The sequence below is a fragment of the Scopulibacillus darangshiensis genome (genome assembly GCF_004341035.1).
In the GTDB taxonomy this organism is placed as follows: Bacteria; Bacillota; Bacilli; order Bacillales; family Sporolactobacillaceae; genus Scopulibacillus; species Scopulibacillus darangshiensis.
On the sequence record NZ_SLXK01000008.1, the window covers coordinates 1 to 55,343 of the forward strand.

A 55,343-nucleotide genomic window follows, 5' to 3' on the forward strand; every position below is an offset into this window, starting at 1 on the left:
ACCTTTTTATAAATTATCGAACTTTTTTAAAATTATCAATCTTTAATATAAATAATCACACTTTATTTCAAATCCACAACTATTATTATTATAACATAGACTCCAACAAAACACAAACAAATGTTCGTATTATTGCTGGAGTCTTTTTTTAACCTTCAAACAATTCCGCAACCAAATTCCCGAAATTTTTGATGTCGCGCAAATAATCGTATCCCGGGGGATTTCCTATTTTGTTGTACATCCGCACAGCGACTGCATTGTATTTTGGAATGACCAGACAGGTGCATCCCGATTTTCCTAAAATCTGATATGACCCTCCCGGCAGCTTCTCCCCAAGTTCACTTTTTTCATAGTTATTTTCATTACGAAACCAGAAAAAGCCATTTAACGGGATGTTTGCCATGTTGCCTGGTGTCTGAATGGCGGTGACTGTATCAAATATTTCTTTTGGCAGCACTTGAGTGCCATTGATGTACCCTTTTTTCAAATGAAAATAGCCCCAGTACGCAAGCTCCCTCGCACTGACAAACAAATTTCTTTCAAAACCAGTCCGATCTTCTAAACTGATCTTATGCTTCTCCGGCTCATCTAAAATATCATAAACAAGATTTTCCGAAGGCTCACTTTCCCAGCTTGTTTCATCAAAACCCAAAGGGGCAAAAACTTTTTCCTGAATAATGTCTGCAACCGTACAACCCGTTGTATTTTTGATAATTTTATAGAGCAATGATAAACCGGCATTATTATATCCCCAGTGAGTACCAGCCGGATATTCCTTGACTAGTCGATTACCTTCTAATTCAAGGCCGTGAGTGTGGGTGACAAGGTGACGAATCGTTACTCCCCGGATAATCTCTTCCCCTGCATCATCAAGATAAATCCTTAGTTCATCATCAAGGCTGTTTATTTTCCCTTCATACAGAGAGATGGCTGTTGCCAAACCAATATAGCTTTTTCTGGCAGAGAAAATATTAAAACGAGAGTCTTGATGGACCTTTCGGCTGCTGGAAAAGTGATGACGGCCCGAATACCATTCACCTGCTGTATTATCGTTATGTATAACATAGACTGCCGCTGCCGAGGCTGAGATTTGTTTTTGCACATCTCTTACATAAGAAAACAGGGGATTAAACGTTGAAGAAGGATTCTTTTTTAAAACATCCATAACCAAATTCTTGTTCTTTGTTTCATTTAGATTCTTCATTCCACACACCCTAACAAAATTTCATTGGATTATAATTGAAATTTCCGCCAACTGGTGTACCATTATCTTAAATAGAAAATGAAAGGAGATCACACCATGATACATATTCGAGCACTTAATCCATTTGAAAATTAGAGTTCTAGCATCCGCGGTCCTCCAATATTAGGTCAATCATCGCGAAGACCTATAACAAAATGGGGGATAGAAAATGAATAAACAACTCATGATTTTATTGATAGGCAGAATAATAACCAACTTCTCTGACAGCCTGTATATGATCGCGACAGTTTGGTTCGTAAAAACAATGACAGACTCTGCCTTTTTAATAGGATTAACAAGTGCGATTGCGATGCTGCCCGTGACTATTCAGTTTCTTTATGGACCGATCATAGACAGGTTTTCAAAAAGGCGGATCCTTTACATCGCCTGTATCGGCCAAGGGATATTGGTGAGCATCATTTCCCTTTTGTATGTAACTGATATGTTATGGCTGCCAATCTTATTTATCCTTTTGTTTGTCGCCCTTTCCTTGTCGGAAGCAACCTATCCGACTGAAAGCGCGTTAATTGAAAACCTGGCATCGCGCGACCAATTGACAAAAGTCAATTCAATCTTCGCTTTTTCATATCAGTCATTAGATATTATTTGTGATGCTATCTCCGGCATTCTTATTGCTTTAGTTGGACTTGGTATTGTCTATATATCTAATAGCATAATGCTTATCTGCACAGGGCTTATGTTCTTTTTTTATTTAAAGATTCCAAAGTCAAATAAAGTAAAGAAAAAGAATCTTCAACCGTACCTTTCTTGAACCAATATAAGAAAGATTTTATTGAAGGATACCATGTTGTTAAGAAACAAACGACATTATTAACCATTTTATTTGGTGTCATTGGTATGAATGTCTTTGGAAGTATGGGGATAGCGATGCTGCCGGTGATATCCACATCCCCCTCTGAATACGGCTTTTGGTTAACGGCTATGTCAGTTGGGACCCTTTCCGGCACCCTTTTGTCCGGTAAGGTGGAGAACATCCCCTTGAACCGGATCATGCATATGGTTTCTTTGTTTTCCGGGGTGTGCTGGATCCTGTCATTTGTCACTATGGAGAGTTTCTTGATTCCTTACATCCTCTTTGGCCTTTCATGGATGGGCATTGGGATATTAGCCATTTATGCCCAAACCTTAATTCAGGTCAATTTGCCTGGAGAATATCTAGGGATCGGATTTGCCTTCCTATCATCACTTTTGGGGTCATTAACCCCAATTGGCTATTTCCTTGGCGGATTATTGGGTGATCTGAGCTCTGGCTTTTTGATTTTGTTATTGTCCGGGACCGGATATATTGGGTTTGCTATATACTTCATGATCCATCCGAAGCTTAGCAGGTTAAAGAATCGGCTTAGTGTGAGCTTTGAACATGGAATATAGGTAGATTTTTTAATGAGGCTGGGACAAAACTAAAAGCGTTCATTCATATCCCTACCAATAAAATTTGAAAAGTATAATTGCTAATGCGAAGCGTAGTTAAAATACGAAAACTCCTACGGGAACAGCACGTGTCCAAAGACCCCGCAAGAAAGCGGTTTTTGCTTTCCGAGGAGGCGGAGACCGTGCCCGTGGAAAGCGAAGTATTTTGACGGAGCGCTTCGTAGTTTTCTTTTGTATAAAGAACTAACAAACGGCAATAGAAGCATTCACTCATTTATTATAGGACTCAGGTTCCGCTATTAGAAAAAGCAGCTTCATTAATTTCCAATTAACAAGGGAATCCTCTCTCTTATATACAGGCTAAGCCCCGAAAGTCACAATAAATTTACCACAAGGCGACTATTTTCAAGTTCCTTTACGTTCCATAAAAAAAACAGGATTTGTATCACCCTCACAACCCAAGGCATTCATATCTTACATAAATCAAGTCTCGTGTGCCACACCTTATGTTTTTCCGGACAGTTTCTTCAATATCATTTCGATAAAGGTAGGGAATAACTCGGAATGTAGCTTCCAGAAACCATCAAAATGCTCTTTTAATATTTTTTTAATTCGCCCACTTTTCCGCTTACACATGTTTTAGTGAAAAACTTAAAATCATTTGCCATCCGATATTGCCCATTTTCCGCCGTCCTTCATCTATAAACCCGCACTTTTCGTAAAGCTTTTGTGCAGGAATATTCTTCTCATTTACTGCTAATACAACTTCATTTACCGTTGGAAAATACCGCTTAACAAGCGCAGGGACTTGTTGTAATGCTGATTTCGCATAGCCCTTCCCTTGTTCATTATGATTGATCGAAAAGGCAATGAGCAATAAAGCATTTGGGTTGTCAGTATATTCACTGACACGTTCTCCCGACTGCAAAACAAAGAAGCCTACTGGCACCCTATTAGCTAAAATAACAACTGGGTTTCGGGTTTTATCGGATTTTGCCATTTGAATCATTTCTTTAGGCAATGCCGTGAATCTCACCTGTTCATTAGGTAAACTAAATTCATTTAATGCTTTATCATACTTTGGAATATACAAGGCAAGCTTTATTTTTTGCTGGACATCACATTGCATTATGCCAAACTCCCCTCCCCAACAAAGCAAACATATATTCCCTTATTCAATTCTACAATGGCAGCCAGATACCCTTTATTTTTTTATAAATATTTTGTGGTGCTAGCAGCTTTCACAATTTTCCCTAGCAGCTTTTTTAAAGCCACAACAATGATCAAACATACTAGTGAACTTGTGATAATCGCTCCGCCGGCAGCAATACTGAGATAGAAAGAAGCAAACAAACCAGCCATTATTGAAAACTCTCCAATCATCATCGAAACCCCTATTACTGCTTTGAAACTTTTCCCTAATATTATTGATACAGTAACTGGCAAGGTCATTAATCCAGTTACAAGCATGACACCAACGGCTTGCACAGAAATAGATATCGTCAGTGATATGAGGATCATAAATACTGCATTTGCGGTTTTCCCCCGGATACCCGACACAGCAGCAAACCCGGGATCAAAACAAGTACCGGAAAAAGTCTGAATTGAAACCATGGATCATGCTGAAAAAAAGGGGCTCATAAAGTGTAATAATTACGTTTTAAAATTTGAATCAATGTCAATCATTTTGTTCTTTACCTGCCAAAGCGTTATAATAACGGTAATTCATCATTTATCATAAAGTCCTATTGGAGGCATAAGCAATGAATGTTGCATCAGCAATTGAGATCCTCAAAGACAAAGGTTACAAATATACTGGTAAACGGGAAGAAATGCTCGAGCTCTTTTCTAAAGAAAAAAGATATTTGACACCTAAAGAAGTGATTGAAGTCATGAAGAACGATCACCCTGGCATCAGCTTTGATACCATTTATCGCAATTTGGCTTTGTTTTCGGAATTAGATATTTTGGAATCAACTGAACTTAACGGGGAAAAGCGTTTCCGTTTCAGCTGTTCAACGAATGACCATCATCACCATTTCATTTGTCTCGATTGCGGAAAAACACAAGAGATTAAAAATTGCCCTATGGATGCAGTCGAAACTAATAGCGACGGTTTTACAGTGACCGGCCATAAGTTCGAAGTCTATGGTTATTGTTCTGAATGCCATGATCAGCCAAATGTTTAAACAATTTGAACTTTAGATAGCCGGCTTTCCTGCTCTTATGGATTTTTAAGCGCTGTTTTCAAACTTTTTAAATTCTCCTTCATGACAGAAAAGTAATCCTCACCTTGCTTTTCTTCTTCTTTTGTTAAATTTTCCAATGGATTTAATGTCAGCGGCTTTGCTCCAATTTTGTTTTCCACCATTTTGGCTATTTTTGGATTAACCAGAGTTTCAAACATAATGTAGTGTACATCATGTTTTTTGGCAAACTGACCCATAACTCCATCCCACTGCCATTTTAGATAAGAAGATCTGCTTTATTTAATGCTGCCATTTCCCTTGGAGTTGGTTCATAGGAATGGGGCTCGGCACCGGGCGGCAGGATTGAGACAACCTTATCCCTGTCTCCTGCCAATTTCTTTGTAAAATCATAGATCGGATAAATTGTTGTATAAATGGTCAGCTTCTTATCAGCGGAACCGTCCACTTTCCCCGTTTTGCTGCTCCCGGTAAAAATAAGGCAGATTATGATTCCCGTGACCATACCCAACACGACTTTGCTTCTAAACAACTTTTTCCCCCTTGTAGTTTAATATTTTTAGAATAAATCGTAACAATTACGATTTAATAAACATTAAACCACAACCAGGCTTTTGATGCAAACTAAAAAGAAGCTACCATAAAGTAACTTCTTCTATATATATTTAGATGCCTTTCACTTGTTCTGGACTGCGGCCCAGAATGAGCATGCTGATGTTGGCAAAGCCGATGTCTTTGGACTTGAAGAATAATTGTTTAGCAGCATAAAATTCATTATGATTTTTTGCCTTCATGATTTCCAGATGGTACATATCAGCGACGGAATCGGGGATGTTAACAGGTGCATATTGGCCGGGGATGTCGTCCGTCAGCATGCAACCCAAATAATCATATTTCAATTGCAGCTGTCGTGTCAGATTAACAGCATGCAACAGTTTTTCAAATAAATCAGGATATTCCAGCTTTAATGTTCCTACTTCACTGTTTGCAGCATTCAATTCATCAAGACTAGATAAGACGATCATTTTACCCATCTCCTATATATTAAATGTTTCTAAGACTATTCAAATCAATAAATGCTGCCGTTTCTTTGGCCAACATCTTTCTTCGGCTACCGTCATTGTAATCCGCTGCAAGTCTTAAGTAAAATTGTTATTTTTCATACGTTGCATAACACTTGGTTATGTAAGTGCTTCCACTTAAAGCCAGCATTTAAAAAAGCCGCCTATTAATAGGGGCTGTTCCTGTTAAAAATTTGATTTTTGATCACTCAAACTGTTCTTTAGTAAACTTAAGAAGTTCCTTCGCTGCATACGAAAGATAACGATTTCTTCGCCAAATAATAGCAAGCTCCCAATTTACATTTGGTTCTGTCGCACTAATGACGCGAATGTCATCCTTCAATTCCAGACATTTGCTTTCAGGCAAAAGTGTCACACACAATTTGGATGCAACCATTTTACCGATAAAATCCCATTGCGAGCTTTTAGAAATGACTTTCGGCTGAAATCCCGCGACCATACATGAAGCCATAATCCGATCATGAAGGGCAAAATCATCATTAAATAACATAAAATGTTCATCCGTCAATTCCGAAAGCTTTACCTTCTTTCTCCCGGCAAGCCGGTGTTCCGGATGTACAATCAACTTAATCTCTTCTTTTACAAAGGAAAACGAATGAAAGAGTGTTTCGTTTGTCGGCAAGACTACGGCACCAATATCAAGACTGCCGTTTTCAACGTCATCAACAACTTTCTTTGACCCGTCTTCCACAAGTTCTATGGAAATGGCTGGATAGCGTTCACGAAACTGCCCGATAATCGCAGGAAAAAAGTGTGTTCCAATCATCGGCGGCAAACCAACACGGATGTGACCTTTTTTTAATTGGGAAAGGTCATCAATTTGGATTTGTAAATCTTCAAAGGCCTTATTAATCACCTGGGCCTGTTCCAAAATGATTTTTCCCGCATCAGTCAGCAATATCTGTTTTCTTGATCTGTCAAATAAAGTGACGCCAAGCTCACTTTCAAGACCTTTAATCGCCTTGCTGATCGTTGGCTGTGTCACAAACAAATGATCCGCCGCTTTGCTGAAACTATTGAAACGCGTCACCTCAATTAAATATTGTAAATGCTTAATATCCATCCGCTTTTTCACCGTCCGTCAATCATGGTGTTGTGATATTTGCTATTATACCCATAGTTTACCCTTAACTGAAGTGACTTAAATTTCAATGTTTTAGGTCATAGTGTTGATCTCTGCTGCAAGCCTCGCCTTTGTCTCCAAAAACCTCCATTTCTCTTTATCATTATTCAAGTGTTTCGTTGAATAAAAGGCCTCAAATGGCTGGTCTTCGTATCTTGCTACAACGTGCATGTGATAGTGTCCTAGCTCATTAAATCTGCCTCCATTTTGGCATATCGTTACACCATCAGGCTGAAATAAGGTTTTCAAAGCCTTAGAAGTTGTCATTGAGGCTTTCATAACGGCTATTGCTGTGTCCTGATCAAGCTCATCAACATCCAAAAAGTGCTTCTTCGGCAGGATAAGCGTGTGACCTTCGTTAAAAGGTTCGTGGTCTAAAAAACAGCACACATCATCATCTTCATATACCACATGAACCGGTTGTTTCCTATTTGCCAGAAGACAGCCTAAGCACGTCCCGTTCTCACTCATGTCATCACCTTTTTTTAACTTAATTATACCTTAGCCTTATACTTTTATAAAAATCAATTATAAAACTTGCAAAGGGATGGTAAAATTTAATATAGGGTATTATGGCCTTATTTTAGTAAATTGGAGGCGGATTTGATTGGATCCTTTAAAAAGTCAAAGATGGAAACAGCGGTTTGAAAACTTTGAGAAGGCTTACCTCGTTTTAGAAAAATACGAGCACCAATCTATTAATAATGAGCTGGAGCGTGCAGGGCTTATTCAATTGTTTGAGGTAACCTTTGAGTTGGCATGGAAGGTTCTAAAGGATTATATTGAGTCGGAGGGATATATTGTAAGAAGCTCCCGGGAAACGATTAAAACTGCCTTTCAAATGGAAATAATTGAAGATGGGCACATTTGGATAGATGCCTTGTCCAACCGAAATTTAGCTGCACATACCTACAATGAAGTGATGGCCATAAAGTTTACGAAAGAGATCAAAGACAAATATTTCCCCCAACTCCGCAAATTATACGAGAAACTCTCGAAGGAACGGTTATGATGTATGGACTATTAGAACGTGATTTTTATTATATTAAAAAAGCACTGGATAAATTTAGTGAGATTGATCAAGCTATTTTATTCGGCAGCCGCGCCTTAGGAAATTACAAAAAAGGTTCTGATATAGATTTAGCTATAGTTGGGGATGACATTTCAGATAAAACAATGGCAGATCTTTATGAATGGCTGAATGACATTTACCCGCTGCCCTATATGATTGACCTGCAAAACTACAATTCAATAACTAATGAGAATCTCAAAAATCACATCGATACCTGTGGAAAAGAATTGTATCAAAAGCAAGAAGATTCACGACCATAGGCCGCTTTATAATTAGAAGCGGCCTTTTTCAGATGTAACCCGATTATTAACCGATCTTTTTATACATTAATTTGTGAGGTCCGATTGGATGAATGTCGAATACTTCACCATGCTCGCTTAACCCTAATTTTTTATAATAGGGACTTACCTTGGTTCGTGCATTGCACCACCAAAGATCAGCACCTTTTTCCTTTAAAATTTCTTCAGCCGAAGCAATCAGCGAACTGCCAGCTTTCTGTTTCCTATACTCCCCATCTGTTGCCATGCCTCTGAGCCGATATTGCATCGCCCCATTTAATGTCGGGTTTTTTTCCCGATAAAAAGAAGCTATGCTAATTAATTGGCCATTAAAATAGGCACCTAAATGAAAGGAGTGTTCATCCATATCCCCCTCAAATTTGCAGTCTTCTATTGTTTGGTTCGGACGTAAAATCTTATGTCTAAGCTTATATGTATCTTTCGGTTTGATATATTTGATTTCCAACTGTGTACACTCCTTCAATTATCTCGTTTCTATAAGTCCAAATCCTATGCCAACAGGATCAACAAGGTAGGCTAGTATCTGTAATTTTAACTTTGCTCCAAATAGATGGCCAATTCTTTTTCATAACCCGCTCTTTATAAATTTTAAGGCGATCAGCTGTTTCCTTAAAATAAGCCGTTGGTTTTATTTCCATGTTGATCACGTCATCTATCCCACAAGGAGCGGTTAAAACCAAATTATCTTTTTCATCCAACTTAACACCTAATGATGTAGCTGTTTCTGGAAACTTTGAAATGGCATCCACTGATGATGTATAGGGTGAGATATCATTTACAACATGCATCCTCGCTTCATTTTTCACCGACCACGGGATATGGGGATTCATACCTTTTAACTTATCTTCTAATCTTTTTTCTGCCTCTTCATTTATATCGCCGGGATCATAATAGATGACATCAATATCTGATAATGGTGTTCTTATTTCAAACCCATGTAGCACATCCCATATCTTCGAACGGACGAATCCGGCACATACCCACCAGTCAGGCAAATTCAGCGATTTAACGTCCCTCAATATATCCATCATCCATTCGTCTTCTTTAATTATCCGAATGACATCTTCCTCGTTCCTAATCACTTACTCACCTTCTTATCATAATTGATCCGTATCAATCCCAAACTCATCCTGCATACATGCTCTCCCAACCCTAGTCAGCTTTATAGACCGTCGAATCGGGCCATCTTCAATCCAGCCAAGGTCATGCAACCGCCTAGTGATGGCGAGTGCCAAGGGACCGCCAATATGGTGCCTCCGCTCGGTCCAGTCTAGGTGCTGCGGTATAGCATTAAAATCGATTTTCTTTGGCAAGAAAGGCTGAACACCGAAATCAATTAGCCATTCTTGTCCCCTATCCGTCAACTGGTAAACATCTCCTATATCCCGAAAATAGCCGCAGGCAATTAGGGCATCGGTCGTGGCGACACCTAATTTCCCTGCCAAATGACCATAGCAAGTGCGTGCGTATTCAAGTGCTTTCTTCTCGCTGGATTGCCGCAAGGATCGGACCTTTAGAGGAGGGGAGGCAATCGCAATTGCCTCAATGGCACGCGCGACTTCGGGACCTGAAAGCTTAAAATAGCGATGCCGTCCCTGCACTTCCACCTTTATGAGTCCGCCTTCCATTAATTTGTTCAAGTGGCTGCTTGCTGTTTGCGGCGATACACTGGCAATGTGTGCAAGTTCACCAGCTGTCAGAGCCTTGCCATCAGCTAGAGCCATCAATATTCCTGTTCGTGTCGCGTCACCTATAAGCGCGGCTGTTGTAGAGATATTAGAATACATGGTCATATCGCATCCTCCTCCCTAAGCTTACAATAAAAGTATAGCATCTCAACATTTCGATGAAACATGAAATATTCAGATTGTATAATGGTTGAAAACAAGTTAAGTTTCCACTTACTGGAGGGATTTTTCCATGGAAAAGACTCTGACCCGCCTACATATACCCGATTATATTGTTGTGTACACTGCCGGCGTTGGCATGTTTTTATCTACACTGGATACCGGGATAATAAATGTGGCTTTGCCAACGTTGGTCATCTCATTTGATTCATCCCTTTCCGTGATGACCTGGACCATCACTTTGTATACTTTAGCTCTTGTTGGAACGATTGTTATATTTGGACGGTTAGGTGACAAGTATGGCCGTATAAAAATATACAGCTTGGGCCTTATGGTATTTATGTTGGCATCACTTCTGTGCGGTCTTTCATCAACACCGGGACTATTGATTGCCTGCCGCGGTTTACAAGGCATAGGTGCGGCGATGCTGCAAGCCACTGCAATAGCTATAATTACGAGCACAATTCCTAAAGATAGACAAGGTTCAGCGCTTGGGACATTAGGTTTGCTTTTGGGTCTTGGTCCCGTCCTTGGACCAAGTATCGGCGGGATCTTAATATCGCTCGGAAGCTGGCAATGGATTTTTTGGATCAATTTACCTTTTGCTGTTATCGGCCTTACAGGGTGTATATTTCTTCTGAAAAGGAGCGAGGATTCACGCCATTCTATAAAGCTTGACCTGCCCGGGAACCTGATGTTGGCATTTTCAATCCTTGCATTGCTGCAGGGGCTTTCTATGCTTTCAACTTCAAACTTATTGACACTTGGTTCCGTAGTTTTTTTTATTTTATTATTTGCGGGATTCATCTTGTGGGAACTTCGGGCATCGCAGCCAATATTAGATTTAAAACTGTTCCGAAGCGGTGTTTTTACCGCACCAATTATCGGGATCTTCGTGTTAGGCGGAGCGACTTCCTTAGGTTTTATCGTGCCACCATACTTTTTGGAAAAGCTGGCAACCCTTGAGCCTTGGCAGGTCGGGCTTGTGAATTTATCTGCACCAGCAGGTCTCATGTTATTGTCTAAGGTGTCTGGCTGTATGATGAAAACGATCGGTGTCACTCGCCTGATGGTCATTGGTCTCGTCATCATGTCGGCTTCGTATGGTGTGCTTAGCCTGATGCAGGCCGCTTGGTCCCCTGTTCTAATTGCTATGATCTTATTGGTGTACGGTATTGGAGCGGGGCTTTTTATTCCTGCCAATACATCGGCCATTATGGGCTCGGCCGGGCAGACTGTTCAAGGAACAATTGGCGCCGTCCAGCGGATGGTACAAAACCTCGGCATTGCTATATTCTCAGCAATCGCCGCCGCTGTCATTCGCGCCCATTCCCACCAGGGGACGACAGTACTCATGGACGGCTTTCGCGAAGCCTGGGCTTTTGCAGCTATCAGCCTAGCCTTCAGCTTATTCGTTTTCATTTTTGTCTATGTGCGCAAGCGGAAAATGATTGGCTAAAAAAGGAGTTTTTAATATAGCAACAAGAGCTCACCCTCATAATTTCTTATAAACAAATTCCCTGGATTTAATAAACCCGTGCTTTTTGTAAAAGGTCTTCGCCGTTTCATTAATACACCAATAATCCAATTCGATTAAATCGATGCCTTTGTCTTGCGCGGTCTTATAAATGTTTTCCATTAATCCTGAGCCGTAGCCTTCATTTCTTTTGTCCGCCATAATAGAAATCTGGTGAACATAGACGGATTGATAGGCTTTTTTGAAAACAGTGTCTGAATAATCTCTTATTTCGATCCATGCGTAGCCAAGCGGCTTACCATCCTCCTCTATTAGAAGAAAAATATAGCTTGGCTTGTTAATTTTATTTTTGAAGAAGATTTTCATAGTCTCATAGTTATATGGCCGAAAAATTTCCGGGTACAATGCCACGTGCAGATCTTGGACATGGCGATTCAGTTTTGCGATAACATCATAATCCTTGGTTTCTTTTATCCTCATCCTGTTCCCCTCTCAATCATTTTCATTTACAATAGCAAGCACTTGATGATCTTCCCATCTGCCATTTATTTTGACATTCTTTTTCGCAATGCCTTCCTTATGAAACCCCGCTTTTTCTAAGACTCTCATAGATCTTTGGTTATGCGGCATGACACCTGCTTCGATTCGATGCAGCTTCAACGCATCGAATGCGTACAAGACAACAAGACGAACTGCCTCAGTCATATACCCTTTTCCATTATGGCCTTTATCAAGGGTATAGCCGATAAAACAGCCTTGGATCGCACCCCTCACCACCTCTGATAACGTGATATCCCCGATCAGATCCCCCGTATCCAATGCAAAAATGCCAAAGGAGCAGCCTGAATCACACTCACGCTCCTTGTTTTTATTATTAATGCGATCCATTTGCCCCTTTAGAGTATAAAAATCCTCATCTCTCGAAGATGTATATAGCTTGAAAAAGTCGCGGTTTCTTAACTCCAGGTCAAGCAAAGCTTCTGCATCAGAGTTTTCGAGTTGCCTTAACCCTATCATTTTACCTTCTATTAACATTGGATGCCCCATCTCTTCATTTGATTAATTTAAATACAAAAAACTACTCCGCACCTTTCAAAAAGAGGTCGACAATTTGGCACGCAGCTTCATGATCAGATGGAAAAATGGCGGTCCCATCTGAATGTCTGTAGTTGCCCACCCTCAGTAAGGAAATATAGGAGTGGGCAGCAAATGTCGGATTAATGGTTTTCATTTCCCCATTAGCCATCGCCGTTCGAAGCGCATTCTCAATCTCCCCATACATTTTCTCTTCCGTTTCTCTAATATATTGAACTTGTTGAGGTGACAATGATGTTTTCGTTTCTCTCATGAAGCCATCCAAATCGATCGAGGTTGTCGCTTTTAAATGGGCTTCAGCAACATCAAGAAGCCGTTCGTATAACGGTTTATCCCTACCTAGCAATTGCAGCATTCTTCCTCTGATTCGTTCCATCATGGCGATCATTGACTTTGTAAAGAGCAACGCTTTGGTTTCGTAATAATAGTAGACGGTTGCTTTGGTCACACCACTAGCCATTGCGATATCGTCAATTGACACCTTTTGGAACCCATGCTCCAAGAACAGCGCCTTTGCTATCTGTAATATCCGTAAATGTGTCGGTTCATTTGATTCATTGTTCCGCGGTCTTCCCGGCGGCCGATGCTTGTGTCCCATCACCCTGTCTCTCCTTGATCATTACAATCGAATAATTTAGGTTGATTATATCATACCAAATTTATTGATAATAAAATTTTTAGTTGTGAAATAGACTGACCAGTATATATAATTAAATAAGATACTTTTAACAAAGGGGCGCGCGCTGTGAATAAATTTATAGGAAATGGGATCGCACGTATAACCGGCAAAAAGGGGAGATGGGTGACACTGGGGATTTGGGTATTGATCATAGCCATTTTGTCCCTGGCATGGCCAAGTGTTAATAAGGTTGAGGATAATTCTGCCTTTCAGCTTCCTAGTGATGCCATGTCCGTTCAAGCTGCTAAAATTGCGAAAGAACAATTCCCGGATGATGCGGGTAATCCCGTTCTCATCACATGGTACAGAGGTAACGGCTTAACTAATAAGGACTTTGAAACTGTGAAAAAGACATATAATCGGTTAGAAAAACAGCCAATAGATGACCAGTCATTCATCCCGCCTTTTAGTAAAATGCCGCCAGAATCGATTAAATCATCTGTATCTAAGGATGGCACGGCACTTGTTACCCCCGTATTCATTAATAAAAATGCCGGAATTAACCAGCTTCAAGAGGACATCGATCAGTTAAACAGATCAATTAGCAGGTTTACAGGGAAACATGCTTTTTCGGATAAACTAGATACTGGCAGCCTTCATGTCCGCCTGACTGGACCTGTCGGCATCCAAACCGACGCTGTTTCTTTATTCAGCCAGGCTGATGTCGCATTGTTGATAGCAACTGTCCTATTGGTATTAATTCTTCTTATAGTACTGTACCGTTCACCGTTACTAGCCATTGTACCTTTGATTGGTGTCGGCTTTGCCTATGGGGTTATCAGCCCAATTCTAGGATTAATGGGTGACAAAGGCTGGATTACAATAGACACGCAGTCAGTGTCGATTATGACTGTCTTGCTTTTCGGTGCGGGAACAGATTATTGTCTTTTTCTTGTATCCAGATATCGTGAGGAGCTTTTTGAAGAACAGGATAAATTTAAGGCCCTAGAGTCAGCTATCAAACATTCAGGCGGTGCGATTCTCATGAGCGCATTAACTGTTGTATTGGGTCTTTCGACGCTTTTACTTGCCCATTACGGCTCTTATCATCGGTTTGCAGTGCCGTTCAGTCTAGCTGTTCTGATTATGGGTCTTGCAGCCTTAACATTGCTTCCCGCTATCTTAGCGATATTCGGCCGTGTCTCTTTCTTCCCTTTTATCCCGCGAACAAAAGAGATGACGAAAGCATTAGCAGAGAAAAAAGGCAAGACCATTAAGCAGCGAAAAGCCCATGGCAGTGCCAGCGGTTTTTTAGGGCGGATTGTGACCAGGCGCCCATGGACAATCATCATTGCCAGCGTCATTGTTCTTGGTGTTCTGGCCTCTTTTTCTGCCAAAATTAACTATACCTATGATTTGCTTGAATCATTCCCTAAAGATATGCCTTCCCGCGAAGGGTTTGATATTATTGCCGAGCACTTTTCCGCTGGAGAACTCGCACCGGTTCAAGTGATCGTTGATTCGCACAGAGAAGATTTGGATTTAAAAGAAAAACTTGAGGCGCTGCCGTTTGTTAAAAGTGTTTCGAAGGCCCAAAGGGGAAAGACAGATAAGGACATCCTTTCCTTTGATATTAATTTGGCGCAAAATCCTTATACAGCAAAGTCGATTGATTTAATTCCTAAGATCAAAAACACAACCGCATCTGTATTATCACATGCGGGTATCGCAAGTCCGGATCGTAACCTTTGGATTGGCGGGGAAACCGCTAATTTGTATGATACAAAAACTGTTACAGACCGGGATGCCAAGGTTATTGTACCAATTGTCATTCTCATCATTGCCCTGCTTTTACTATTCTACCTTCGTTCGGTTATAGCTATGATCTATCTTATCCTGACCGTCTTGCTGTCCTACTTTTCGGCACTAGGGACAGGATGGCTACTTTTGCATTATGGCATGGGGGTGTCGGCAATACAAGGATTAATTCCTTTGTATTCCTTTGTATTCCTTGTCGCGTTGGGTGAGGATTATAACATCTTTATGATCTCTGATATATGGAAAAATGGTAAAACACAACCAATGAAGACAGCGGTAGCAAACGGTGTGAGCAAAACCACCAGTGTGATCACTTCAGCCGGACTCATCCTAGCGGGAACATTCGCTGTACTGGCAACTCTGCCGATTCAGGTCCTTGTGCAATTTGGCATTGTCACCGCCATTGGGGTCCTGCTTGATACTTTCGTTGTTCGCCCGTTGCTCGTTCCGGCAATTACAACAGTACTTGGCCGTTATGCCTTTTGGCCGGGAAGGCTGTGGAAGGATACATCTAAGAAAGAAAATTATTCAAAGGAAATATAAGAAGCTGGGACAAAACTAAAAAAGTTCATTCATATGCCAAACATTACTATTTAAATGTGACCCAATGGGAAAAGGCGCCGCAAAGGCGCCTCCCGACATTTTGTCTCATCTGTTTATTAACTTAGTACACGTAAGCTGTACCAATAATAATTAACAATATGAAGAGTACGACGATTAAGGCAAAGCCGCCGCCGCCATAACCGCCGCAACCATAGCCGCCGTATCCGCCGCCATAGCCGCCGCCAAATCCGCCGTAGCCACCATAGCCACCGAAGAAGCCCATATATGTCACCACCTTTTTTATCAGTCCCTATACTTTATGTGCAAAAACGGCATTTTGAAAGGGACAAAAAGGAAATCTTAACGGGTGCCAAGCCTATCTTAATGAAAAAGTTAGGTTGACTCTCTATCAGAGATTAAACTGTGGCACGGCGAAGCATTAAATATGAGAGAATGATATAAATAACAACCGTTGGAAACAACCATAATGATAGCTGGAATGCCGTGTGGCTGCCAATCCAGTGAAAGATACTAACCCACCAGTTATTATATGTGCACAAAAATCCTCCGACACTGAAGATAATAAGTGCAGCAATAACTAATACGATCATGCCACTCCTTCTGAAGCGACGATACACGCTTGCGATCACAAACCCGAGGAAAAACATTTCCAAAAATAAGGTGAAAGAGGTCCAAAGCTGTTCGGCTACGGGGCCGTCATTAAGGTACGGCAGATGGAAAAAGTGCAGGTTCACACCCCATGCTCCCGTCAATTTCTCAGCAAGCGAAAGAAGAAACAAAAGAGCAGCCGTAAAAGCACTGATGACTAGAAATGTAAGCACAGTGCCGAAGAAATAATCCTTTCGCCTTACACTAAATCCGAGCATAAAAGAGAACGTATGCGGCAAAGTGACAAGCGCTGCGACAAGCATATAAATATAAATTGAAGCAATGCCGCCGGTATAAAGGTCTTCTCTACCACCGATCGCAAGGCCTATGATGTAATTAATGATGAAGCTTGTTAACAAAATGATCCATGGGGTGAAGATCCAAGACCAACGATCCCTAAAATGCATCTTCAATACGCCTGTCGTTCTATTCATTGAGCCCAGACCTCCTTTTTGTCAATACTTTTTTATAGGGGTCTGACACCGCTTTTTGGGGCATGCTGTTATCGGGTGATGAACATGAAAGCAAATGAAAAAGAAAACAAAGATTTCAGCAATGCTCTTGATACAATTATTGAGCTTTTTAATAACCTTGAGGATGATGAACCCTTGATTGAATTTGGTCAGGATGTCATTGAAGACATTGAAAGGGCAAAAAAAATGTACGGACAAAATATCATTAATGAAAGGATCAATAATGTTGTAAGGGAAATCCTTTCATTACTAACTTTGGATGAAGTGAATAAAAAGGACAGTACTGATGAAGAATCTGAAGAAGCAGAGGAGGAAAAGGAATGAGGTTAAGATAAGCGATTAAGCGGGAATGCTGCCAATTCCCGCCTTTTTTGTACGCCTTCGGCGTTTTATTTGAGATTTGCGGGATTTACGCGCGCTCACAGGGACTTTTGCGCTCCCCTTGGGTTTTTTGCGCTTCCCTTGGGTTTTTTGCGCTCCCATCGGTTTTTTTGCGCTCCCATCGGGTTTTTTGCGCTCCCCTTGGGTTTTTTGCGCTCCCATCGGGTTTTTTGCGCTCCCATCGGGTTTTTTGCGCTCCCCTCGGTTTTTTTGCGCTCCCATCGGGTTTTTTGCGCTCCCCTCGGGTTTTTTGCGCTCCCATCGGGTTTTTTGCGCTCCCATCGGGTTTTTTGCGCTCCCATCGGGTTTTTTGCGCTCCCATCGGGTTTTTTGCGCTCCCCTCGGTTTTTTTGCGCTCCCCTTGGTTTTTTTGCGCTCCCCTCGGTTTTTTGCGCTCCCCTCGGGTTTTTTGCAGGCTACATCCATTAGGCTGCAAAAAATCCATTTTTATTGTTGCGATGCTTTAGCCTATACCACTTTCCGGCCTTTGGCGGTGTCCGGTTCTTTGCTTCTCTGCTTGAACGTCGCGCCACCGCCCCCTTCGCCGGGCGGTGGCGCGGAAGGCGGGGCCAAGGGTGCTTTAGATTGACCCTTTGTGGACCAACTCCGGGTTAATACGGCGGCATTCCCGAAGGCCTTGGCCTTCGGATTTGCTGCGCAAATCTACCTGTTTATGCGAACGGCGGGAAAGCGGGCTTTCCCGCTCGATCGCATAAAAACAGGTTGGAATGCCGCCGTATTTTTAGGAAGATGGGTCTTCTTGAGGTCGAACATTTGCCCTAGGCTGGGGGATGTTGCTACAATATAGTTATTATATGATAATGGAGTTTTGGAATGAAAAGGGATATTATGAATTCACCATTTACGGCGATTGGCGGGGCGGAGATGATTGATGAGCTTGTCAACGCTTTTTATAAGAGGGTAGCTAAGCATCCGGATCTGGCTCCGATATTTCCGGATGACCTGACTGAGACGGCACGGAAGCAGAAGCAGTTTTTGACGCAATTTCTTGGCGGTCCGGCGCTTTATAGTGAGGAACATGGGCACCCTATGCTAAGGGCGAGGCATTTGAAATTTCCAATTGGCCCAAGGCAGGCTAAAGCCTGGTTATCTTGTATGCATGAGGCTATGGAGGAAGTGAGTCTCGACCCGGACTATCGCGAAGGTATATTTCGCAGGCTGACGTTGACTGCTCATCATATGGTTAATTTAGAGGATGAAAACAGCTAGAGAGGTGATACGATGATGTTTAACAACACCGGCTCTACGTGTGAAGGGACACCTGGTCAGTTTCACTGCACAACAGGAGAACAGCAAAACGGTCACAAACCCATTGAAATATATGCTTTTATTGATCCCCTATGTCCAGAATGCTGGGGACTTGAACCCTTCATGAAAAAGCTGTTGCTGGAATATGGGCAATATTTTACATTGCGCTATTTAATAGTAGGGAGGCTGGACAGTTCTGATCGTAAGGTTGTCAAAAAAATTGCTGATCAGTGGGAAAAAATTGCTGGTTTAACAGGGATGTCATGTGATGGAGATGTATGGTATAATTTTCCTCCTTCTTCTTATAAAATTTCAGTAGCTATCAAAGCGGCAGAATTGCAAGGTAAACCAGCGGGCTTTCGTTTTTTGCGGAGAGTAAGGGAAAAGTTATTCCTGGAAAAGCAAAACATAAATGCTGACGCTGTTTTGTTAGATTGCGCCAAAACGGCTAAGCTGGATATCGAGGAGTTTGAAAAAGATATATCATCTAACGGCCCTATTAAATCTTTGCAATGTGACAGACGGATGGCCTGTGAAATGGATGTCTCATCATTTCCAACCTTAGTCTTTTTTAATGCTGACATTGAAAAGGAAGGCATCAAAGTGACGGGACGATATCCTTTCGATGTCTATGTCCAAATTCTTTCAGAAATGCTGGGCGAAAAACCGGTGCCAAAGGAACCGCCGGAGCTTGAGGCTTTTCTAAAAAAGTATCATTTAGTTGCTACTAAGGAATTGGCCGTGGTGTACAATTTGTCTGAACAAGAAGTCAGACGTGAAATGAAAAAACTTAAGCTTAAACAGGTAGTTGAGGCTGTTCCTGTTAAATACGGCACCTTCTGGCGTTATAATGGCGAATAAGACCACAGCTTTTAATTTAAATATTTCTTGCTAAAAACTTGCCAATTGGCAAGTTTTCTTTATTTCAGCTGATTTTCAATTCATAATTCCTGTATATTGCCATAAGCTTTTAAAAAAACAGCAGGTGATGGGATGAAAAAGTGGTGGATCATTTTCTCTTGTACAACAACCGTAGTATGTTTCTATTTTTACCTGTTAGGCTTAATGCATTTGCAACCGTTGACTTTTTCCGGTGCCCTTTTCTTCGCGTCCCTTCTCGTAACGATTCGCATTATCACCGCCCCGCAAAAAGAACACAAACAAAATTAAAAAACATCACCGGGTATTTTACCGGTGATGTTTTTGCATCCCTTTTATTCAAACAATAAATTCTCCATCTCATCCAAAACAGATTCAAAAACGGAAAGCGCTTGTTTGATTGGTTCAGATGTTGTCATGTCAACGCCGGCTTTTTTCAGCACCTCTATTGGATAGTCAGAGCTTCCTGCTTTTAAATATTCTTTGTATCGCTTGACTGCCGGTTCGCCTTCATCTAGAATCTGGTTCGATAAGGCAGCGGCAGCGCTGTAGCCTGTGGCATACTGATAAACATAATAATTGTAATAGAAGTGAGGAATTCGCGCCCATTCCAATCCAACCGCCTCATCAACAACGACATCGTTTCCGTAATACTTTTTGTTAAGATCATAATATAACTTTGTCAGTAATTCCGGTGTCAACGCTTCACCTTGTGCTGCTTTTTCATGAACGAGCTGTTCATATTCGGCAAACATGGTTTGTCTGAAGACTGTCCCTCTGAAGCCTTCAAGCTGGTGATTTAAAAGGTAAAGTTTTTTCTTCTTGTCATCTGTTTCCTTTAACAAATAATGATTCAGCAAGGCTTCATTGCATGTTGATGCCACCTCTGCAACAAAGATCGAGTAATCAGCATATGGATAAGGCTGATTTTCTCTCGTAAAGTAGCTGTGCATCGAATGCCCGAGTTCATGGGCCAGTGTAAAGGTATTGTTAATATTATCCTGCCAATTTAGTAAAATGTAAGGCATTGTGCCGTATGTCCCTGAAGAATACGCGCCGCTTCGCTTAGCTTTCGTTTCTCGGACATCGATCCAGCGGCTGTTGTAGCCTTCTTTAATCGTATTAATATAATCCTCACCCAAAGGAGCAAGCCCTTTTAATACAAGTTCCTTCGCTTCTTCATAACTGACTTCCATTTTAACATCCTTAACGAGCGGTGTGTAAAGGTCATACATGTGAAGCTCATCAAGTCCAAGCGCCTTTTTCCTTAATTTAATATAACGATGCAAAAGATGAAGGTTGTCATTCACCGTATTCACTAAGTTATCATAGACCTCTTCCGGGATATTATTGCCTGATAAAGCGGCTTCCCGCGCTGTTTTATAATTTCTAACCCTGGCATAGAAATTATCTTTCTTGATCTGGCCGGAGAGTGTGCTGGCAAAGGTGTTCTTGAAATTGCCGTATGTATCATAGACAGCTTTAAAGGCATCCTCTCTTACACGGCGCACATCACTTTCCATCAGCTTTGAATATCGGCCATGAGTGACCTCTACCTCTTCACCATTCTCATCCTTAATTTCAGGGAAAGTTAAATCAGCATTGTTTAACATACCGAATGTATTTGAAGAATTACCGGTCACTTCACTGGCTTGAGCAAGCAATGCCTCTTTATCCTCATCCAAAACATGAGGCCTCATCCGGTTAATCTCCTCAAGCATGTGGGTATACAGTTTCAAATTGTTATTTTCCTGTAAATAGCTTTTTAGCTTGCTTTCATCAAGCTCTAATATTTCTGGCACCGCAAATGCAAGCTTACTGCCAACAATCGTTGCTAAATTACCGGCGCGGTCGTTCAAAGCCTGATAAGTAGAGTTAGCTGTATCTTCATCAGATTTCATATGGGCATAAGCATAAAGCTTGTTAAGCTTCATGGTTAATTCGTCTTCTTTTTGCAAAGCATTATAAAGCGTTTCAGCAGATTCACCCAATTTCCCTTTATATGCTTCAACCTTAGGGATGATAGCTTTGACAGCTTCAAATTCCTTTTCCCATTCGTCAATATTTGGATAAATCGCTTCGAGGTCCCATTTTTCTATTTCAGGGACTTGATCTCTCTTGGGCAATGCGTTCGTTTTTACTTGTTCTGTCATTCCTGCACCTCCAAAAAGCTAATTAAAACACTCTGTACTTAACTTAATTCCATCAACACTAAAATATTCCTTCTTTTTGTTTATCGTTATCTTTATTCTATGCTATCCTGAAAGATTTCAACAAAACATTTGCTTATGATCATTATGTTTTTGCATGTCCTCGCACCATACCTTCCAATTTATCCAATACCAGCTTGTCCTTAAGAAAAAGCTGGTCCATCTGCTGATACGGCCATCGCTCATCTATCATGACACGGTATGTCTTTTTATCAACAGATACCATTATGCCTAAATCACATAACTGATCGAAATAGCCCCGTAAAATTGAAGTTAGGGAAGGTTTCGTGCAAAGCATTTGCCTCATCTGAAACAAGCCTTGATCAAGCATGCCTTGAAACGCTTTTATAACAACAGGCACTTTTAGCATGTGATTCTTTTTATTAAAAAGGAATGTGAGAATAAGCCAAGACTGCCATATATACGAAGGTGTCGAGATGAGGATATTGTGCCCGTGCGGAAGGCCAGCGTATGGGGGAAATGCTGAAAAAATGAGGCCTTGTTTGTAGCACAATGAGCGTATATATTGCTCGGAACGGTTTTGGAAAGGCATCGCCGCCAATCTTTTGTTTTTCTTACTTTGCAGCCATGCCTTGTTAAAATGACTACCGGCTTTGACAATCGATGGGTGAAGAATCCTTTCTAATGTTGCACGTGACAAACTGATAACATTTATGTCCGCAAGAAATTGACTAGAACTTATGGTGTTAAGGTTTGAAAGGATTACAAAAGACTTTTGCCGTGGACAGAAAAACAATGATGTGTAAGGTGAAGTAAACAGATTTGGTGAAGATCGCGAGGTCTTTTCTGCAGTTCGGACACATAGGAGGTCCATAGTGGTTAGGGTAAAACTGCCGTGTTTTCGCTTTAATCGCTGACCGCCAAGGATCCAAATCGGTTGTATGCCCTTGTTAAAATAGCCGCGGGTGCGTTCAATTAAATGAGTGGGCGGGATCGATGCACATTGGTATTCAATAGCTATAGGAGAGGTTTTGTTTGGCAGGTAAATGTCGGGACGCTGACGGATTTCTGGTAAATAATATTCGAGCCTTGGTTCGCTATGCTGACTCTGCAGCCATTGATAAAGCTCCCGTTTTCCGTCAAGATGATAATCAGATTCAGGTTCATTCTCATAAAAACAAGTTGTGTTACGAAAGTGGGCAAAATGCCATTTTCTTGTTTGACCAAGCTTTAGCGAAACCGGATTATTGCAACCCGGACAGTAGAACTTGACATTGTTTTGCAGCATCTCCAAGCCTTTTCTACTATAACGCTCTGCAAGCGAAATGATGCGATCATCGGACGTTTTGGCAACGAGCAAGGCATATCACAACCTTTCATTTTCAATTATCATACCATAAATATTAGTGCCTGGCACCGTGGTGACAGGCACTATAATAATGGTGATAACAGCCTTGATGTTGATTCAATGATTCTTTTGAATATCGACCGCTTTTTGAATTGGGTAAAGTTCACCTCTTTGGCCTTTTCCAAATCATCAATAAAATCTGTGACAAGCTGGATCGTGCTGTCCGTCCTATAAAGAAACGCGTTCACCTCAAAATTCAGATGGAAGCTTCTCATATCCATATTGGAAGTGCCGATCGATGCAAGCTCATGGTCAACAATAACGACTTTACTATGCATGAACCCTTCCTCATATTCAAAGATTCTGACACCCGCTTCAAGCAGGTCAGGAAAATAAGAATGCGAGGCATAAAAGACAATCCGTTTGTCCGGGCGGTTCGGCACTAGAATTTTTACATCAATGCCACTTAAAGCCGCTATTTTCAAAGCACTCAAAATATCATCGTCTGGAATGAGGTAAGGCGAAGCAATCCAAATCGCCCTTTTTGCCGATGTAATCATTGAAAAGAACAGGCTTTTGATCACTTCCCACTCACTATAAGGCGAGGATGATACCATTTGGACTGCACCAAAGTGGTCACCTTGCGCCGGTTTCACTTCAAAATAGCTGTGATCTGTAATGGCCTGACCCGTCATATAATACCAGTCCTGCAAGAAGATAACTTGAAGGCTTTTGACTCCTTCCCCTTTAACAAACAAATGGGTGTCCCGCCAAAACCCGAAGGATGGGTTCTTTCCCAGGTATTCATCGCCAACATTTAGCCCGCCCATAAATCCGATTGATCCATCAATAACAACAATTTTTCTATGGTTTCGGAAATTGATCTTGTGATTTAACACCGGGAGTTTTACCGGAAAAAAGGGGATAATTTCTGCTCCCGCTTCCTCTAACTCCTTAATATACTTTTTGGACAAGCGCCAGCTGCCCACTGCATCATATAAGAAGCGGACCTCTACACCCTCGCTCATTCTTTCGATTAAGGCCTCTTTTAATTTCGTGCCGATGTCATCGTTCCGGACAATGTAATATTCCAAATGGACATGATGCTTGGCCCGTTTGATCGCATCAATGATTTCTTTAAATGTTGCTTCACCATTCGTTAAAACCTTTGTTTCAGTCGTAAACGAGACTGGATGCTGACCAAGTTTTTGCGCAAGCTTTAATAATGCATGCTGGTGCTCACCCATCAAATTTAATTTGTTCTTTTCAATTACTTTAGATGGGGCGGCGCTAGCCAATTGCAAATTGTCCAGGAATGCTTTTTTTCGGAACAGCCGCCTTTTTCTTAAGCTCTGGCCAAAAGCTATATAAAAAATAAAACCGACCACTGGAAATACCGCCAAAACCAACAGCCATGTAATGGTCCTGGCCGGCTGTCTATTTTCAAGGAAAATCACCACGGCTATAAAAAAAACTGTCAGCGATAAGCCAATATTCAAAGTATCGAGCAGCCAGCGCTGCCAATCCTGTACAAGCAGTAATATAATGATTGCTAATAATGTAAAAAGAAGAAGCTGGAATTGTTTCTTCATTTGCCTAAACTCCTTAATGTCTGTCAAAAACCATAATATCATCTTACCCCTAAAAAGTGTATATGAAAAGAAAGGCGCTGAAGCTAGACAAAGCCATCATAACCTCACATGCTTTCTCACCAAGAGACAAAAAAATCCGGTTTTTCCTAGGAAAAACCGGTCATGAGTGTTTTGGAAAATGTTTTTTGATGTCGCCTAAAGCATTTTCAGAAATGACTTCTGTACCATACTCTTGAATAAAATGGATGGTTCGCTCCGTTTCATACCCATACTCCAGAATACAGCTTAGACGATTATCCTGCTCAAATTCGCTCATATCCTCATAGAAAATGACATCAAGGTAATAGTCGTTCTCATAAACGTATAAGGCGGTATCGACGGAAGGATGATCGATGAACTCATGACTTAAATTGATCACGTCCTCTAGATCATCAAACCTGATAAGGAATGTCAGATCACCATCATCACCTAGTTCTTCATCACTGCCATCATCGCCTGCTTCTTTCGTCCCGTTTTTTTCAGCCTTATCGGTCTGGAAGTGTTCGCTAATAAGGCTTTCCAACCCTTCATTTACCGGAATATCCAAGTGCTTATCCTCGGAAATCGGCAGTTCAAGCTTAGAACCATCTTGGGAAAGCTGTGCCCGTGTTACGATGATTTCCAATCCCTTTTCCATGGCTTGAACTTGAATCCAGAGCGGCCCCTCAAGCGGGAATGACTCCTGATTGTGCGCCTCATCCATTATTTCCCAAAATAGTTCCTCCCCGCGTTCGCGGTTATACCAAATCTCTTCGCGGTCGAAACCGCGATTTTCTATGTCAAGATAGCTAATATAAAACTTTAAAGTGTAATCGTTGACACGTTCTATGTCCATTTAAAATCTCTCCCTTCGCCATAGTATTTTCGGGAGCGACCATTCTAATTGACGGCAACACCTCTGTCTTGTACTCCTATTGTATGATAAATCGACTGTGAATGAAATAAAAATGTCCGTTCATCTTAATTAATCCGCATTAGCCCTTTTTTCTAATTTCGATGCCCGCCTCTTCATGGTTACCTAAAGGGCCTTTTCCTATTTGTACTAAATTGTATAAAAGATTATTCACCAATGCTGAATATTTAAACCAACAGATAAAAAACAAGTCCAATTTATCTATTATTTATATACCCAAAAGAGCCATAGTATGAAACGACGACATGCTGCTTGGTTATTTTTCTGGACAGGTCAGCATAGATTGGTGCTAGGATGCTAATCACGAGAGGGGTAGAAATATGCTCACAGACCATTTACTAATATCAGTGTTAAACATCGTACTAATTGATATAATTCTCGGGGGCGACAATGCTGTGGTCATAGCCCTTGCCTGTCGCAGACTTCCGGTCAGGCAGCGGAATAAAGCGATTTTACTCGGGACAGGCCTTGCCGTCATTCTGAGGATCGTCCTCACAGCCATGATGGTTTCCCTTCTGCAGGTGCCCTATCTTTTACTCATTGGGGGGCTAATGTTAATCTATATTGCCTTTAAACTTCTTATTAATAAAGAGGAAGATGTTAATATAAAGGCCGGCACATCCCTCCTTTCTGCTGTTAGGACAATTGTATTTGCTGACCTTGTAATGGGACTTGATAACGTCCTTGGCATTGCCGGTGCAGCTAAGGGCAATATTCTTCTTGTTATTTTGGGGCTTAGTGTATCGGTGCCAATCATTATATGGGGTAGCAAAATTATTCTTAATGCCATGGAGCATGTGCCTGGCTTAATTTATATCGGCGGAGCGGTCCTAGCTTACACTGCATCAGGTATGATTATGTCTGAACCAAAAATCCACAGTTTTTTTCTTGGACACCCTGAGATGAAAACAACCTTTACCGTCATCATCATTGTCGGTGTCTTATTGAGCGGGTTGCTGATTAATAATATAAAATCAAATAATGCCAGTCAGCATTTTTAGTCTAAAATTCCCTAACATAAGAAAAGCTGAAAAAAAAAGACACTCCCGAGAGAGTGTCTTAGTTAACTAAGCGTTGTGCTTCCTGAAGCTGGAAGGTACGAACTTTTCTTGGTAAGAACCTGCGGATTTCATCATCGTTATAACCCACCTGCAAGCGCTTATCGTCAAGCATGATTGGACGGCGAAGCAGCCCCGGATTATCTTTGATTAATTCGTACAGGTCTTGAAGAGGCATAGCGTCCAATTGAATGTTCAATTCTTGAAACGCCTTTGATCTTGTTGAAATAATTTCATCTGTCCCATCTTCAGTCATCCGTAGAATTTCTTTGATTTCGTTAATGGACAACGGTTCAGAAAAAATATTTCGTTCAGAAAACGATATGTCATGTTCTTTAAGCCATGCTTTGGCTTTACGACAAGATGTACAACTTGGTGATGTATATAAAGTGACCATTTATTCACCCTCCTTAAAGGACTGTCACTACATGCACATAGTTAATCAGAAAGTATAAACTTTCCGAAATACATAAGAGAACAAAGATTTTTATTATGGAGAACTCGGCAAAGCCAAGTTTTCTTTAAAAACTTTACATCATTATTATATTATAATATTTCTAATTTGGCTAGACCCTTTTGAAAATGATTTTCAATAAGGGTCATTTTGACCTATAAAAACATGTGCAAATGTAACGCTAAAATAATAATTCCCTTAATATTATATTGCTAAACATGTTTTTCATCAAAAAAAAGAGGCCACCGAATTTGGGGCCTCCTGTTATGCAGAGATTTTGCTATTTGATGCCGGTGTTTTTTTCGACTTCGGTTCCCACTTACCCAAACGTTCTTTTAACCATTTTTTCAACGCATTTTTTCGCTTGCGCTTACCATTGGGCTTCATGTCGCACCGCCTCCTTTATAAAAATCACGGCATCAAACAAATTAAGTTGGGCTTTTCTCTGTCTCGAACTCAAGTATATTGTCCGTCTTATCGGCTTCAATTGTCAAGACCTCATCAACATCTAGGTAAGACTTGCCGTATAATTCAACGTCTTTATACGTGTGGATTTCTTCATACGTTTTCTTAACTTTTTCCATAATACTTTCTTCGGACTCATTTGTTGGCGACCAATAAAGAATTTCCATTTCATTCACTTCGTTGGTTGCCAGGCTGCGGCGTTTATAGCCTATTGAGACAGCATGTTCGAATCCTTCCCTTTTATAAAAATGAAGGCGTTTCTCTGTATCTGTATCATCGTAGTTAATGGGCTCAACTTCAAGAATAATCGGTTTGCCTTTTGCCTTCAGCTTTTCCATTAGCTTATGCCCTGTTCCTTTTCCACGTGTTTTAGCCGCAACGTAAATATAGTCAACAAAAATAAAATCTTTTGTCTCGACATACATCAACACATGGTCTGGGCTTTCATCCTTATGATACATTTCAGCCTTATCCTTTAGCAAAAGCTCCATGTGTTCCTTTGATTTCATTTCTTCAATAGGGAAATACTCGTTCAATTTCTCGTACCAGTTCATTCCTCGACCTCTCTTTTTTGATTTATTATGCAACAACGCTTAAAAAATAATCACGTTGTGACATGCAAGTCATCATGATCTTTTCCACGGTTGGCATTTTATTAAAAGGTTAATCAGAAAGAACTCCTAAAACAGCGGGATAATGGAGTAATACAGGAGATAATGTGGAAAAATTTACTATCAAGCTTATTTGGGATTGAAGCTTGACGCCAATTGGGTATGTCATACCACACCCTATTTGAGTTAATAAGAAAGTATATACTTTCTTACGCACATAAGTGCACTGGCTAAAGACGTAACATCCTGTTGCAACGCCAGTACTAGCACGTCCTGTGCGTCGCAACTACGCCTCTGTCTTCACCAAAGGCTCGCCAATCGGCGAGTTTTCTTTAAAAAGAAAAACCTTCACATTCCATGTGAAGGCTTTTAATGATTATATTATAGTGGATTAAGTCATGTTTGTCAAATCGTCAAGGGGGAAATTCAGGATTGCCCGGAAGCTATTTCCTTCGAATAGGGAAAGGCGCTTTCGCATTTCTTTATTGTGTTTGAAAGCGTAAATGTTATGTGAGTATTGTCTAGCTTCAGCGCCTAGCCCCTCGAGTCACTTCGGTCCCCCTCCGGCGGCGACAGCCTCCTCGGAGGCCCTCCAGTGCTTTTCGGGGCTGACCAAGGCGCCTCCGCCTTTCTTTATTGCGGCAGCCAATCCTGGACGTCTTTTACGGAAACAACGCCGCGAAAGGTATGAATGATTTTTCCGTATGGATCGATGAGAAATGATGTCGGTATACCAAAAATGTGATAATCCTCTTTGACTTCTCCCTTTTTATCAAACAAAATAGTAAAGGAAACAGGATTTTCATTTAAATATTTTTCAACTGATTTTACCGATGTTTCTTCACTCGTCATATTGACTGCCAGGACTCTTAACCATTTTTGGGGAATTTTCCGCTGGATCGTTTCCAGGGACGCCATTTCCGCGCGGCATTCTTTGCACCAAGTTGTCCATGTTGTTAATAGAATGGACTGTCCCTTGTAATCGGCCAATGTGACCTTGTCGTTTTCACCATTCAGCAGGGTAAAGTTTGGAGCTGACTTAAAGGATGTCACTTCGGTTCCTTTGTTTTTTCGCGTGCGGGGTTCTTTAACCTGCGTGTTACTTTTTAATGTTTCATGATTGACAGTGTAGATGACGGTGATCATCACAGCGACTAATAAGAGACTTACAACAATTTTTAAAAAGGAACGTTTTCTTTTGCCATTAGCCACTTAAGATCCTTCCTTTTAATATGATATAGGTGCATTTTTTATTATATTTATGATTTGTCCTATAGAAATATGAGTTTAAAAAACATATCTAGGGGGATTAACGCATGCTAAGAGCCTTGGTAACGATTTTTGCTGTCTTATTAATAATAGCTATTTTTATTCAGTATGCATTCGGGGGGATTAGCGGGACGATCATCCAAGTGCTGTTATGGGTAACGGTGGCCCTTTATCTCGTATATATTTCTAAGAAAATACGGGATAAGAGAAAATGAATTGAAGAGGCTTGGACAAAACTAAAAGGGTTCATTCATATGCCGAACAATAAAGTTTGAAAAGTATCATTGCAAATGCGAAGCGTAGTCAAAATACGAAAGATTCCTACGGGAACAGCACGTGTCCGAAGACCCCGCAAGAAAGCGTTTTTTGCTTTCTGAGGAGGCTTTAGGCCGTGCCCGTGGAAAGCGAAGTATTTTGACGTAGCGCTTCGTTGTTTCTTCTGTATAGATAAAAATCCGAACTATTCAGATGTCTGAATGAGTTCGGATTTTTCTATTAGTAAAAGACTTCTGTCCCAGACTCTTTGTTTAATGCTTATCAACGGACACATACTTATACGTATAGTCCGGTCCAAATGGATGGACGACATAGTCATGAACGTATGGCTTGGTCAGGAATGCCGAGCCGTTCTGGAACATTGGTGCAAGAGCAGCATCATCCTTCAGCAGGATCTTTTCTGCATTTTGCAGGGCTTTCCAACGGGCATCCAAATCTTTTGTATGCGTCTTCGCGAATTTTATTTTCTCATCGTATTTTTTATCGGAGTATGCCATTTGGTTATGGCCATCCCCAGTCAGGAACATATCAAGGAAGGTCATTGGATCCTGATAATCGGGACCCCAGCCTGCCCAAACGAAGTCATATTTTAAATTTTCCTCCAGGTCAAGCATGACCTTAAATGGCTGTTGCTTGATATTAATAGAAAGACCAGGAAGATTTTTCTCCATTTGGTTCTTAATATAGACTGCCTGGTTTTTATTCTCTGGGCCGTCATAGGAAAGGAATTCAAGATTAACTTTATCGACGCCTAATTCCTTTAAGCCCTTTTCCCAGTATTTCTTCGCTTCTTTTGGATTATAGCCTAACAGATCCCCATTCGCTGCCCGGAAATCTTTACCGGCAGGTCCTTTTGTGAAATTTTTCGGTACAAGGTAATCAGCCGGGACTGACCCATCCTTCATTAGTTTATTAACAAAGGCTTTCTTGTTAAAGGACATAGATAATGCTCTGCGGATATTTTCGTTCTTTAAATACTTATTTTTCTCGTTAAACTTAATATAGTAGACCGATGTACCAAGATATGTTTTGAAATCCTTCTTGTTTTTGTACTTTTCGACCCAATCCCCTTCCAGTGCCACGCGGTCAATCTTACCGGAGTTATACAGGTTAATCCGGGTCGTCAATTCTTTTACTACCTTAACATTGATTTGATCTAGGGAAACGTTTTCTTTGTCCCAATAGTTTGGATTTTTTTTATAGACCCATCCTTTATTATGTTCCCATTTTTCAAGGATGAACGGTCCGTTATAAATCGTTGTATCTGCCTCAAGTCCATATTTCTTTCCTTGCTTTTCCCTATATTCTTTATTTTGCGGGAAGAATGTCGGAAAAGCCATAAGACTTTTAAAATAAGGCACTTCTTTTGTTAATGTCATTTGCAGAGTATGATCATCAACCGCTTTAACACCTAATTTATCCACCTTGCCGTACATTGGACTATCAGGGTCTAAAATTTTATCAGCGTTCAACATACCTAACGTTGCAAATAAGCTCTTATAGGTCGCTTTAGAGTCTTTTGAGATTACCTTGCGCCATGCATAGACAAAGTCATTGGCAGTCACCGGCGTTCCATTGCTCCACTTGGCGTCCTCCCGCAGTTTGAAAGTATAGACCGAGTGGCCGTCCTTTTCCTCTACTTTTGGATCACCCTTCGCTAAGGCAGGAACGAGTTCATCCTTGGCATTCATCGTATAAAGCCCTTCAAACACTGAAGCAAAGACATTAAATGATACTTGGTCATCACCTTCAGTTGTATCCAGTGAAGGGATCTCTTCACTTGAAGCGACATTAAGCACCTGTTTGTAATCCCCATCCTTGCTGCTCCCTGACCTTTCTCCGCTTGAACTGCTTGAACATGCTGATAAAAACAGACTCATGATCAGAACAACAGCAAGCAAAAATGACCATTTTGCTTTTTTTCTCATACAGAAACTAACCTCCCCATGTTTGTTAATTAATTAGCAGAGCGAAACCCTATATCAGACTATACTAAAAATTCCGTCTCCACTTGTCATTATACAAGCTTATACCTTGGACCTTAGCCCTATTTTTTTAGACAAATCCAAAAAATGCATAAGGTTGGTTTTTGCGTCAAACAAAAGAGGACTTTTCGCCCATCCAAAAAATAAAAGGAGCACACCGGCTATGATGCCGTGTACTCCTTCTTATAATTCTTAGTGCTTATCAACCGAAACGTACTTAAATGTATAGTCAGGACCGAACGGATGAACAACGAGATCCTTAACATATGGTTGTGTCAGCTTAGCTGAGCCCGATTGATACATAGGTGCAAGTGCAGCATCATCTTTCAAAAGAATCTTTTCTGCATCCAGCATCGCTTGCCAGCGTGCTTTTAGATCATTAGAATGTTCTTTGGCAAATTTGATTTTCTCATCATACTTTTTGTCAGAATAAGCCATTTGGTTGTTGCCGTTGCCTGTGACGAACATATCAAGGAAGGTCATTGGATCTTGATAGTCAGGGCCCCAGCCAGCAGAAACAAAGTCATATTTCAAGTTATCTTCAAGATCAAGCATGACTTTAAATGGCTGCTGCTTGATAGTTACCTTTAATCCAGGAAGATTCTTTTCCATTTGGTTTTTCATGAAAACAGCTCTGTTCTTGTAGTCAGGACCATCATACGCAAGGAATTCAAGGTCAATTTTATCAACGCCGAGTTCTTTTTTACCTTTTTTCCAATACTCTTTTGCTTTGGCAGGATCATAGCTGATCAAATCGCCATTGGCATCGCGGAAGTCTTTGCCGTCAGGACCTTTTGTAAATCCGCCAGGTACTAAGAAGTCTGCAGCCTTCGAACCATTTTTTAATAGCTTAGTAACGTAGGCATCCTTGTCAAATGACATCGCAATCGCTCTGCGAATGTTCACGTTTTTCAAATATTTATTTTTCTGATTGAACTTGAGATAGTATACTGATGTACCAGGGTATGTTTTGAAGTCTTTTCTATCTTTGTACTTATCAACCCACTCTCCAGTTAAACCAACACGGTCAACCTGGCCTGAGTTATAAAGGTTAATGGTTGTTGTTAATTCCTTAACAACTTTAATATTGACTTGATCTAAAGAAACATTGTCTTTATCCCAATAGTTAGGATTCTTCTTGAATACCCAGCCTTTGTTATGTTCCCATTTATCGAGAACGAATGGACCGTTATAAATGGCGTTATCAACTTCAAGGCCGTATTTCTTGCCTTCTGCTTCCCTGAACTTCTGGTTTTGCGGGAAGAATGTCGGGAATTGCAATAAGCTCTTATAGTATGGCACTTCTTTCGTTAATGTCACTTGCAGGGTGTGATCATCAACAGCTTTGACTCCCAACTTATCGACTTTGCCGTACATTGGATCGTCAGGATTAAGTATTTTATCAGCGTTTAGAATACCCAGAGTCGGGAATAAGTAAGAATAAGGTGCTTTGGAATCCTTTGCGACAACACTGTGCCAAGCATAGACAAAATCATTTGCAGTGACAGGGTCACCATTACTCCACTTGGCATTTTCTCGAAGCTTAAAGGTATAGTTAAAGTTGTCGCCATCCTTCTTGATTTCTGGATCACCTGTTGCAAGTGCCGGGACGATCTCATTCTTTGAATTCATTGTATAAAGGCCTTCATAAATGGCTTGGAAAACGTTGAAAGAAACCTCATCGTCGCCAACCTTTGTATCCAACGTTGGAATTTCTTCACTTTCGGCAAGATTTAACACCTGCTTATAATCTCCATCACTGCCGCCCGACTTGCCATCACTTTTCTTCTTATCACCGCTGCTAGAGCTTGAGCAGGCAGATAAGAACAAACTCATGACAAGCACAACAGCCAGCAGTACTGACCATTTCGCTTTTCCTCTCATTAAAAAATGACCTCCCTTTATGATATGTGTCAGATGAGCTTTATTTATGTTTCTAACTTTGGCAAAGCCCATCTCTAAAATTTATTTTACAAGTATTTTGTGAATATTTCATTACTTATTTTTTTAAAAATTAGAAAATGTAGCATTGGAAGGCTTTTCCGTGTGAAAAATAGGACTTTATAACTATATCATTCATGCTATTTAATTTGTCGAAAAAGACCGTCTTTCGTTAATGAGCAGAAGAAATTTGCCGAAATAACCACATATAAATCTAAGACAAATGTCATAAATAATTAGGCTTAAAAAAAGCTTCCGGGATTAACCGGAAGCTTTGGTGTTTGGCTTTATTTATTTTAACCGTGTTTGTACTCATCATCATGAAGGTGGCAAGCAACCCAGTGGCCTTCTTTTGCCTCTTGCCACTTTGGCGTCACCTGGGCGCAGACATCCATCGCCATTGGGCAGCGTGTTCTAAAGCGACAGCCGCTCGGCGGGTCAATCGGACTTGGCACATCCCCTTCAAGAATAATGCGTTCACGACTGCGTTCGACATTAGGATCCGGTACAGGAATAGCTGACAGCAATGCTTGAGTGTACGGATGAAGCGGTTCATCATACAGTTCATCACTTTCTGAAAGTTCAACCATGTTACCGAGATACATGACACCCACACGATCACTGATGTGTTTTACCATTGATAAGTCGTGGGCGATAAATAAATAAGTTAATCCGCGCTCTTTCTGCAAGTTTTGCAGAAGATTAACAACTTGAGCTTGGATAGATACGTCCAAAGCAGAAATCGGTTCGTCTGCAATGATGAAATCGGGATCGACTGCCAATGCTCTGGCTATACCAATTCTTTGTCTTTGACCGCCGCTAAATTCATGCGGGTAACGGCTCGCATGGTCACGGTTCAATCCAACTGTTTCCAATAATTCAAAGACACGCGCTTGGCGTTCTTTTGAATTTTTTGCAAGACCATGAATATCGATGCCTTCAGCAATAATATCTTTAACTGTCATTCTCGGATTAAGGGATGCATAGGGATCTTGGAATATCATTTGCATCTTTCGAGTCAATTCTTTTTTCTTACTCTTTTCTTTAACTCCATGAACTTCTTTACCACTATAAAGCACTTGGCCGCCAGTCGCACCGTATAAGTCAATAATCGTTCTGCCAGTTGTTGATTTGCCACAGCCCGATTCACCAACGAGTCCTAATGTTTCACCCTTGTAAATCGTAAAGCTGACATCGTCAACTGCTTTTAAAACTTCTTTATGACCAACATTAAAATACTTTTTTAGATTCTTTACTTCAAGCAGTTTCTCTCTTCCTTGGGCTGCTATCATCACTTACTCCCCCCCACACCAATTGTTTCTGGCGGTTCAACCTTTGGCGCTCTTTCATCCAAAAGCCAGCATGCAGATTTTTGCGTATCTGTAAGCTCTGTGTAGTCAGGCATATGTTCGATACAAACCTGCATGGCGTGCGGACAGCGGGGCGCAAATGGACAGCCCTTTGGCGGATTCGACAAGTCTGGCGGTGAACCCGGTATAGCCAGCAATTCTTCACTTTTACCGTGAAGCTTCGGCATGGATGATAATAATCCCCATGTATAAGGATGTTTCGGTTTGTAAAAGACTTCATCAACTGTTCCGGTTTCTATAATTTTTCCTCCATACATAACCGCGACTCTATGTGCCAGGTTAGCAACAACACCGAGATCATGTGTAATTAGGATAATCGACGTGCTCATTTGTTTTTGGAGATCCCTCATAAGATCCAAGATTTGTGCCTGAATGGTCACATCCAAGGCGGTTGTTGGTTCGTCAGCGATCAAGAGCATCGGGTTACATGCCAAAGCGATGGCGATAACGACCCTCTGACGCATGCCTCCTGAGAATTGGTGTGGGTATTGCTTCACACGCTTATCGGGATTCGGAATACCAACAAGATCAAGGAGTTTAACCGTCCGTTCTCTTGCTTCCGAGCGGCTTAACTTTTGGTGTTTTATGAGGCCTTCCATAATTTGTTTGCCGACTGTCATAGTCGGGTTTAAAGAGGTCATCGGGTCTTGGAAAATCATTGAGATATCCTTCCCTCTGACACCCTGCATTTTTCGATCGGATAATTTCGTCAAATCCTTGCCGTTGAATAATATTTCCCCTTGCTTGATGCGTCCGGGCGGGTTAGGAATGAGTCCCATAACGGCTTTGGATGTAACAGACTTACCAGATCCGGATTCACCGACAATAGCCAGTGTCTCACCCTTTTTGACATCTAAGTTAACACCTCTGACAGCCTTAACTTCACCGCCGTATGTGTCAAATGATACATGCAAATCTTTTATCTCTAGTAATTTATCCAAAATTCTCCCCCCTTTTATTTCCGCATCTTAGGATCAAACGCATCGCGCAGACCATCTGCCAGCAAGTTAAAGCTAATCATTAATATACTCAAAATTAATGCCGGGAAAAAGGCCATATACGGGTAAATCTGAATATTTTGGAACCCGTCATTGTTCAAAGATCCTAATGAAGCATTTGGCGGTGCAATCCCCAGACCGATAAAGCTTAAAAATGCTTCGAAGAAAATGGCGCCCGGGATGGTAAACATTGTTGTAATGATAATTTGGCCAAGCACGTTAGGAATTAAGTGTTTCCAAATGATTCTTGAATCTTTACTCCCTAAAGTTCTTGCCGCAAGGACAAATTCCTGGCCTTTCAGCTTAAGTGTCTGCCCCCTGATAATCCGGGCCATCCCTGTCCAGCCCGTAATCATTAGAGCTAATATAATTGACTCCATTCCTGGGTTTAACCAAAGAATGAATAATATCATTAATATTAAATTTGGGATTCCTATTAAAATTTCCATAAATCTTTGCATAACGGTATCGACTCTGCCTCCGTAAAAGGCAGAAATTCCGCCATACGCCACACCGATAATAAAATCACCAAGAGTCGCCACGATAGCGATAATCAGTGATACTTGCGTCCCTTGCCAAACCCTTGTCCATAAGTCCCTTCCAAGGGTATCCGTACCAAACCAGAAATGATCTTTAATTCCTTTCATTTCATAGGCATCTGATCCTGACATGGCATCAACACCGCCAAATCCAAGCCATCCCAGCCCTGTAACCTTCGGAGGGAGATTGGAACGATCCAAGCTTTGGTCATCAAAGCCGTACTTATTTAGATGTGGACCGATGATTGACATAAGGACAATTAATATGATGAATACTAATCCAACGATCGCCGCTTTGTTTTTGCGGAGGCGAAGCCAGGCATCCTTCCAAAAGCCGATAGTCGGCTTGCTAATTTTTTCATTTTGCTCGGAACCGAGAGCGACTGGCTTGAACATATCTTCTGTTATATGATCTTGAGGCATATTCATTAATCCTTACCTCCTGATGCAAGTCTGATTCTTGGATCAATGATCCCGTACAGCAAGTCGACAACTAGGATGATGATCAAGAATAACGCGCTGTATAAAAGAGTTGTTCCCATGATCATCGGGTAATCACGCTTCGATATTGAATCGACAAATTGATCCCCAAGACCTGGTACGGCAAAAATATGCTCGATAACCAGTGTTCCGGTTACAAGGCCAATAACAAGCGGTCCCAAAATCGTAATAACCGGAATAAGCGCGTTACGGATGGCATGCTTAAATACGACCGTAACACTGCTCAATCCCTTTGCCTTGGCCGTCGTCATATAATCCTGTCCTAAAACTTCAAGCATTTCCGTTCTCATGAAACGGGCGATGGTCGCCATGACACCAACCGCCAGTGATATAACGGGCATGACATGGTACAAAGGACCTTCCCAAAACGCTACTGGCAACAATGCCCACTTTACCCCTACAAAATATTGCAGCAGACCGGCAAATACGAAGGATGGAATGGAGATCCCTAAAACCGCAACAATCATAGAGATATAGTCGATATAGGTATTTCTTCTAAGTGCAGCTATAATTCCTAGGAGCAATCCCAATATTGTTCCTACAATGGTAGATTCTATCCCTAATACCGCGGATGGCCCTATTCTCTCTGAAATTAACTTCGTAACAGGTCTTCCATCATAGGTAAAGGATACACCTAAATCACCTTTAAAAATGCCTCCAATATAGTTAATGAACTGTTTGGCAATCGGATCATTTAAATGATACTGATCCTTCAGAATTTCAATCTGCTCATTGGTCAATTTCTCTGAATTGAACGGAGAACCAGGTAATAGTTGCATCAACATGAAGGTTAATGCAGCAATTATGAAAAAGGTTACAATCAAATAACCGATCCGTCCTATTATATACCTGACCATAGTCGACCCTCCCTAAATTCTCAAAAATGTGTTATAAGTCCCATAATTATAAGTTTAAGAGAATAGTTACTTTCTGACAAGTAATATTTACAACTTTCTTACTAGTATACTTTTCAAGACTAGGAAACATGCGAGTTTTCATTAAAAGTCCTGAAAAAAAACCATAAGTGTAAAAAAGAGAGTATATGTCAGGACGACACATACTCTCCTGAAAAACTTGTTTTAGTGTTTGTCGACGGATACGTATTTATATGTGTAATCTGGGCCAAACGGGTGGCGGACATAATCTTTCACGTAAGGTTTTGTCAGATATGCATAACCTTGCTGATACATCGGTGCCAGAGCAGCGTCATCCTTCAGAAGGATTTTCTCAGCATCAAGCATTGCTTTCCAACGAGCTTGTAAATCTCCAGTGTGGGATTTAGCAAACGCAATTTTCTTATCATATTTTTTATTGGAATATGCCATTTGGTTGTTGCCATTTCCTGTGACAAACATATCCAGGAATGTCATTGGATCCTGATAGTCTGGACCCCAGCCTGCTGTAACCATGTCATATTTCAAGTTATCTTCAAGATCAAGCATAACTTTAAATGGCTGTTGTTTGATACTTACTGATAATCCAGGGAGATTTTTCTCCATTTGGTTTTTCATGAAGACGGATCTGTTTTTGCTTTCAGGGCCATCATAAGCTAGAAGCTCGAGGTCAATTTTATCAACACCGAGTTCTTTTTTGCCTTTTTCCCAGAATTCTTTTGCTTTTTTGGGATCATATTTTATTAAATCACCATTGACATCACGGTAATCCTTGCCATCTGGACCTTTGGTAAAATCGCTTGGTACAAGGAAGTTGGCTGGTTTTGAACCGTTTTTCAATAATTTATTCACATAAGCCTTTTTATCAAAAGACATCGCAATCGCTCTGCGAATGTTTTCGTTTTTCAGATACTTGTTCTTTTCATTATATTTGAGATAGTAAACGGAAGTCCCAGGGAAGGTATCAAAATCCTTCTTATTCTTGAACTTGTCTACCCAGTCACCAGTTAAAGCTGTACGGTCAACTTGACCTGAATTATAAAGGTTAATGCGTGTTGTTAATTCTTTAACAACTTTTACATTAATCTTGTCTAAAGAAACGTTTTCTTTGTCCCAGTAGTTAGGATTCTTCTTGTAGACCCATCCTTTATTGTGTTCCCATTTTTCAAGAACGAATGGGCCATTATATACCGCGTTGTCCACTTCAAGTCCGTAGTTTTTGCCTTGCTTTTCTCTAAACTTCTTATCTTGCGGGAAGAAAGTAGGGAATTGCAAAAGACTCTTATAATACGGAACCTTTTTTGTTAATGTCATTTGCAATGTATGATCATCAATGGCTTTGACACCTAGTTTGTCAGTTTTGCCATACATTGGGCTTTTGCTGTCCAAAATTTTATCAGCATTTAAAATACCCAATGTTGGGAATAAGTAAGAATAAGGTGCTTTGGAATCCTTGGCAACAACTTCTCGCCAAGCATAGACAAAGTCATTCGCTGTTACAGGATCGCCATTACTCCATTTGGCATCTTCTTGCAGCTTGAAAGTGTATGTGAAATTGTCGCCGGCCTTCTTAATTTCCGGATCGCCCTTGGCAAGTGCCGGTACAATTTCGTTCTTGCCGTTCATCGTATAGAGACCTTCGAAAACGGTTGCAAAAACATTGAATGATACTTCGTCATCGCCAACAACGGTGTCTAGTGTTGGGATTTCCTCAGTTTCAGCAAGATTCAATACCTGCTTGTAATCCCCACCGCTGCCTGACTTCTTGTCGCCATCTGAACCTTTGCCGCTTGAGCAAGCTGACAAGACAAGGCTCATGACTAATACAACGGCCATAAGGACTGACCATTTGGCTTTTCCTCTCATAATAAAAATGACCTCCCTCAAATGATGTTGATGAAAATTTTGTCGGATGGACTTGATTTATTTTTCTGATTTTATTTATTAGACTAATTAGCCCATCTCTACTGAGTATTATACAAGTATCGTCATAATATTTCATTACATTTTTTTGGGAAGTTTGTGAAAATACCTATTATATTTACGATTCTTTAACATAAAATAGGTCTTTGTACCTATAAAACATGCGCTTATTTCTTACTATATTACTTATTTCGACAAAAGATTCATTTAAACGTAAGAGTAAAGTCGTAGATCATTCATGTTATAATACAGGACATAAGGTGAATAGAGAGGACATCATATATGACCAACAAACTCCGAAACTCACTTCTTAAAACAGCAATAGCCGGAATTATTCTAATGGTTATTGTTATGTTTTTCTTTTACGATGCATTAACAAGGTTAAGTTTTATTAATTCACTTTTTAACACAGGACTAATCTTACTAGTGATTGGCTGCATCATTTTTGTCATTCAAGGCGGTTTTTTCAACGGCTTTGTCTTTGGTTTCAAGAGATTTTTCAATTCGATTTCCAGGAAAGCAAGTTATATTAAAGAAATTGAAGACGATCTTAAAAAAGATAATAAAAAAGAAGAGGAGAATTATATTAAAAAAGAACGATCGCCGTCACAATGGTCTTGTATGATCATCGGCGTGATTTTCCTAATTGTCTCTTTTGTTTTATCCTATTCTTTGTATTAAGGGCTTGCATTTATGGAATGAATTGTATATATTAATTAGATAATATGTTATTCATGCGATGATAAAGAAGAGTACACAATTAGAAGTTCCTAGAGAGTCTGGAATGGTGAAAACCGGACAGCGGAAAGTTGTGGAATGGGCTTTTGAGCACCGAACCGAAAAAAAGTAGGCTTCGGCGTCACATTCGGACGTTATAACGAATGCCGGCAAGATTTTAGCCGGATAAAGTGATTCTAATTAGGAATTATTAGGGTGGCACCGCGGTTCATTCGTCCCTTTCGGAGACGGGTGGGCTTTTTTTGTTGCAAAAAAAAGAGGCGCCCCTCTAGCCAAAATAAAATAGGATGGTGAAACATATGGCAACTATTTTTTCCGGCATTCAGCCGACGAACACACCTACTTTGGGCAATTACCTTGGCGCACTTAAAAATTTCGCGCCGCTGCAGGATGAGAACGATTGTTACTTTTGTATTGTGGATCAACACGCTATCACTGTGCCTCAGGATCGTCTGAAACTTAAACAAAATATTCGCAGTCTGGCGGCATTATACCTTGCTTGCGGCATTGATCCTGAAAAATCAACTTTGTTCATCCAATCGGAGGTTCCGGCACACTCTCAAATGGCATGGATGCTGCAATGTGTCAGTTATATCGGTGAGCTTGAGAGAATGACGCAATTTAAGGACAAGTCAAGAGGCAAAGAGGCCGTCACCGCTGGATTGCTAACCTACCCGCCGCTCATGGCAGCTGACATCCTTCTTTATGGGACGGATATGGTTCCCGTCGGTGATGATCAGAAGCAGCATATGGAATTAACTCGGAATCTTGCTGAACGATTTAATCGAAAATACAATGATATTTTCACTGTCCCTGATGTCTATATCCCGCCGGTCGGCGCGCGCATCATGTCACTCGTTGAACCGACGAAAAAAATGAGCAAATCTGATGAAAATCAAAAAGCAACGATTCTTGTTCTTGACGATGAAAAACAAATTGTTAAAAAGATTAAGAGCGCAACAACGGATTCTGATCAATCAATCCGTTATGATAAGGCAGAAAAACCAGGTGTGTCAAACTTGCTTGACATCTTCTCCCTTTGTTCCGGGAAATCGATAGATCAACTCGTTGCCGAATATGACGGAAAAGGCTATGGCGATTTTAAAGAAGCTGTTGCCGAATCAGTAGTAAAAACATTGAAACCTATTCAAAACACCTATTATGATTTGCTTGAATCTGAAAAACTTGATGACATATTGGATGCCGGTGCTGAAAAGGCTAATCGCGTCGCACAAACAACATTAAAAAAGGCCGAGCGCGCCATGGGCCTCGGCCGGGGAAAAAGATAATAAAAGTCTTTAAAAGCCGCCTAAATTGGCGGTTTTTTTAGTTAATCAGAAAGTATAACTTTCTGACGCACATAAGTGCACTGGCTAAAGACGTAACATCCTGTTACAACGCCAGTACTAGCACGTCCTGTGCGTCGCAACTACGCCTCTGTCTTCGCCAAAGGAACGCCAATCGGCAAGTTTTCTTTATTTTGTTTACTTTGTCGATTTAACTCGTTAAATCGAGTTTCTTCCTATTTAATAGTCTGTATCTTCACAATAATATTGTGTTTATCAAAACCCAATACAAAAGCACAAGCATTGGCGCTTGTGCTTTTTCCTTCTAGTTAACCTTGGTTCCGTGTTCTAATTCCCAAATTTTCTCGAAATAGGGCTGACCCTTTATAATCCGTTCGCACATGTCATAGTGCTTCCTGGACCACCCTTGTTTGATTTCATTAAACAGGGCTTCCCAGGCATCATCAAACATCAGGACCCTGCTTTCCCTGTACTGTTTTGGAAACCATTCGGTGTACCAATAACGCATTTCTTCAAGATTGCCTACACCTTGCAGTTGATCAAGTGCCATGAGTAATAACTGCTTTAACTGTCTTTCTTTTCGTGTTAAGCCCGTCATCCATTCCGGGTCGGGGGACATGATATGATATTCCTTTTTATCCCCGTCCTTTGGCAAGGCATAGCCCAGAATTTCCAAGTTCTCTGCCTTATCTAAAATAAGCTGCTCCTGTCTTGGAATTAATCTGCTTTTTCGAATCGGGATGGTGTAGCCTAATGTATCCACCACCAGATGCCGGTTTCCGTCGGTAGCTATAAAGCAATATTCGATCATTTCTCGCTGGTTGTTCTTCCTTATGTAGCTTTGATTTCGCACATCCTCAAGCAACTGTGGCGGCAAATCCCGTAAATCATTTTCAATATAACGAAACAATGAGGCCTCTACTTTAAGCAGTGGGACTTGATCAAGCAGTTCGATAAAATCATGCTTTCGCCATTCATGAAATTCACAGACATTATAGCCATTTTCTTCACCTTCAAACCAATTGACCCATACATCTCCAATCAGTTCCATGATTTCGTCCCTCACTTCTTTTTTTTCTTTAGAAAACAGTATGGTCAGAGGGGAGACGATTTATTCCAGCTACTCAAGTTTTTTAACAGTAATGGCACATTTTTTACCGTATAAAATGGATGTCGGATTATCTCCGAAACGGGAAATATATACTGACCCAAATAATAGAAATGCCGCTGAAAAACAAATATGTTTCCGGTCTTCCCTTCATAAATAAAAGATACTGCAGGAAGCCATGGCCGGTCGTCATTATATTGAGGTAGGCGATGATCGTGATGCCGCCGGCAACTGCGAAGCCAAATCCTATCATAAATAGAAATAATCTTAACGCTATGATAACCACCGCCCCTAAATAAAACTCTTTCAGGACAACCATTTGCCTGTCCTACTATTATCTATGATGATTTTAAGAGAATTATGCAAAAAAGGGGCCGGGCCCGGGTAGAAATCCCGGGCCTGGCCCCTTTAAAAATATATTATTCCTCGTATTTCTTGAAGATAAGTGTTGCGTTATGTCCGCCAAATCCTAATGAATTGCTCATTGCCACCGCAACGGGCTGCTTTCTGGATTCATTGGTCACATAATCTAAATCACATTCTTCGTCAGGTGTTTCATAGTTGATGGTCGGCGGAACCACCCCGTCAACTATGGACTTAATAGCAAAGATCGACTCAACACCGCCAGACGCGCCAAGCAAATGGCCGGTCATTGATTTGGTCGAGCTCATTGGTACCTTATAGGCATAGTCACCGAATACTGTCCTGACCGCCATTGTTTCATTAACATCATTCATCGGCGTGCTTGTCCCATGTGCATTGATATACCCAATATCTTCAGGTTTCAATTCGGCATCCTTCAAAGCTTGATTCATTGAGCGGACAGCACCATTGCCCCCCGGTTCGACGGCAGTAACGTGGTGAGCATCACCTGTCGCCCCGTAGCCAACGATTTCAGCATAAATTCTGGCTCCACGCTCGAGGGCTGAATCCAGTGATTCAAGAATTAGCAGCCCGGACCCTTCACCCATGACGAATCCGTCACGGTTTTTATCAAAAGGACGGCTCGCTGTTTTAGGATCCGGATTTGTAGACAAAGCCTTCATGGAACTAAATCCTGCAAAGGACATATTGGTCAGCGGGGCCTCAGCGCCGCCTGTGATCATTATGTCATTGTCACCGCGCGCAATCGCTTTAAAAGCATCACCAATAGAGTTTGTACCTGTTGCACAAGCTGTTACCGTACATGAATTAATTCCCTTGGCACCAAGTTGAATCGATACCTGGCCAGAGGCCATATCGGGAATCATCATTGGTACAAAAAATGGGCTAACACGGCGGAATCCTCTTTCCAATGCAATTCTCGTCTGTTGTTCATACGTTTCCATACCGCCGATCCCAGAGCCAATCCAAACCCCGATCCGGTGAGCATTGGTTTCATCAATGGTTAGATCGCTATCCGCAACCGCCATTTTTGCAGCTGCTACCGCATAGTGTGTAAAGCGGTCCATCTTTTTCATTTCTTTTTTGTCTATAAAATCTAATGCATTAAAGTCTTTGACCTCACCGGCCACCTTGGCAGGGAAATCCTCGGGATTCACCCGTGTTACGTTACCAATTCCGGATTTTCCGGCAACCGCATTCTCCCAGGTTGCCGCCACGTCATTTCCGAGGGGCGTAACCGCTCCTAATCCTGTTACGACGACTCGTCTTTTCATCTTCTTCCAACTCTCCTTTGACTATTTTCCCCAGCGCAGGGCTACGGCACCCCAAGTCAATCCGCCGCCGAAGCCGACTAAAACCAGGATATCTCCATCTTCTATTGTGCCATTTTCTACTGAATCTGCCAATGCTAAAGGAATAGATGATGAGGATGTATTTCCATATTTGTGAATCGTTTTAATTAATTTTTCCTCTGGCATCTCCAAGCGTTGCCTGGATGCCTCCATGATGCGGATATTCGCCTGATGTGGAATAAGATAATCAATATCCTCTTTTGACAGACCCGCCTTCTCAACAACATTAACCGCTGATTCCCCCATTTGTCTAACGGCAAACTTATAGACTTCGCGGCCGTTCATGACAAGTAATGGACCATCTTGGTAGAGATGCTTGCCGCCGCTACCATCAGAACCTAACTCGAATGATAGGACACCCTTGCCTTCCGATACAGGTCCCATAACGACTGCCGCAGCCCCATCTCCAAACAGGACAGCTGTACTGCGATCTTCCCAATTCGTGATTTTTGACAGTTTCTCAACTCCAACCACTAGAATATTTTTATGGGATTGACTGTCGATAAATTGCTTGGCGGTAATCATGCCGTACATAAAACCGGCACATGCAGCACTAACATCCATCGCAGCAATGTTTCTTGCACCAAGCCGTTCTTGTATCATACAGGCAACGGAAGGAAACGGCTGATCAGGCGTGACTGTTGCTACCATTATCATATCAAGATCCTCGGCTGTCAGTCCAGCATCATCAAGTGCTCGCTTAGCAGCTTCGTATGCCATATCCGAAGTATCTATATCATCATCGGCAATTCTTCTCTCCTCAATACCCGTTCTCGTTCTAATCCATTCATCGGATGTATCCATCATTTTCTCTAAATCAAAGTTTGTTAAGACACGATCAGGGACAAATTTGCCTATTCCCAATACTCCAGCGCCCATTCATCAAGCTCCTTCCGGTTTTGTTAGTTAATGTTATGACTTGGTACTAATTTTAATATGAAAAAGGTCATTTGTCTATAAAGAAAACTTGCTGATTGGCGAGCCTTTGGCGAAGACAGTGGCGTAGTTGCGACGCACAGGACGTGCTAGTACTGGCGTTGTAACAGGATGTTACGTCTTTAGCCAGTGCCCTTATGTGCGTAAGAAAGTTTATACTTTATTAACTAAATAACCGTCCATTTTAGCTCTTCTTGGGGTCTTTGCCGGGTTAGTAAAACACCAACACATAGTATCCCTCATATTCTATAATACAAGACAATTCATCAAGGAGGGGTCATATTGGCTTCATCGCAGTCTAATGAACAAAATGAGCGTCTTGATCCGTTCACTCAATTGATGTTTGGCCCATCGATGGCACCGCCGTCCCCGCAGCCGCAATCGCAGCAACCTGATAATCAAGAAAAACAATCATCAAATAAAAATAATCAATTCGATCTCGATAAAATAATGAATGGTGCCGACCAGCTTTTTAAAGTGATTGATAAAACAGGGCCTATGCTCAAGCAAATATCACCGCTGCTAAATTTATTTAAAAAGTAGCTCTTAAGCATGTCCGCCCAACGGACATGTTTTTTTTATTTTTTTCATAAAAATTGCACCAGTCGTTCAAGCTATCATAGTGTACAGATTTGACTTTGTTCATACTTGAGAGCGTTATGCTCGAATACATAGAAAAGGAAGCTGCCCATGGGAAAATCGGAAGCATTGTTATGGAGCATCGCCTTCCCCGGTTTTGGACAGTTAATTGACCGCCAATATATTAAAGGTGTTTTATTAGTTATATTGGAGATTGTTATCAATGTCCAGGCTCATTTTAATGATATTATCGTTCTTAGCTTTAACGGCCATATTCATGCTGCGATTGAAGCGGTGAATATCCAGTGGCTGATGTTTTACCCATGTGTTTATTTTTTTTCAATGTGGGATGCGTATAGAAATGCCAAAGGGGAAAAAGATGACGGAGCGTTTTTGCCATTTGTTTTCTCAGCGTACTTTGTGACGCTTGGCCTCATCTTTTCTTCTGAAATAAGGTTGTTTGGCATCCTTTTTGGACCGGTCTTTTTACCGATGGTTTTCTTAATTCCTGGTTTAATCTTTGGTTTAATCATAAAGTTTTTTATGAATAAAAAAAGACAGCCGGCCCCTGACTCTTCCAAGGAATGACTCTCTAATCAGAAGCGGGTGAGTAGTTCAGCAGACGTGCGGCTTTATCATACGGGAAAATTTGATTTAACCCGCCTTCTTTAAGCTTATGGTCCTTGCCGCTTGTTATTTGTATAAGCTGCAAGCCATTGCCTCCTGGAACAAAAGGGGCCTTTAATAATGCCTCAATTGCATCCGTGACATCGATTGTGTCTTTGGCTGCTTCGGCAATATCTTCACTTCGCAACTGCCGTATTTCCGCCATCCTTAGAATGACCGCTTGTTTAATTTTTTGTTTTGATCGATTTTCAATCAACAAATTAATAAAATGCTGCTCAATATCATTTGCAGTATGGCCTCTTACTGTATTTGGCTTAACGGGTGTTTTCTCTGTTATAACACCCGTGCATTGCCCATAAATATCGATATGGGAAAACAAAGTCATACTTTTAAGGCAATCTGTTTTTTGGAAAATACTTTCGGTTATTTTCCGCATGTCGTCCTCAGCTGATTTTATGCAATCCTCATGATCCTTTAATAAATCGAGAAAATACAAATGATCGATACCTGTACTGATATCACTTATAGCATCAAGGTCGCCTTTATGCTGAAATAATGCGTGCCGCCCAAGGAATAATTCATTATCCTCCTCGATTGACCGTTCGGATTGGTTTTTGGCTGAACTTAGCGAAACAACCTGCTTTTCAGTTTCAAGCAATTGTTCACAAAGCTTCAGCCCCAAAGGCGTCAGGCCGCCATAGACCATGACGGTTTCCATATTATCCCCTCTTTTGTTAACATTCATTTTTTGGCTATTTACAGCCACACAGAACTCTTATAATAGCGTATGCACACAAAAAAGGAAACATGAAACCACATGGTTTGTCTTTAACCTCCGCTGACGGAAGGAATCAATCCGACTATATATTGAAGCTTAATAACCTCAAACACCTATCCTTGTCATGAGGTCTTCGATCGCTTGATCAATGGCACCATTTGAATAGACCTGTACCCCTGCCTTATTTCCGATCCGCTTGGGGTCATCCATAGTGATGATCATTTGAATCCCTTTTAATGTCGTGATAAGGTTGTCGTCGTCTGCTGAACGATGAAAGAGGACTTTATTAAAGGCCGCATGTTTGAAGCCTTCTACAAGCAATACATCAACATTGCCGTGATTCTCATAAAACTGGATAAGCTCTGCCAACTGAAAAGGTGTTTTTGATAAATGCGACAGCGTTGCCCCATCAACATACGTGACTGCGTCCGCACCAGCAAACCAATGCTTTCCTGTATCTGTATTTGGATCAGCGAGATGTGTTCCATGATGGCCATGATGCTTAATAACAGCTGCTTTCAGACCAACTTCTTTTAAGCGCTTAACCAAATTTGTGATGAATGTCGTTTTCCCGCTGTTATGATAGCCGGCGAACTGCCATACTTTTAAAGACAAAATTTGTCACTGCCTTCCCCTTGCAACAGTAATACCTTGATGCTTTCACCAGACTTATAGCCCCTTGTACCTCCCGGAAGGATCATCAGTGCATTGCTATCGGCAAGCGATGTCACAACATTTGATTTATCAAGGCCGACCGGTGCGGCATACAAATGGCCGCCCTCTCGTTTGACACGACAGCGGACAAACCTTGTAAAAGGATTAGACTTAGGAAAATCAACCGATAAAACAGCCTCTTCCGATTGGAGAAAACGGTTTGTCACACCTTGCATGGTCTTCAAATAAGGACCTGCAAACAGTTCGAAGCCGACAAAGCACGCTGATGGATTCCCAGACAAACCGAACAGCCATTTTTGCTGATCTTTAAGCTTGGCCACAGTCGTTACGCTGCCGGGTCTCATGCCGACTTTATTAAATAGCACCTCGGCACCAAGCTTTTCATAGATGGCTGGCAAATAGTCAAAATCCCCAACCGATACCCCTCCTGTAGTGATTAAAACGTCGATGGCATCCAGTGCTAGGGATACCCTTTCAAAACTCTGATCAAAATCATCCTTTAGCTGATCAAGATACACGGGGATCGCACCGGTTTGCCTGATTTGGGCGAGAATCATGTGGGCATTGCTGTTTCTTATTTTACCAGGTTCTAATGGCTCGTGGACTTCAAGCAGCTCCGAGCCGGTTGCGATTACGCCGACCACAGGTCTTTTATAAACTTTAACATGGGCATAACCGAATGTTGCGAGGACGGCTTTCACACCCGGTGTTATTTTGCGGCCCTTTTTCAATAGGATTGATCCCGACGCTGTATCTTCACCCTGCCATGAGATATTATCACCGCTTTTGAATGGGCGCTTGATTGCAATCTGCCTGCCTTCGCTGCCATCAATCTCTGATGTCAATTCAAGCATAACCACCGCATCGGCCCCCTTTGGCAATGCGGCACCCGTCATAATCCGAATTGCGCTGCCATTGGTCACTTCTTTTTCGGCGACATCACCCGCTCCAATCGTTTCGATAACTTCAAACAATGCCGGGTTGTCCCGCGAAGCTGCTGCTGTATCCCCTGCTACGATGGCAAAACCGTCGTATGGCGAACGATTGAATGGCGGAACATCATGGTCTGCTACAATATCCTCTGCAAGATACCTCCCATCACTTTCTTCTATACGAATCTCTTCCCCTTCCAAAGCCTTTGCATTAGTTAGGACCCGCTGCACCGCTTCTTCAACAGGGATGGACTTGCGTCTTTCTACCATTCCTTCTCCCCCTATTACCCCATAATATATCATTCATTAGTTATAAAGAAAACTTGCCGATTGGCAAACCTTTGGTGAAGACAGAGGCGTAGTTGCACTTATGTGCGTCAGAAAGTTATACTTTCTGATTAACCAAGGAAAAAGCACCCCTGTTAAGGGATGCCTGATTATAAATCAAGAAATGCCTAGAGCGATTTTTGCATAGCGTGACATACGATCTTTGGACCATGGCGGGCTCCAGACAATGTTAACCTCAACATCATTCACTTCATCAATAACGGACAACGCTCTCTTAACTTCATGCTGGATCGTCGCTGCCAATGGGCACCCCATTGCCGTCAGCGTCATGGTGACAAGAACATCACCTTTATCATCCATTTCGACGCCGTAGACGAGACCTAAATTTACAATGTCTATCCCTAATTCAGGATCGATAACTTCTTCTAGCGCTTCCATCAATTGATCATTCATTTCACTTTGGGACACGAAAATCATCCCCTTTCTAATAGTCTTTGACACAAGTATAGTATAAACACGTGTCTTTTACCATTATTCGGCCATATTTATTGTCGCCAAAGGGGCATTGCGTACTAACGGCGCTCATTTCCTGCCTGCGCCATTGTGTCCAAAGAAGGCGGATGATCCTGGCGTGACAGCGGAAAGGCGAGCTTTTGAATGGATTGATTGACTTCATCAAGTTTACCTTCGATTCGATGAAGAAGATAAAGCGTAACAACGATTGGAAAGCCAACATCTTTTACCATCGCTAACCATTCACCCATCGTTATCCTCCTTTTTTTAAGGGGTCTGACCCCGAGGGGTCAGACCCCTCTTTTTTTACAACGTCAGCTCGGTGACATTGCGTTCAATGATCCTTGCGCCCTTGCTTTTAACAAGTCCGCCTCCAGCAGATGTGTAGACATCCTCCGCTAAGACTGCGTCAATTGCAGCTTTAACTGTTGCGGGATCATAAGGCTCGACTGGATGATCGAGAGATATGCGGACTGTGCCGCCTTCCTCATTTTCAAAGATTAATTCAATTGTTTTCATCTAATAGTTCCTCCCTTCTGCTTATTTTTCCATGTCATTACTCGGCAGAGATCATGATTGAGTTATCTCGTTCCACCGATTCAAGTGGGTACTGCTGGAGCGGTGCTAAAGCATTAGCAACATTAAATAACTGATCATATGTTGCCAGCGTTTTGATGTTACGGAAGCTCTTACGTTTGTATACCGGCTTCCCGTCTTCGTTAACACCCGCATCAAGTGTGAGAATCAAGGCTGAATTAACAACTGTTCCGCTTGCCAATCGAATCACCTCCTTCCTTTTGCATTATAAATAGACAAAAGGTACCTAAAATGGTGAGGTGATTTTAAAAAAGTATAAAAAAACCTTAACCCCTGTTAAGTGGATTAAGGCTTAGTGGATATTTAACTGTCAAAGATAACGATGTGTCCAATCAACCATTGCTAAGAGACCCTGCCTTGATACCTTATGACCTGCATTTTCATCGCTTATAAAGAGCAAATCATCACCATCATCATCGCGAGTATAATCCGGTTTTACCTTTTCATAAAATTCCCGTGCGCTTGCATAGGGGACGACCGGATCTTTTTGCCCATGCCAGAACATGAGCGGGCGCCGGCCAAGCCTGTCAGGGTGGGCACCAAGATCATAATCATCTAATGCCGACATCATTTCACTCAACTCTTCCACAGAATACGGGAGATCAAATCCTTGTTTTTTAAAATAACCTAATTGGCCCTCGGCGAATTTTTTAAAATAGGGGTTGCCCATCAAAGAAACGCCTGTTTTTATCCATTTAAAGGCAGAAAGTGAACCCAAAGTAATGACACCGCCCATAGATGTCCCGGCAAGTCCAATACGGCGGTCTTTGATCAGTCCCCTTTCATCGGTCTTTTCTTTGATTAGCCTTGTTTCTTCAATCGATTTGATCACGACTTCCCAGAATCCGACCTGCCTTTTCTTTTCATCAAGTTCATCTGCACGCTCGCCATGCCCGCATGCATCCGGAAGCATTACCCGATAGCCTTCTTCAGCTAAAAGGTAAGCATAATGGAGATTATGCTCCTTCGCACTTGTCCAGCCGTGCCAGAAAATAACTAATGGCAGAGGTTTTCCATTTTTCCCTTGCCCTTCGATCCATAGCATTGGAACTCCGGCAAATGTTTTACGATCCACTAATATCATTGTTTATCATCCTTTTATACAAAACCTTAACTTCAGCTCAACTTTAGCTTATCACCCTTCCCTTATCATATAATTGTTAAGCGAAAATATAAATCATAACGTTCTGTTATTCTTGTATGGTAAAATGGGCATACATTAAACTACCAATGATTCCCTAGATGCTGAAAGGAAGGATCCCATATGAAAAGACATTTAATCGCAGTTGATCTAGACGGAACACTCTTAACAGATAATAAAACGATTCTTAAGCGAACTAAATCAGCTTTAATGAAAGCAATGGAAAAAGGGCACCATGTGGTGATCTCAACCGGCCGTCCATACAGAGCGAGCAAATCCTATTATCATGAACTTGGGCTAAAAACACCGATTGTCAATTTCAATGGCGCCTATGTTCATCACCCAAGAAATCCAGACTGGGGCGTCTATCATACACCGCTTGAATTGGATACAGCAAGAGCCTTAATTAAGACTTGCGAAAACTACGACTTAGCAAACATTATGGTTGAGGTAAAGGATGATGTGTACATAAGAAATCCCGAGCCGGAAACACTGGAGGCTTTTAACGCCGGTGATCCAAAAGTCATTACTGGCGATGTCAATAACACCTTGCAGGACAACCCAACATGCGTCCTTATTCAGCCTCATAAACAGCATGTTGTGAGCCTAATTAAAGATCTTGAAAAACACCATGCCGATGCTGTCCAACAAAGGTCATGGGGTGAGCCTTGGAATATTATCGAGGTCATTCGTCCGGGTATTAATAAAGCTGTTGGGCTCCGGCGTGTTGCAGCGGATTTGGACATTCCTGCGGAACACATCATTGCTTTTGGTGATGAAGATAATGACATTGATATGCTGCAATATGCCGGACAAGGCATTGCCATGGGTAATGCTATGGATGATATCAAAAAGGCAGCCGATAAAGTGACCGCTACAAATGAAGAGGATGGCATTGCCCAATACCTCGAAAATGAATTAGCTCTGGTCTGATATTTGAATAAAAATACTTCTCTTTTGTGTACATTAAGCGTAAAGGAGATGGTTAGATGCCTAAACAACATACTGAAAAAGAACGCAAACCGCTGGATGGCAAAAAGCAGAGTGAGCGCAAGGCAAGAGAACAGAAAAAGGCAAGCCGTGGCGGCGTGTGATTTGAGGGTCTGACCCCGAGGTCAGACCCTAGCTATTTTCAACGAGCGTTCTTTCTAGTAATATTAATACATACACGATTTGTGATGACCGAATTAATAGGAGTGACCCCCCGAGATGAATGTTTATCAGGTTAAAGAGGATGCATCTGATCATTTAAAACAAAAGATTGCCGAGTTATTCATGCAGCAGATTTCCGTCTCCGATGATGAGGAATCACTTGCAAGAACTTTAGAAGCCATAAATATGACATTAAGAACAACAGGATCAAGATTGGTTATAGCTGAGGAGAATGAAGAGATTCTCGGTATTGCCTACCTAAACATTGGCATTAGCCTGCGTGTCGGCGGCAGCTATCTTTGGCTTAACGAACTTTATGTCCACAATGGCTATCGTAATAAAGGAATCGGTAAAAAAATGCTTTTGCACATTATTCATATGGCAGAGACAGAAGGAATCAAGGCAATCGAGCTTGAAACCGGCGTGAATAATTCTGTAACAAAACATATGTATAATTCACTTGGTTTCTATGAAATTGTCTCCAAAAGATACGGCTTCAGTTTCTAAAAAAGCTAAGCCAAAATCCTATTAATCGTAGCACTTCTTTTATTTTTGGTATACAATTGACGATGACAAGGTCAAGATAAAGGAGAGATAGAATGAGCATTGATGTTAGAGTGGATACAACCCCTAATCCGAATGCCATTAAATTTACTGCGGCAAACAAAATGTTTGATGGCCGCCTATCAGCAAAAAAGGGTGACAATATTGGCCATCCTCTGGCTTCAAAGCTTTTAAGCCTTGAGGGTGTAGACAACATTTTTGGATATGAGGATTTTATTACTGTTAATAAAACTTTTGACGCCGACTGGGACGTGCTTCTTCCCCAAATTAAAGAAGTTTTTAATGATTACAAGTAATTAATATGCAAACAGCCATTTCTCATAAAATCCGAAATGGCTGTTATTTTGTATTAATCTTCCTTTCGGAAGAAACCAAAAATACCTGCTGTTTCCACGATATTTGTAAAAGCATGGGGATCAACAATTTTTATAACCTGCTCCAAAGTATATAATTCATACCGTGTCACAACGATAATCAGCATCTCTTTATCTTGTTCGGTAAAAGCACCTTTGGCAGGCACTCTGGTGATGCCTCTTACCATTTTTTCATGAATCGCCTTTTGAATATCGCGCCCTTTACTCGTCACGATCATTGCAGTAAGCTTTTCGTGTCTCGTGTGAATCGTGTCAATCACCCGCGATGTGACATAGATCGTAACCAGTGTGTATAATGCCTCTTCCCAGCCAAAGAAGAAGCCCGCGGAAAGGACTATTAAACCATTTAACGTTAAAAAATATATACCGATCGGCCGATCCTTCAACCGTGATAAAATCATAGCAACAATATCCATCCCGCCTGTAGAGGCCCCGTACTTCAATGTTAATCCAACACCAACTGCACTTATAACTCCTCCAAATACTGCATTCAGCATGATATCATCCGTCAATGAATGAACCGGAATTACCGTCAAAAAAACGGTTGTCACCGCAACGCTTAAGATACTATACAATGTAAAACGTTTGCCGACTCTGGTCCAACCAAGATAGGCAACCGGAACATTTAGAATAAACAACAGGATACCTGTACTCACATGAAATGGTGTTTGCTGCAAGATGGTGGCTATAAATTGGGCAATGCCAGTAAATCCGCTTGCTAATACTTTTGCGGGGATTAAAAAGAAATTCAAGGCAAAGGCGTTCAGCAGCGCGCCGATAACGACAATTGTAGTAATTTTGGCTTCATTATACATAGGGACCCTCCTTCCTTACATTGTCACTATCCAAAGTTTCCCCTATAAAATGTAAACCTAACAAAGTATAATCGTTCACATTAAGGCCTCAAATACTATATCATTCTACTCAGATGTTTAACAACAATCTTTTGAACCAAAGTGTGACTATCCTATGAAGCATTATAAATAGTCATTAAGCTATGGACATTCTTTGTTTCAGCTTTTTCACTGCTGTCTTTTTCCAGGAACGAACCGTATGTGGTGAAACATCGCATTCTACAGCAATTTCCTGCGTTGTTTTTCCCTGTATAACCGCCATCAAAACCCATTCCTTTTCCCGTACCGAAAGACAGGCAAGCCATTCATTTAAGTCATCCGCTTCAAAGTATTGGTCCGTCGTTTGGATTAACAAGCTTCTCTCTTCCAAGAGCAACGTGCCATACTCATACCTTGAATCATATTTTCGCCGATTTTTTAAAGCTGTCAAAATGTGCCCCTTAACATATGCCTTCGCATAAGCGGGAAAGCAGCCCTTTTCGGGTCTAAAGGAACGGAAAGCTTCCCACAAGGCAATCAATCCAATTTGATACATCTCATCGTATTCGTCTAGAATGTGGTAAGTTATGATTAGTTTCTTAATTAGCGGTGAAAAAGCCTCTGCGATCTC

At 41.3% G+C, this 55,343-nt stretch carries 66 protein-coding genes and 1 other annotated feature (1 of these 67 running past the window's edge); of the genes, 20 read left to right on the forward strand and 46 right to left on the reverse strand.

Going from position 1 to position 55,343, the window contains the following annotated elements:
- Window positions 1–148 precede the first annotated feature (148 nt).
- Complete coding sequence (locus tag EV207_RS07400) at window positions 149–1,204, reverse strand: serine hydrolase domain-containing protein (protein ID WP_132745243.1); 1,056 nt, start codon at window positions 1,202–1,204, stop codon at window positions 149–151.
- A 208-nt stretch (window positions 1,205–1,412) separates the two neighbouring features.
- Between EV207_RS07400 and EV207_RS07405 the strand changes: the two genes are divergently transcribed.
- The gene (locus tag EV207_RS07405; RefSeq protein WP_132745245.1) at window positions 1,413–2,015 is read left to right on the forward strand and encodes an MFS transporter; all 603 of its coding nucleotides are present in this window, start codon (window positions 1,413–1,415) and stop codon (window positions 2,013–2,015) included.
- A complete protein-coding gene (locus tag EV207_RS07410) occupies window positions 2,012–2,635 on the forward strand; it encodes an MFS transporter (RefSeq protein WP_132745247.1) in 624 nt (207 codons plus the stop codon). Before EV207_RS07405 ends, EV207_RS07410 begins: the two co-directional genes overlap by 4 nt.
- Window positions 2,636–3,263: 628 nt before the next feature.
- Here EV207_RS07410 and EV207_RS07415 read toward each other — a convergent pair.
- Complete coding sequence (locus EV207_RS07415; protein WP_132745249.1) at window positions 3,264–3,764, reverse strand: GNAT family N-acetyltransferase; 501 nt, start codon at window positions 3,762–3,764, stop codon at window positions 3,264–3,266.
- 83 nt (window positions 3,765–3,847) lie between these two features.
- Window positions 3,848–4,249, reverse strand: coding sequence for a metal ABC transporter permease (locus EV207_RS07420; protein WP_132745251.1), 402 nt, complete (start codon window positions 4,247–4,249; stop codon window positions 3,848–3,850).
- Between the two features lie 149 nt (window positions 4,250–4,398).
- Here EV207_RS07420 and EV207_RS07425 point away from each other — a divergent pair, with 149 nt between their 5' ends.
- Window positions 4,399–4,824 (forward strand): Fur family transcriptional regulator, encoded by a 426-nt coding sequence (locus tag EV207_RS07425; RefSeq protein WP_132745253.1) that lies wholly within the window; start codon window positions 4,399–4,401, stop codon window positions 4,822–4,824.
- 35 nt (window positions 4,825–4,859) lie between these two features.
- On the opposite strand, the gene EV207_RS07430 is transcribed toward EV207_RS07425, so the two are convergent.
- From EV207_RS07430 to EV207_RS07450, 5 genes are all read right to left on the reverse strand, one after another.
- Window positions 4,860–5,081: a metal ABC transporter solute-binding protein, Zn/Mn family gene (locus EV207_RS07430; protein ID WP_132745255.1), complete on the reverse strand. Its 222-nt coding sequence runs from the start codon at window positions 5,079–5,081 to the stop codon at window positions 4,860–4,862.
- A gap of 20 nt (window positions 5,082–5,101) precedes the next feature.
- Entirely contained in the window at window positions 5,102–5,374 is a 273-nt protein-coding gene (locus EV207_RS07435; protein ID WP_132745257.1) for a metal ABC transporter substrate-binding protein, read from the reverse strand.
- Window positions 5,375–5,507: 133 nt separating this feature from the next.
- Entirely contained in the window at window positions 5,508–5,867 is a 360-nt protein-coding gene (locus tag EV207_RS07440; RefSeq protein ID WP_132745259.1) for a hypothetical protein, read from the reverse strand.
- A gap of 241 nt (window positions 5,868–6,108) precedes the next feature.
- On the reverse strand, window positions 6,109–6,987 hold the full coding sequence (gene cidR / locus EV207_RS07445; protein ID WP_132745261.1) for a cidABC operon transcriptional activator CidR: 879 nt from the start codon (window positions 6,985–6,987) through the stop codon (window positions 6,109–6,111).
- A 93-nt stretch (window positions 6,988–7,080) separates the two neighbouring features.
- Window positions 7,081–7,518, reverse strand: a complete 438-nt coding sequence (locus EV207_RS07450) for an HIT family protein (protein WP_132745263.1) — start codon at window positions 7,516–7,518, stop codon at window positions 7,081–7,083.
- A gap of 136 nt (window positions 7,519–7,654) precedes the next feature.
- On the opposite strand from EV207_RS07450, the gene EV207_RS07455 reads away from it, so the two are divergent.
- Together EV207_RS07455 and EV207_RS07460 are read left to right on the forward strand one after the other, a co-directional pair.
- Window positions 7,655–8,059 carry a nucleotidyltransferase substrate binding protein gene (locus tag EV207_RS07455; protein WP_132745265.1) on the forward strand — a complete coding sequence of 135 codons (405 nt, stop codon included), beginning with the start codon at window positions 7,655–7,657 and terminating at the stop codon, window positions 8,057–8,059.
- On the forward strand, window positions 8,056–8,379 hold the full coding sequence (locus EV207_RS07460) for a nucleotidyltransferase domain-containing protein (RefSeq protein WP_243646986.1): 324 nt from the start codon (window positions 8,056–8,058) through the stop codon (window positions 8,377–8,379). Before EV207_RS07455 ends, EV207_RS07460 begins: the two co-directional genes overlap by 4 nt.
- 46 nt (window positions 8,380–8,425) lie before the next feature.
- Here the strand turns inward: EV207_RS07460 and EV207_RS07465 are convergent, their stop codons facing one another.
- The 3 genes from EV207_RS07465 to EV207_RS07475 all read right to left on the reverse strand — a co-directional run bounded on the left by EV207_RS07465 (window position 8,426) and on the right by EV207_RS07475 (window position 10,211).
- Window positions 8,426–8,863, reverse strand: coding sequence for a GNAT family N-acetyltransferase (locus EV207_RS07465; RefSeq protein ID WP_132745267.1), 438 nt, complete (start codon window positions 8,861–8,863; stop codon window positions 8,426–8,428).
- Window positions 8,864–8,921: 58 nt separating this feature from the next.
- Entirely contained in the window at window positions 8,922–9,449 is a 528-nt protein-coding gene (locus EV207_RS07470) for a nucleotidyltransferase family protein (RefSeq protein ID WP_132745486.1), read from the reverse strand.
- A gap of 66 nt (window positions 9,450–9,515) precedes the next feature.
- Entirely contained in the window at window positions 9,516–10,211 is a 696-nt protein-coding gene (locus EV207_RS07475; protein ID WP_132745269.1) for a winged helix-turn-helix domain-containing protein, read from the reverse strand.
- 127 nt (window positions 10,212–10,338) lie between these two features.
- Between EV207_RS07475 and EV207_RS07480 the strand changes: the two genes are divergently transcribed.
- Window positions 10,339–11,724, forward strand: coding sequence for an MFS transporter (locus tag EV207_RS07480; RefSeq protein ID WP_132745271.1), 1,386 nt, complete (start codon window positions 10,339–10,341; stop codon window positions 11,722–11,724).
- A gap of 36 nt (window positions 11,725–11,760) precedes the next feature.
- Here EV207_RS07480 and EV207_RS07485 read toward each other — a convergent pair whose 3' ends face one another.
- From EV207_RS07485 to EV207_RS07495, 3 genes are read right to left on the reverse strand one after another with little or no spacing between them, the layout of a single operon-like run.
- The gene (locus EV207_RS07485) at window positions 11,761–12,222 is read right to left on the reverse strand and encodes a GNAT family N-acetyltransferase (RefSeq protein WP_132745273.1); all 462 of its coding nucleotides are present in this window, start codon (window positions 12,220–12,222) and stop codon (window positions 11,761–11,763) included.
- Between the two features lie 12 nt (window positions 12,223–12,234).
- Window positions 12,235–12,777, reverse strand: coding sequence for a GNAT family N-acetyltransferase (locus EV207_RS07490; protein WP_132745275.1), 543 nt, complete (start codon window positions 12,775–12,777; stop codon window positions 12,235–12,237).
- Between the two features lie 43 nt (window positions 12,778–12,820).
- The gene (locus tag EV207_RS07495; RefSeq protein WP_132745277.1) at window positions 12,821–13,435 is read right to left on the reverse strand and encodes a TetR/AcrR family transcriptional regulator; all 615 of its coding nucleotides are present in this window, start codon (window positions 13,433–13,435) and stop codon (window positions 12,821–12,823) included.
- A gap of 147 nt (window positions 13,436–13,582) precedes the next feature.
- Here EV207_RS07495 and EV207_RS07500 point away from each other — a divergent pair, with 147 nt between their 5' ends.
- Entirely contained in the window at window positions 13,583–15,817 is a 2,235-nt protein-coding gene (locus EV207_RS07500; protein ID WP_132745279.1) for an MMPL family transporter, read from the forward strand.
- Between the two features lie 121 nt (window positions 15,818–15,938).
- Here the strand turns inward: EV207_RS07500 and EV207_RS07505 are convergent, their stop codons facing one another.
- Window positions 15,939–16,100, reverse strand: coding sequence for a YjcZ family sporulation protein (locus EV207_RS07505; RefSeq protein WP_132745281.1), 162 nt, complete (start codon window positions 16,098–16,100; stop codon window positions 15,939–15,941).
- A 133-nt stretch (window positions 16,101–16,233) separates the two neighbouring features.
- Complete coding sequence (locus EV207_RS07510; RefSeq protein WP_132745283.1) at window positions 16,234–16,920, reverse strand: hypothetical protein; 687 nt, start codon at window positions 16,918–16,920, stop codon at window positions 16,234–16,236.
- An 84-nt stretch (window positions 16,921–17,004) separates the two neighbouring features.
- Between EV207_RS07510 and EV207_RS07515 the strand changes: the two genes are divergently transcribed.
- Window positions 17,005–17,283 carry an atypical membrane-integrating protein (Mistic protein) gene (locus tag EV207_RS07515; RefSeq protein WP_165886862.1) on the forward strand — a complete coding sequence of 93 codons (279 nt, stop codon included), beginning with the start codon at window positions 17,005–17,007 and terminating at the stop codon, window positions 17,281–17,283.
- 15 nt (window positions 17,284–17,298) lie between these two features.
- Here EV207_RS07515 and EV207_RS07520 read toward each other — a convergent pair whose 3' ends face one another.
- Window positions 17,299–17,766 (reverse strand): hypothetical protein, encoded by a 468-nt coding sequence (locus EV207_RS07520; RefSeq protein WP_132745287.1) that lies wholly within the window; start codon window positions 17,764–17,766, stop codon window positions 17,299–17,301.
- A gap of 408 nt (window positions 17,767–18,174) precedes the next feature.
- On the opposite strand from EV207_RS07520, the gene EV207_RS07525 reads away from it, so the two are divergent.
- The 3 genes from EV207_RS07525 (at window position 18,175) to EV207_RS22970 (ending at window position 19,779) form a co-directional block, all read left to right on the forward strand.
- On the forward strand, window positions 18,175–18,570 hold the full coding sequence (locus EV207_RS07525) for a globin domain-containing protein (RefSeq protein ID WP_132745289.1): 396 nt from the start codon (window positions 18,175–18,177) through the stop codon (window positions 18,568–18,570).
- Between the two features lie 12 nt (window positions 18,571–18,582).
- Entirely contained in the window at window positions 18,583–19,470 is an 888-nt protein-coding gene (locus EV207_RS07530) for a ClpXP adapter SpxH family protein (RefSeq protein WP_243646987.1), read from the forward strand.
- Window positions 19,471–19,602: 132 nt separating this feature from the next.
- A complete protein-coding gene (locus EV207_RS22970; RefSeq protein ID WP_165886863.1) occupies window positions 19,603–19,779 on the forward strand; it encodes a hypothetical protein in 177 nt (58 codons plus the stop codon).
- Between the two features lie 44 nt (window positions 19,780–19,823).
- On the opposite strand, the gene pepF is transcribed toward EV207_RS22970, so the two are convergent.
- The 4 genes from pepF to mecA all read right to left on the reverse strand — a co-directional run bounded on the left by pepF (window position 19,824) and on the right by mecA (window position 25,473).
- Entirely contained in the window at window positions 19,824–21,641 is a 1,818-nt protein-coding gene (gene pepF, locus EV207_RS07535) for an oligoendopeptidase F (RefSeq protein ID WP_132745291.1), read from the reverse strand.
- Window positions 21,642–21,783: 142 nt separating this feature from the next.
- Complete coding sequence (locus EV207_RS07540) at window positions 21,784–23,019, reverse strand: competence protein CoiA (RefSeq protein ID WP_132745293.1); 1,236 nt, start codon at window positions 23,017–23,019, stop codon at window positions 21,784–21,786.
- A gap of 71 nt (window positions 23,020–23,090) precedes the next feature.
- The gene (gene cls / locus EV207_RS07545) at window positions 23,091–24,599 is read right to left on the reverse strand and encodes a cardiolipin synthase (protein WP_132745295.1); all 1,509 of its coding nucleotides are present in this window, start codon (window positions 24,597–24,599) and stop codon (window positions 23,091–23,093) included.
- A gap of 160 nt (window positions 24,600–24,759) precedes the next feature.
- On the reverse strand, window positions 24,760–25,473 hold the full coding sequence (mecA, locus tag EV207_RS07550) for an adaptor protein MecA (RefSeq protein WP_132745297.1): 714 nt from the start codon (window positions 25,471–25,473) through the stop codon (window positions 24,760–24,762).
- Window positions 25,474–25,871: 398 nt separating this feature from the next.
- Here mecA and EV207_RS07555 point away from each other — a divergent pair, with 398 nt between their 5' ends.
- Complete coding sequence (locus tag EV207_RS07555; protein ID WP_132745299.1) at window positions 25,872–26,552, forward strand: TerC family protein; 681 nt, start codon at window positions 25,872–25,874, stop codon at window positions 26,550–26,552.
- Window positions 26,553–26,610: 58 nt separating this feature from the next.
- Here the strand turns inward: EV207_RS07555 and spxA are convergent, their stop codons facing one another.
- The 4 genes from spxA to EV207_RS07570 all read right to left on the reverse strand — a co-directional run bounded on the left by spxA (window position 26,611) and on the right by EV207_RS07570 (window position 29,351).
- On the reverse strand, window positions 26,611–27,006 hold the full coding sequence (gene spxA, locus EV207_RS07560; protein ID WP_132745301.1) for a transcriptional regulator SpxA: 396 nt from the start codon (window positions 27,004–27,006) through the stop codon (window positions 26,611–26,613).
- A gap of 321 nt (window positions 27,007–27,327) precedes the next feature.
- Complete coding sequence (locus EV207_RS23695) at window positions 27,328–27,450, reverse strand: hypothetical protein (RefSeq protein ID WP_279389177.1); 123 nt, start codon at window positions 27,448–27,450, stop codon at window positions 27,328–27,330.
- Between the two features lie 41 nt (window positions 27,451–27,491).
- On the reverse strand, window positions 27,492–28,082 hold the full coding sequence (locus EV207_RS07565; RefSeq protein WP_132745303.1) for a GNAT family N-acetyltransferase: 591 nt from the start codon (window positions 28,080–28,082) through the stop codon (window positions 27,492–27,494).
- 690 nt (window positions 28,083–28,772) lie between these two features.
- The gene (locus tag EV207_RS07570) at window positions 28,773–29,351 is read right to left on the reverse strand and encodes a peroxiredoxin family protein (RefSeq protein WP_132745305.1); all 579 of its coding nucleotides are present in this window, start codon (window positions 29,349–29,351) and stop codon (window positions 28,773–28,775) included.
- 104 nt (window positions 29,352–29,455) lie between these two features.
- Between EV207_RS07570 and EV207_RS22975 the strand changes: the two genes are divergently transcribed.
- Window positions 29,456–29,623: a hypothetical protein gene (locus tag EV207_RS22975; RefSeq protein WP_165886864.1), complete on the forward strand. Its 168-nt coding sequence runs from the start codon at window positions 29,456–29,458 to the stop codon at window positions 29,621–29,623.
- Between the two features lie 312 nt (window positions 29,624–29,935).
- Here EV207_RS22975 and EV207_RS07575 read toward each other — a convergent pair whose 3' ends face one another.
- From EV207_RS07575 to EV207_RS07605, 7 genes are all read right to left on the reverse strand, one after another.
- Complete coding sequence (locus tag EV207_RS07575) at window positions 29,936–31,612, reverse strand: peptide ABC transporter substrate-binding protein (protein WP_165886865.1); 1,677 nt, start codon at window positions 31,610–31,612, stop codon at window positions 29,936–29,938.
- 249 nt (window positions 31,613–31,861) lie between these two features.
- Window positions 31,862–33,553, reverse strand: a complete 1,692-nt coding sequence (locus EV207_RS07580) for a peptide ABC transporter substrate-binding protein (protein ID WP_132745307.1) — start codon at window positions 33,551–33,553, stop codon at window positions 31,862–31,864.
- Window positions 33,554–33,906: 353 nt separating this feature from the next.
- Window positions 33,907–34,902: an ABC transporter ATP-binding protein gene (locus tag EV207_RS07585; protein WP_132745309.1), complete on the reverse strand. Its 996-nt coding sequence runs from the start codon at window positions 34,900–34,902 to the stop codon at window positions 33,907–33,909.
- A complete protein-coding gene (locus EV207_RS07590; RefSeq protein ID WP_132745311.1) occupies window positions 34,902–35,921 on the reverse strand; it encodes an ABC transporter ATP-binding protein in 1,020 nt (339 codons plus the stop codon). Before EV207_RS07590 ends, EV207_RS07585 begins: the two co-directional genes overlap by 1 nt.
- 14 nt (window positions 35,922–35,935) lie before the next feature.
- Window positions 35,936–36,946, reverse strand: a complete 1,011-nt coding sequence (gene opp3C / locus EV207_RS07595) for an oligopeptide ABC transporter permease (RefSeq protein WP_424511355.1) — start codon at window positions 36,944–36,946, stop codon at window positions 35,936–35,938.
- Window positions 36,946–37,875 carry an ABC transporter permease gene (locus tag EV207_RS07600; RefSeq protein WP_132745313.1) on the reverse strand — a complete coding sequence of 310 codons (930 nt, stop codon included), beginning with the start codon at window positions 37,873–37,875 and terminating at the stop codon, window positions 36,946–36,948. Before EV207_RS07600 ends, opp3C begins: the two co-directional genes overlap by 1 nt.
- A gap of 222 nt (window positions 37,876–38,097) precedes the next feature.
- On the reverse strand, window positions 38,098–39,777 hold the full coding sequence (locus tag EV207_RS07605) for a peptide ABC transporter substrate-binding protein (protein WP_132745315.1): 1,680 nt from the start codon (window positions 39,775–39,777) through the stop codon (window positions 38,098–38,100).
- 339 nt (window positions 39,778–40,116) lie between these two features.
- On the opposite strand from EV207_RS07605, the gene EV207_RS07610 reads away from it, so the two are divergent.
- Window positions 40,117–40,515, forward strand: coding sequence for a DUF3899 domain-containing protein (locus EV207_RS07610; RefSeq protein WP_132745317.1), 399 nt, complete (start codon window positions 40,117–40,119; stop codon window positions 40,513–40,515).
- A 49-nt stretch (window positions 40,516–40,564) separates the two neighbouring features.
- Window positions 40,565–40,795, forward strand: a binding site (T-box leader).
- A 76-nt stretch (window positions 40,796–40,871) separates the two neighbouring features.
- Window positions 40,872–41,861 carry a tryptophan--tRNA ligase gene (trpS, locus tag EV207_RS07615; RefSeq protein WP_132745319.1) on the forward strand — a complete coding sequence of 330 codons (990 nt, stop codon included), beginning with the start codon at window positions 40,872–40,874 and terminating at the stop codon, window positions 41,859–41,861.
- A 322-nt stretch (window positions 41,862–42,183) separates the two neighbouring features.
- On the opposite strand, the gene EV207_RS07620 is transcribed toward trpS, so the two are convergent.
- The 4 genes from EV207_RS07620 to EV207_RS07635 form a co-directional block, all read right to left on the reverse strand.
- A complete protein-coding gene (locus tag EV207_RS07620) occupies window positions 42,184–42,930 on the reverse strand; it encodes a YjbA family protein (protein ID WP_132745321.1) in 747 nt (248 codons plus the stop codon).
- A gap of 127 nt (window positions 42,931–43,057) precedes the next feature.
- Window positions 43,058–43,306 carry a YuzI family membrane protein gene (locus tag EV207_RS07625; protein ID WP_243646988.1) on the reverse strand — a complete coding sequence of 83 codons (249 nt, stop codon included), beginning with the start codon at window positions 43,304–43,306 and terminating at the stop codon, window positions 43,058–43,060.
- Window positions 43,307–43,406: 100 nt separating this feature from the next.
- Complete coding sequence (gene fabF / locus EV207_RS07630) at window positions 43,407–44,645, reverse strand: beta-ketoacyl-ACP synthase II (protein WP_132745323.1); 1,239 nt, start codon at window positions 44,643–44,645, stop codon at window positions 43,407–43,409.
- 21 nt (window positions 44,646–44,666) lie between these two features.
- Window positions 44,667–45,602, reverse strand: a complete 936-nt coding sequence (locus tag EV207_RS07635) for a beta-ketoacyl-ACP synthase III (protein ID WP_132745325.1) — start codon at window positions 45,600–45,602, stop codon at window positions 44,667–44,669.
- A 339-nt stretch (window positions 45,603–45,941) separates the two neighbouring features.
- Here EV207_RS07635 and EV207_RS07640 point away from each other — a divergent pair, with 339 nt between their 5' ends.
- Both EV207_RS07640 and EV207_RS07645 read left to right on the forward strand, forming a co-directional pair.
- On the forward strand, window positions 45,942–46,202 hold the full coding sequence (locus EV207_RS07640; RefSeq protein WP_132745327.1) for a YppG family protein: 261 nt from the start codon (window positions 45,942–45,944) through the stop codon (window positions 46,200–46,202).
- Window positions 46,203–46,349: 147 nt separating this feature from the next.
- Window positions 46,350–46,826 carry a hypothetical protein gene (locus EV207_RS07645; protein WP_132745329.1) on the forward strand — a complete coding sequence of 159 codons (477 nt, stop codon included), beginning with the start codon at window positions 46,350–46,352 and terminating at the stop codon, window positions 46,824–46,826.
- Between the two features lie 4 nt (window positions 46,827–46,830).
- Here the strand turns inward: EV207_RS07645 and EV207_RS07650 are convergent, their stop codons facing one another.
- The 8 genes from EV207_RS07650 to EV207_RS07685 all read right to left on the reverse strand — a co-directional run bounded on the left by EV207_RS07650 (window position 46,831) and on the right by EV207_RS07685 (window position 51,732).
- Window positions 46,831–47,583 carry a hypothetical protein gene (locus EV207_RS07650; RefSeq protein WP_132745331.1) on the reverse strand — a complete coding sequence of 251 codons (753 nt, stop codon included), beginning with the start codon at window positions 47,581–47,583 and terminating at the stop codon, window positions 46,831–46,833.
- A 165-nt stretch (window positions 47,584–47,748) separates the two neighbouring features.
- The gene (gene mobB / locus EV207_RS07655) at window positions 47,749–48,258 is read right to left on the reverse strand and encodes a molybdopterin-guanine dinucleotide biosynthesis protein B (protein ID WP_165886866.1); all 510 of its coding nucleotides are present in this window, start codon (window positions 48,256–48,258) and stop codon (window positions 47,749–47,751) included.
- On the reverse strand, window positions 48,249–49,520 hold the full coding sequence (locus tag EV207_RS07660) for a molybdopterin molybdotransferase MoeA (RefSeq protein ID WP_132745335.1): 1,272 nt from the start codon (window positions 49,518–49,520) through the stop codon (window positions 48,249–48,251). The genes mobB and EV207_RS07660 overlap by 10 nt, the downstream gene beginning before the upstream one ends.
- Before the next feature lie 174 nt (window positions 49,521–49,694).
- Complete coding sequence (locus EV207_RS07665; protein ID WP_243646991.1) at window positions 49,695–49,991, reverse strand: metal-sulfur cluster assembly factor; 297 nt, start codon at window positions 49,989–49,991, stop codon at window positions 49,695–49,697.
- 119 nt (window positions 49,992–50,110) lie between these two features.
- Entirely contained in the window at window positions 50,111–50,302 is a 192-nt protein-coding gene (locus EV207_RS07670) for a YvrJ family protein (RefSeq protein ID WP_132745339.1), read from the reverse strand.
- A gap of 55 nt (window positions 50,303–50,357) precedes the next feature.
- Window positions 50,358–50,570 (reverse strand): DUF2922 domain-containing protein, encoded by a 213-nt coding sequence (locus tag EV207_RS07675; protein ID WP_132745341.1) that lies wholly within the window; start codon window positions 50,568–50,570, stop codon window positions 50,358–50,360.
- A gap of 37 nt (window positions 50,571–50,607) precedes the next feature.
- Window positions 50,608–50,829: a DUF1659 domain-containing protein gene (locus tag EV207_RS07680; protein ID WP_132745343.1), complete on the reverse strand. Its 222-nt coding sequence runs from the start codon at window positions 50,827–50,829 to the stop codon at window positions 50,608–50,610.
- A gap of 129 nt (window positions 50,830–50,958) precedes the next feature.
- Window positions 50,959–51,732: a serine aminopeptidase domain-containing protein gene (locus EV207_RS07685; protein WP_132745345.1), complete on the reverse strand. Its 774-nt coding sequence runs from the start codon at window positions 51,730–51,732 to the stop codon at window positions 50,959–50,961.
- Between the two features lie 180 nt (window positions 51,733–51,912).
- Here EV207_RS07685 and EV207_RS07690 point away from each other — a divergent pair, with 180 nt between their 5' ends.
- From EV207_RS07690 to EV207_RS07700, 3 genes are all read left to right on the forward strand, one after another.
- On the forward strand, window positions 51,913–52,722 hold the full coding sequence (locus EV207_RS07690; protein ID WP_132745347.1) for a Cof-type HAD-IIB family hydrolase: 810 nt from the start codon (window positions 51,913–51,915) through the stop codon (window positions 52,720–52,722).
- 276 nt (window positions 52,723–52,998) lie between these two features.
- A complete protein-coding gene (locus EV207_RS07695; protein ID WP_132745349.1) occupies window positions 52,999–53,448 on the forward strand; it encodes a GNAT family N-acetyltransferase in 450 nt (149 codons plus the stop codon).
- Window positions 53,449–53,540: 92 nt separating this feature from the next.
- Complete coding sequence (locus EV207_RS07700) at window positions 53,541–53,801, forward strand: NifU N-terminal domain-containing protein (protein ID WP_132745351.1); 261 nt, start codon at window positions 53,541–53,543, stop codon at window positions 53,799–53,801.
- 53 nt (window positions 53,802–53,854) lie between these two features.
- On the opposite strand, the gene EV207_RS07705 is transcribed toward EV207_RS07700, so the two are convergent.
- Together EV207_RS07705 and EV207_RS07710 are read right to left on the reverse strand one after the other, a co-directional pair.
- Window positions 53,855–54,694 carry a YitT family protein gene (locus tag EV207_RS07705; protein WP_132745353.1) on the reverse strand — a complete coding sequence of 280 codons (840 nt, stop codon included), beginning with the start codon at window positions 54,692–54,694 and terminating at the stop codon, window positions 53,855–53,857.
- A gap of 175 nt (window positions 54,695–54,869) precedes the next feature.
- Window positions 54,870–55,343, reverse strand: the 3' portion of a protein-coding gene (locus EV207_RS07710; protein WP_132745355.1) for a sigma-70 family RNA polymerase sigma factor. Its footprint extends 30 nt past the window's final position; only the last 474 of its 504 coding nucleotides appear in the window; its start codon lies beyond the right edge, outside the window; the stop codon is at window positions 54,870–54,872.

What these genes read in the sequence shown, in the direction of transcription:
- EV207_RS07420 (WP_132745251.1), bottom strand. Translation starts at nt 4,249, where the DNA reads ATGGTTTCAATTCAGACTTTTTCCGGTACTTGTTTTGATCCCGGGTTT.
- EV207_RS07485 (WP_132745273.1), bottom strand. Translation starts at nt 12,222, where the DNA reads ATGAGGATAAAAGAAACCAAGGATTATGATGTTATCGCAAAACTGAAT.
- EV207_RS07575 (WP_165886865.1), bottom strand. Translation starts at nt 31,612, where the DNA reads ATGAGAAAAAAAGCAAAATGGTCATTTTTGCTTGCTGTTGTTCTGATC.
- EV207_RS07515 (WP_165886862.1), top strand. Translation starts at nt 17,005, where the DNA reads ATGAAAGCAAATGAAAAAGAAAACAAAGATTTCAGCAATGCTCTTGAT.
- EV207_RS07695 (WP_132745349.1), top strand. Translation starts at nt 52,999, where the DNA reads ATGAATGTTTATCAGGTTAAAGAGGATGCATCTGATCATTTAAAACAA.
- EV207_RS07660 (WP_132745335.1), bottom strand. Translation starts at nt 49,520, where the DNA reads ATGGTAGAAAGACGCAAGTCCATCCCTGTTGAAGAAGCGGTGCAGCGG.
- EV207_RS07600 (WP_132745313.1), bottom strand. Translation starts at nt 37,875, where the DNA reads ATGGTCAGGTATATAATAGGACGGATCGGTTATTTGATTGTAACCTTT.
- EV207_RS07400 (WP_132745243.1), bottom strand. Translation starts at nt 1,204, where the DNA reads ATGAAGAATCTAAATGAAACAAAGAACAAGAATTTGGTTATGGATGTT.
- EV207_RS07585 (WP_132745309.1), bottom strand. Translation starts at nt 34,902, where the DNA reads ATGATAGCAGCCCAAGGAAGAGAGAAACTGCTTGAAGTAAAGAATCTA.
- fabF (WP_132745323.1), bottom strand. Translation starts at nt 44,645, where the DNA reads ATGAAAAGACGAGTCGTCGTAACAGGATTAGGAGCGGTTACGCCCCTC.
- EV207_RS07705 (WP_132745353.1), bottom strand. Translation starts at nt 54,694, where the DNA reads ATGTATAATGAAGCCAAAATTACTACAATTGTCGTTATCGGCGCGCTG.
- EV207_RS07665 (WP_243646991.1), bottom strand. Translation starts at nt 49,991, where the DNA reads ATGAATGATCAATTGATGGAAGCGCTAGAAGAAGTTATCGATCCTGAA.
- pepF (WP_132745291.1), bottom strand. Translation starts at nt 21,641, where the DNA reads ATGACAGAACAAGTAAAAACGAACGCATTGCCCAAGAGAGATCAAGTC.
- EV207_RS07450 (WP_132745263.1), bottom strand. Translation starts at nt 7,518, where the DNA reads ATGAGTGAGAACGGGACGTGCTTAGGCTGTCTTCTGGCAAATAGGAAA.
- EV207_RS07645 (WP_132745329.1), top strand. Translation starts at nt 46,350, where the DNA reads ATGGGAAAATCGGAAGCATTGTTATGGAGCATCGCCTTCCCCGGTTTT.
- EV207_RS07555 (WP_132745299.1), top strand. Translation starts at nt 25,872, where the DNA reads ATGCTCACAGACCATTTACTAATATCAGTGTTAAACATCGTACTAATT.
- EV207_RS07700 (WP_132745351.1), top strand. Translation starts at nt 53,541, where the DNA reads ATGAGCATTGATGTTAGAGTGGATACAACCCCTAATCCGAATGCCATT.
- EV207_RS07675 (WP_132745341.1), bottom strand. Translation starts at nt 50,570, where the DNA reads ATGAAAACAATTGAATTAATCTTTGAAAATGAGGAAGGCGGCACAGTC.
- EV207_RS07510 (WP_132745283.1), bottom strand. Translation starts at nt 16,920, where the DNA reads ATGAATAGAACGACAGGCGTATTGAAGATGCATTTTAGGGATCGTTGG.
- opp3C (WP_424511355.1), bottom strand. Translation starts at nt 36,946, where the DNA reads ATGAATATGCCTCAAGATCATATAACAGAAGATATGTTCAAGCCAGTC.
- EV207_RS07670 (WP_132745339.1), bottom strand. Translation starts at nt 50,302, where the DNA reads ATGGGTGAATGGTTAGCGATGGTAAAAGATGTTGGCTTTCCAATCGTT.
- EV207_RS07685 (WP_132745345.1), bottom strand. Translation starts at nt 51,732, where the DNA reads ATGATATTAGTGGATCGTAAAACATTTGCCGGAGTTCCAATGCTATGG.
- EV207_RS07635 (WP_132745325.1), bottom strand. Translation starts at nt 45,602, where the DNA reads ATGGGCGCTGGAGTATTGGGAATAGGCAAATTTGTCCCTGATCGTGTC.
- EV207_RS07620 (WP_132745321.1), bottom strand. Translation starts at nt 42,930, where the DNA reads ATGGAACTGATTGGAGATGTATGGGTCAATTGGTTTGAAGGTGAAGAA.
- EV207_RS07650 (WP_132745331.1), bottom strand. Translation starts at nt 47,583, where the DNA reads ATGGAAACCGTCATGGTCTATGGCGGCCTGACGCCTTTGGGGCTGAAG.
- EV207_RS07475 (WP_132745269.1), bottom strand. Translation starts at nt 10,211, where the DNA reads ATGACCATGTATTCTAATATCTCTACAACAGCCGCGCTTATAGGTGAC.
- EV207_RS22975 (WP_165886864.1), top strand. Translation starts at nt 29,456, where the DNA reads ATGCTAAGAGCCTTGGTAACGATTTTTGCTGTCTTATTAATAATAGCT.
- EV207_RS07610 (WP_132745317.1), top strand. Translation starts at nt 40,117, where the DNA reads ATGACCAACAAACTCCGAAACTCACTTCTTAAAACAGCAATAGCCGGA.
- cidR (WP_132745261.1), bottom strand. Translation starts at nt 6,987, where the DNA reads ATGGATATTAAGCATTTACAATATTTAATTGAGGTGACGCGTTTCAAT.
- EV207_RS07480 (WP_132745271.1), top strand. Translation starts at nt 10,339, where the DNA reads ATGGAAAAGACTCTGACCCGCCTACATATACCCGATTATATTGTTGTG.
- EV207_RS07565 (WP_132745303.1), bottom strand. Translation starts at nt 28,082, where the DNA reads ATGAACTGGTACGAGAAATTGAACGAGTATTTCCCTATTGAAGAAATG.
- mecA (WP_132745297.1), bottom strand. Translation starts at nt 25,473, where the DNA reads ATGGACATAGAACGTGTCAACGATTACACTTTAAAGTTTTATATTAGC.
- EV207_RS07430 (WP_132745255.1), bottom strand. Translation starts at nt 5,081, where the DNA reads ATGGGTCAGTTTGCCAAAAAACATGATGTACACTACATTATGTTTGAA.
- EV207_RS07460 (WP_243646986.1), top strand. Translation starts at nt 8,056, where the DNA reads ATGATGTATGGACTATTAGAACGTGATTTTTATTATATTAAAAAAGCA.
- EV207_RS07440 (WP_132745259.1), bottom strand. Translation starts at nt 5,867, where the DNA reads ATGATCGTCTTATCTAGTCTTGATGAATTGAATGCTGCAAACAGTGAA.
- spxA (WP_132745301.1), bottom strand. Translation starts at nt 27,006, where the DNA reads ATGGTCACTTTATATACATCACCAAGTTGTACATCTTGTCGTAAAGCC.
- EV207_RS07495 (WP_132745277.1), bottom strand. Translation starts at nt 13,435, where the DNA reads ATGGGACACAAGCATCGGCCGCCGGGAAGACCGCGGAACAATGAATCA.
- EV207_RS07690 (WP_132745347.1), top strand. Translation starts at nt 51,913, where the DNA reads ATGAAAAGACATTTAATCGCAGTTGATCTAGACGGAACACTCTTAACA.
- EV207_RS07415 (WP_132745249.1), bottom strand. Translation starts at nt 3,764, where the DNA reads ATGCAATGTGATGTCCAGCAAAAAATAAAGCTTGCCTTGTATATTCCA.
- cls (WP_132745295.1), bottom strand. Translation starts at nt 24,599, where the DNA reads ATGAAGAAACAATTCCAGCTTCTTCTTTTTACATTATTAGCAATCATT.
- trpS (WP_132745319.1), top strand. Translation starts at nt 40,872, where the DNA reads ATGGCAACTATTTTTTCCGGCATTCAGCCGACGAACACACCTACTTTG.
- EV207_RS07425 (WP_132745253.1), top strand. Translation starts at nt 4,399, where the DNA reads ATGAATGTTGCATCAGCAATTGAGATCCTCAAAGACAAAGGTTACAAA.
- EV207_RS22970 (WP_165886863.1), top strand. Translation starts at nt 19,603, where the DNA reads ATGAAAAAGTGGTGGATCATTTTCTCTTGTACAACAACCGTAGTATGT.
- EV207_RS07405 (WP_132745245.1), top strand. Translation starts at nt 1,413, where the DNA reads ATGAATAAACAACTCATGATTTTATTGATAGGCAGAATAATAACCAAC.
- EV207_RS07525 (WP_132745289.1), top strand. Translation starts at nt 18,175, where the DNA reads ATGAAAAGGGATATTATGAATTCACCATTTACGGCGATTGGCGGGGCG.
- EV207_RS07490 (WP_132745275.1), bottom strand. Translation starts at nt 12,777, where the DNA reads ATGTTAATAGAAGGTAAAATGATAGGGTTAAGGCAACTCGAAAACTCT.
- EV207_RS07625 (WP_243646988.1), bottom strand. Translation starts at nt 43,306, where the DNA reads ATGGTTGTCCTGAAAGAGTTTTATTTAGGGGCGGTGGTTATCATAGCG.
- EV207_RS23695 (WP_279389177.1), bottom strand. Translation starts at nt 27,450, where the DNA reads ATGAAGCCCAATGGTAAGCGCAAGCGAAAAAATGCGTTGAAAAAATGG.
- EV207_RS07530 (WP_243646987.1), top strand. Translation starts at nt 18,583, where the DNA reads ATGATGTTTAACAACACCGGCTCTACGTGTGAAGGGACACCTGGTCAG.
- EV207_RS07505 (WP_132745281.1), bottom strand. Translation starts at nt 16,100, where the DNA reads ATGGGCTTCTTCGGTGGCTATGGTGGCTACGGCGGATTTGGCGGCGGC.
- EV207_RS07470 (WP_132745486.1), bottom strand. Translation starts at nt 9,449, where the DNA reads ATGATGGATATATTGAGGGACGTTAAATCGCTGAATTTGCCTGACTGG.
- EV207_RS07605 (WP_132745315.1), bottom strand. Translation starts at nt 39,777, where the DNA reads ATGAGAGGAAAAGCCAAATGGTCAGTCCTTATGGCCGTTGTATTAGTC.
- EV207_RS07580 (WP_132745307.1), bottom strand. Translation starts at nt 33,553, where the DNA reads ATGAGAGGAAAAGCGAAATGGTCAGTACTGCTGGCTGTTGTGCTTGTC.
- EV207_RS07520 (WP_132745287.1), bottom strand. Translation starts at nt 17,766, where the DNA reads ATGGATGTAGCCTGCAAAAAACCCGAGGGGAGCGCAAAAAACCGAGGG.